Source organism: Frigoribacterium sp. Leaf172, from assembly GCF_001424285.1.
Lineage (GTDB): Bacteria > Actinomycetota > Actinomycetes > Actinomycetales > Microbacteriaceae > Frigoribacterium.
Window position 1 is genome coordinate 1,030,996 of record NZ_LMPB01000002.1, and the last position, 57,101, is coordinate 1,088,096.

Annotated in this window: 54 protein-coding genes and 4 tRNA genes (2 of these 58 only partly in view); 18 read left to right on the plus strand and 40 right to left on the minus strand. The window is 71.4% G+C overall.

All coding sequences use genetic code 11. The features are described from left to right. Both ASF89_RS11025 and ASF89_RS11030 read right to left on the minus strand, forming a co-directional pair. Positions 1–585, minus strand: the 5' portion of a protein-coding gene (locus ASF89_RS11025) for a cystathionine gamma-synthase (protein WP_055795850.1). Its footprint begins 573 nt before the window's first position; only the first 585 of its 1,158 coding nucleotides appear in the window; the start codon lies at positions 583–585; its stop codon lies off the left edge, out of view. 43 nt (positions 586–628) lie between these two features. Next, the gene (locus tag ASF89_RS11030; RefSeq protein ID WP_055798195.1) at positions 629–1,993 is read right to left on the minus strand and encodes a cystathionine beta-synthase; all 1,365 of its coding nucleotides are present in this window, start codon (positions 1,991–1,993) and stop codon (positions 629–631) included. A gap of 231 nt (positions 1,994–2,224) precedes the next feature. On the opposite strand from ASF89_RS11030, the gene ASF89_RS11035 reads away from it, so the two are divergent. Continuing rightward, positions 2,225–2,893, plus strand: a complete 669-nt coding sequence (locus ASF89_RS11035) for a DUF3105 domain-containing protein (RefSeq protein ID WP_055795847.1) — start codon at positions 2,225–2,227, stop codon at positions 2,891–2,893. Continuing rightward, positions 2,890–3,621 carry a DUF305 domain-containing protein gene (locus ASF89_RS11040; RefSeq protein ID WP_055814541.1) on the plus strand — a complete coding sequence of 244 codons (732 nt, stop codon included), beginning with the start codon at positions 2,890–2,892 and terminating at the stop codon, positions 3,619–3,621. The genes ASF89_RS11035 and ASF89_RS11040 overlap by 4 nt, the downstream gene beginning before the upstream one ends. A 31-nt stretch (positions 3,622–3,652) precedes the next feature. On the opposite strand, the gene ASF89_RS11045 is transcribed toward ASF89_RS11040, so the two are convergent. Further along, positions 3,653–5,521, minus strand: coding sequence for an ABC transporter ATP-binding protein (locus tag ASF89_RS11045; protein ID WP_055795839.1), 1,869 nt, complete (start codon positions 5,519–5,521; stop codon positions 3,653–3,655). A 198-nt stretch (positions 5,522–5,719) separates the two neighbouring features. On the opposite strand from ASF89_RS11045, the gene ASF89_RS11050 reads away from it, so the two are divergent. Further along, positions 5,720–7,309 carry a LuxR C-terminal-related transcriptional regulator gene (locus ASF89_RS11050; protein ID WP_055795836.1) on the plus strand — a complete coding sequence of 530 codons (1,590 nt, stop codon included), beginning with the start codon at positions 5,720–5,722 and terminating at the stop codon, positions 7,307–7,309. 45 nt (positions 7,310–7,354) lie between these two features. Then, positions 7,355–8,800, plus strand: a complete 1,446-nt coding sequence (locus ASF89_RS11055; protein ID WP_055814542.1) for an APC family permease — start codon at positions 7,355–7,357, stop codon at positions 8,798–8,800. A 123-nt stretch (positions 8,801–8,923) separates the two neighbouring features. Here ASF89_RS11055 and rplL read toward each other — a convergent pair whose 3' ends face one another. From rplL to ASF89_RS11115, 12 genes are all read right to left on the minus strand, one after another. Next, positions 8,924–9,307 carry a 50S ribosomal protein L7/L12 gene (gene rplL / locus ASF89_RS11060; protein ID WP_055795828.1) on the minus strand — a complete coding sequence of 128 codons (384 nt, stop codon included), beginning with the start codon at positions 9,305–9,307 and terminating at the stop codon, positions 8,924–8,926. 49 nt (positions 9,308–9,356) lie between these two features. Next, on the minus strand, positions 9,357–9,872 hold the full coding sequence (gene rplJ, locus ASF89_RS11065) for a 50S ribosomal protein L10 (RefSeq protein WP_055795825.1): 516 nt from the start codon (positions 9,870–9,872) through the stop codon (positions 9,357–9,359). Between the two features lie 278 nt (positions 9,873–10,150). After that, entirely contained in the window at positions 10,151–11,704 is a 1,554-nt protein-coding gene (locus tag ASF89_RS11070; protein WP_082475067.1) for a cell wall metabolism sensor histidine kinase WalK, read from the minus strand. Then, complete coding sequence (locus tag ASF89_RS11075) at positions 11,701–12,459, minus strand: response regulator transcription factor (RefSeq protein WP_082475066.1); 759 nt, start codon at positions 12,457–12,459, stop codon at positions 11,701–11,703. The genes ASF89_RS11070 and ASF89_RS11075 overlap by 4 nt, the downstream gene beginning before the upstream one ends. 187 nt (positions 12,460–12,646) lie before the next feature. Continuing rightward, the gene (locus ASF89_RS11080) at positions 12,647–13,612 is read right to left on the minus strand and encodes a PD40 domain-containing protein (protein ID WP_055814546.1); all 966 of its coding nucleotides are present in this window, start codon (positions 13,610–13,612) and stop codon (positions 12,647–12,649) included. A 17-nt stretch (positions 13,613–13,629) separates the two neighbouring features. Continuing rightward, a complete protein-coding gene (locus ASF89_RS11085; protein ID WP_055795817.1) occupies positions 13,630–14,643 on the minus strand; it encodes a sugar phosphate isomerase/epimerase in 1,014 nt (337 codons plus the stop codon). Between the two features lie 73 nt (positions 14,644–14,716). Then, positions 14,717–15,871 (minus strand): Gfo/Idh/MocA family protein, encoded by a 1,155-nt coding sequence (locus ASF89_RS11090; RefSeq protein WP_369814551.1) that lies wholly within the window; start codon positions 15,869–15,871, stop codon positions 14,717–14,719. After that, positions 15,868–16,707: a carbohydrate ABC transporter permease gene (locus ASF89_RS11095; protein WP_055795814.1), complete on the minus strand. Its 840-nt coding sequence runs from the start codon at positions 16,705–16,707 to the stop codon at positions 15,868–15,870. Before ASF89_RS11095 ends, ASF89_RS11090 begins: the two co-directional genes overlap by 4 nt. Further along, positions 16,700–17,698, minus strand: coding sequence for a carbohydrate ABC transporter permease (locus tag ASF89_RS11100; protein ID WP_082475065.1), 999 nt, complete (start codon positions 17,696–17,698; stop codon positions 16,700–16,702). Before ASF89_RS11100 ends, ASF89_RS11095 begins: the two co-directional genes overlap by 8 nt. 78 nt (positions 17,699–17,776) lie before the next feature. Continuing rightward, positions 17,777–19,102 (minus strand): sugar ABC transporter substrate-binding protein, encoded by a 1,326-nt coding sequence (locus ASF89_RS11105; RefSeq protein WP_055795810.1) that lies wholly within the window; start codon positions 19,100–19,102, stop codon positions 17,777–17,779. A 185-nt stretch (positions 19,103–19,287) separates the two neighbouring features. Then, positions 19,288–20,451, minus strand: coding sequence for a Gfo/Idh/MocA family protein (locus ASF89_RS11110; RefSeq protein ID WP_055814549.1), 1,164 nt, complete (start codon positions 20,449–20,451; stop codon positions 19,288–19,290). After that, positions 20,448–21,185: a sugar phosphate isomerase/epimerase gene (locus ASF89_RS11115; protein ID WP_055814552.1), complete on the minus strand. Its 738-nt coding sequence runs from the start codon at positions 21,183–21,185 to the stop codon at positions 20,448–20,450. Before ASF89_RS11115 ends, ASF89_RS11110 begins: the two co-directional genes overlap by 4 nt. A gap of 175 nt (positions 21,186–21,360) precedes the next feature. Here ASF89_RS11115 and ASF89_RS11120 point away from each other — a divergent pair, with 175 nt between their 5' ends. The 3 genes from ASF89_RS11120 to ASF89_RS11130 all read left to right on the plus strand — a co-directional run bounded on the left by ASF89_RS11120 (position 21,361) and on the right by ASF89_RS11130 (position 24,452). Beyond that, a complete protein-coding gene (locus ASF89_RS11120; protein ID WP_055795803.1) occupies positions 21,361–22,551 on the plus strand; it encodes an ROK family transcriptional regulator in 1,191 nt (396 codons plus the stop codon). A gap of 60 nt (positions 22,552–22,611) precedes the next feature. Continuing rightward, on the plus strand, positions 22,612–23,325 hold the full coding sequence (locus ASF89_RS11125) for a YqaJ viral recombinase family protein (protein ID WP_235484075.1): 714 nt from the start codon (positions 22,612–22,614) through the stop codon (positions 23,323–23,325). A gap of 149 nt (positions 23,326–23,474) precedes the next feature. Continuing rightward, a complete protein-coding gene (locus ASF89_RS11130; protein ID WP_235476373.1) occupies positions 23,475–24,452 on the plus strand; it encodes an NADP-dependent oxidoreductase in 978 nt (325 codons plus the stop codon). Between the two features lie 7 nt (positions 24,453–24,459). Here the strand turns inward: ASF89_RS11130 and ASF89_RS11135 are convergent, their stop codons facing one another. The 6 genes from ASF89_RS11135 to ASF89_RS11160 all read right to left on the minus strand — a co-directional run bounded on the left by ASF89_RS11135 (position 24,460) and on the right by ASF89_RS11160 (position 28,104). After that, complete coding sequence (locus ASF89_RS11135) at positions 24,460–24,996, minus strand: GNAT family N-acetyltransferase (RefSeq protein ID WP_055814555.1); 537 nt, start codon at positions 24,994–24,996, stop codon at positions 24,460–24,462. 91 nt (positions 24,997–25,087) lie between these two features. Beyond that, a complete protein-coding gene (rplA, locus tag ASF89_RS11140; RefSeq protein WP_055795799.1) occupies positions 25,088–25,777 on the minus strand; it encodes a 50S ribosomal protein L1 in 690 nt (229 codons plus the stop codon). 90 nt (positions 25,778–25,867) lie between these two features. Then, positions 25,868–26,299 (minus strand): 50S ribosomal protein L11, encoded by a 432-nt coding sequence (gene rplK / locus ASF89_RS11145; RefSeq protein WP_055795796.1) that lies wholly within the window; start codon positions 26,297–26,299, stop codon positions 25,868–25,870. 127 nt (positions 26,300–26,426) lie between these two features. After that, positions 26,427–27,566, minus strand: coding sequence for a transcription termination/antitermination protein NusG (gene nusG / locus ASF89_RS11150; RefSeq protein ID WP_055814558.1), 1,140 nt, complete (start codon positions 27,564–27,566; stop codon positions 26,427–26,429). An 85-nt stretch (positions 27,567–27,651) separates the two neighbouring features. Further along, entirely contained in the window at positions 27,652–27,933 is a 282-nt protein-coding gene (gene secE, locus ASF89_RS11155) for a preprotein translocase subunit SecE (RefSeq protein WP_055795792.1), read from the minus strand. A gap of 98 nt (positions 27,934–28,031) precedes the next feature. Beyond that, positions 28,032–28,104 (minus strand) — tRNA-Trp (locus tag ASF89_RS11160). 153 nt (positions 28,105–28,257) lie between these two features. Between ASF89_RS11160 and ASF89_RS11165 the strand changes: the two genes are divergently transcribed. The 5 genes from ASF89_RS11165 to ASF89_RS11185 all read left to right on the plus strand — a co-directional run bounded on the left by ASF89_RS11165 (position 28,258) and on the right by ASF89_RS11185 (position 33,251). Beyond that, on the plus strand, positions 28,258–29,460 hold the full coding sequence (locus tag ASF89_RS11165) for a pyridoxal phosphate-dependent aminotransferase (protein WP_055795790.1): 1,203 nt from the start codon (positions 28,258–28,260) through the stop codon (positions 29,458–29,460). A 95-nt stretch (positions 29,461–29,555) separates the two neighbouring features. After that, positions 29,556–30,476, plus strand: coding sequence for an ABC transporter ATP-binding protein (locus ASF89_RS11170; protein ID WP_055795787.1), 921 nt, complete (start codon positions 29,556–29,558; stop codon positions 30,474–30,476). Continuing rightward, positions 30,473–31,282, plus strand: coding sequence for an ABC transporter permease (locus ASF89_RS11175; protein ID WP_055795785.1), 810 nt, complete (start codon positions 30,473–30,475; stop codon positions 31,280–31,282). The genes ASF89_RS11170 and ASF89_RS11175 overlap by 4 nt, the downstream gene beginning before the upstream one ends. A 53-nt stretch (positions 31,283–31,335) precedes the next feature. After that, entirely contained in the window at positions 31,336–32,598 is a 1,263-nt protein-coding gene (locus ASF89_RS11180; RefSeq protein ID WP_082489936.1) for a sensor histidine kinase, read from the plus strand. Next, on the plus strand, positions 32,595–33,251 hold the full coding sequence (locus tag ASF89_RS11185; RefSeq protein WP_055795784.1) for a response regulator transcription factor: 657 nt from the start codon (positions 32,595–32,597) through the stop codon (positions 33,249–33,251). Before ASF89_RS11180 ends, ASF89_RS11185 begins: the two co-directional genes overlap by 4 nt. Positions 33,252–33,275: 24 nt before the next feature. On the opposite strand, the gene ASF89_RS11190 is transcribed toward ASF89_RS11185, so the two are convergent. From ASF89_RS11190 to ASF89_RS11200, 3 genes are read right to left on the minus strand one after another with little or no spacing between them, the layout of a single operon-like run. Then, positions 33,276–34,367: a UDP-N-acetylmuramate dehydrogenase gene (locus ASF89_RS11190; protein WP_255354986.1), complete on the minus strand. Its 1,092-nt coding sequence runs from the start codon at positions 34,365–34,367 to the stop codon at positions 33,276–33,278. After that, positions 34,364–34,795, minus strand: a complete 432-nt coding sequence (locus tag ASF89_RS11195) for a MaoC/PaaZ C-terminal domain-containing protein (protein WP_055814561.1) — start codon at positions 34,793–34,795, stop codon at positions 34,364–34,366. The genes ASF89_RS11190 and ASF89_RS11195 overlap by 4 nt, the downstream gene beginning before the upstream one ends. Further along, positions 34,792–35,250 carry a MaoC family dehydratase N-terminal domain-containing protein gene (locus ASF89_RS11200; RefSeq protein WP_055814564.1) on the minus strand — a complete coding sequence of 153 codons (459 nt, stop codon included), beginning with the start codon at positions 35,248–35,250 and terminating at the stop codon, positions 34,792–34,794. Before ASF89_RS11200 ends, ASF89_RS11195 begins: the two co-directional genes overlap by 4 nt. 94 nt (positions 35,251–35,344) lie before the next feature. Between ASF89_RS11200 and ASF89_RS16130 the strand changes: the two genes are divergently transcribed. Both ASF89_RS16130 and ASF89_RS11210 read left to right on the plus strand, forming a co-directional pair. Then, positions 35,345–35,677, plus strand: coding sequence for a DUF3072 domain-containing protein (locus ASF89_RS16130; protein ID WP_055798171.1), 333 nt, complete (start codon positions 35,345–35,347; stop codon positions 35,675–35,677). 222 nt (positions 35,678–35,899) lie between these two features. Beyond that, positions 35,900–36,787, plus strand: coding sequence for a UbiA family prenyltransferase (locus ASF89_RS11210; RefSeq protein WP_235484076.1), 888 nt, complete (start codon positions 35,900–35,902; stop codon positions 36,785–36,787). Between the two features lie 27 nt (positions 36,788–36,814). Here ASF89_RS11210 and ASF89_RS11215 read toward each other — a convergent pair whose 3' ends face one another. The 5 genes from ASF89_RS11215 to ASF89_RS11235 form a co-directional block, all read right to left on the minus strand. Then, entirely contained in the window at positions 36,815–37,963 is a 1,149-nt protein-coding gene (locus ASF89_RS11215; protein WP_235484107.1) for an NAD(P)/FAD-dependent oxidoreductase, read from the minus strand. Between the two features lie 5 nt (positions 37,964–37,968). Further along, the gene (locus ASF89_RS11220; protein ID WP_235484077.1) at positions 37,969–38,703 is read right to left on the minus strand and encodes a methyltransferase domain-containing protein; all 735 of its coding nucleotides are present in this window, start codon (positions 38,701–38,703) and stop codon (positions 37,969–37,971) included. Continuing rightward, positions 38,700–39,881, minus strand: a complete 1,182-nt coding sequence (locus ASF89_RS11225) for a type III polyketide synthase (RefSeq protein ID WP_055814570.1) — start codon at positions 39,879–39,881, stop codon at positions 38,700–38,702. Before ASF89_RS11225 ends, ASF89_RS11220 begins: the two co-directional genes overlap by 4 nt. 148 nt (positions 39,882–40,029) lie before the next feature. After that, positions 40,030–40,103: transfer RNA gene (locus ASF89_RS11230), tRNA-Met, on the minus strand. A gap of 51 nt (positions 40,104–40,154) precedes the next feature. Continuing rightward, positions 40,155–40,226: transfer RNA gene (locus ASF89_RS11235), tRNA-Thr, on the minus strand. A 127-nt stretch (positions 40,227–40,353) separates the two neighbouring features. Here ASF89_RS11235 and ASF89_RS11240 point away from each other — a divergent pair. Next, entirely contained in the window at positions 40,354–40,917 is a 564-nt protein-coding gene (locus ASF89_RS11240; RefSeq protein WP_235484079.1) for a 2'-5' RNA ligase family protein, read from the plus strand. Positions 40,918–40,955: 38 nt separating this feature from the next. Here the strand turns inward: ASF89_RS11240 and ASF89_RS11245 are convergent, their stop codons facing one another. After that, positions 40,956–41,921 carry an aldo/keto reductase gene (locus ASF89_RS11245; RefSeq protein ID WP_055814573.1) on the minus strand — a complete coding sequence of 322 codons (966 nt, stop codon included), beginning with the start codon at positions 41,919–41,921 and terminating at the stop codon, positions 40,956–40,958. A gap of 77 nt (positions 41,922–41,998) precedes the next feature. Here ASF89_RS11245 and ASF89_RS11250 point away from each other — a divergent pair, with 77 nt between their 5' ends. Next, the gene (locus tag ASF89_RS11250) at positions 41,999–43,750 is read left to right on the plus strand and encodes an alpha-amylase family glycosyl hydrolase (protein ID WP_082489938.1); all 1,752 of its coding nucleotides are present in this window, start codon (positions 41,999–42,001) and stop codon (positions 43,748–43,750) included. 87 nt (positions 43,751–43,837) lie between these two features. On the opposite strand, the gene ASF89_RS11255 is transcribed toward ASF89_RS11250, so the two are convergent. The 8 genes from ASF89_RS11255 to ubiE all read right to left on the minus strand — a co-directional run bounded on the left by ASF89_RS11255 (position 43,838) and on the right by ubiE (position 51,774). Continuing rightward, complete coding sequence (locus ASF89_RS11255) at positions 43,838–45,103, minus strand: M23 family metallopeptidase (RefSeq protein WP_055814576.1); 1,266 nt, start codon at positions 45,101–45,103, stop codon at positions 43,838–43,840. Between the two features lie 221 nt (positions 45,104–45,324). Continuing rightward, positions 45,325–46,152 carry an inositol monophosphatase family protein gene (locus ASF89_RS11260; protein ID WP_082475059.1) on the minus strand — a complete coding sequence of 276 codons (828 nt, stop codon included), beginning with the start codon at positions 46,150–46,152 and terminating at the stop codon, positions 45,325–45,327. 67 nt (positions 46,153–46,219) lie between these two features. Then, positions 46,220–46,301, minus strand: a tRNA-Tyr gene (locus tag ASF89_RS11265). 93 nt (positions 46,302–46,394) lie between these two features. Then, on the minus strand, positions 46,395–47,861 hold the full coding sequence (gene cls / locus ASF89_RS11270; RefSeq protein ID WP_055795772.1) for a cardiolipin synthase: 1,467 nt from the start codon (positions 47,859–47,861) through the stop codon (positions 46,395–46,397). 3 nt (positions 47,862–47,864) lie between these two features. Then, complete coding sequence (locus tag ASF89_RS11275; protein ID WP_055795770.1) at positions 47,865–48,353, minus strand: YajQ family cyclic di-GMP-binding protein; 489 nt, start codon at positions 48,351–48,353, stop codon at positions 47,865–47,867. Positions 48,354–48,464: 111 nt separating this feature from the next. Further along, positions 48,465–49,841, minus strand: a complete 1,377-nt coding sequence (locus tag ASF89_RS11280; RefSeq protein ID WP_055814953.1) for an FAD-dependent oxidoreductase — start codon at positions 49,839–49,841, stop codon at positions 48,465–48,467. Positions 49,842–49,924: 83 nt separating this feature from the next. Further along, positions 49,925–51,040 (minus strand): polyprenyl synthetase family protein, encoded by a 1,116-nt coding sequence (locus tag ASF89_RS11285; RefSeq protein WP_055795768.1) that lies wholly within the window; start codon positions 51,038–51,040, stop codon positions 49,925–49,927. After that, positions 51,037–51,774 (minus strand): bifunctional demethylmenaquinone methyltransferase/2-methoxy-6-polyprenyl-1,4-benzoquinol methylase UbiE, encoded by a 738-nt coding sequence (ubiE, locus tag ASF89_RS11290; protein ID WP_235476369.1) that lies wholly within the window; start codon positions 51,772–51,774, stop codon positions 51,037–51,039. The genes ASF89_RS11285 and ubiE overlap by 4 nt, the downstream gene beginning before the upstream one ends. Positions 51,775–51,846: 72 nt before the next feature. Between ubiE and ASF89_RS11295 the strand changes: the two genes are divergently transcribed. Both ASF89_RS11295 and ASF89_RS11300 read left to right on the plus strand, forming a co-directional pair. Then, positions 51,847–53,079, plus strand: coding sequence for an isochorismate synthase MenF (locus ASF89_RS11295; RefSeq protein WP_055814579.1), 1,233 nt, complete (start codon positions 51,847–51,849; stop codon positions 53,077–53,079). Beyond that, the gene (locus ASF89_RS11300) at positions 53,076–54,527 is read left to right on the plus strand and encodes an MFS transporter (protein WP_235484081.1); all 1,452 of its coding nucleotides are present in this window, start codon (positions 53,076–53,078) and stop codon (positions 54,525–54,527) included. The genes ASF89_RS11295 and ASF89_RS11300 overlap by 4 nt, the downstream gene beginning before the upstream one ends. A 49-nt stretch (positions 54,528–54,576) precedes the next feature. Here the strand turns inward: ASF89_RS11300 and ASF89_RS11305 are convergent, their stop codons facing one another. Together ASF89_RS11305 and menD are read right to left on the minus strand one after the other, a co-directional pair. Beyond that, complete coding sequence (locus tag ASF89_RS11305; RefSeq protein WP_055814582.1) at positions 54,577–55,428, minus strand: PPK2 family polyphosphate kinase; 852 nt, start codon at positions 55,426–55,428, stop codon at positions 54,577–54,579. A gap of 43 nt (positions 55,429–55,471) precedes the next feature. Further along, on the minus strand, positions 55,472–57,101 hold the 3' portion of the coding sequence (gene menD / locus ASF89_RS11310; protein ID WP_055814584.1) for a 2-succinyl-5-enolpyruvyl-6-hydroxy-3-cyclohexene-1-carboxylic-acid synthase. Its footprint extends 188 nt past the window's final position; the window shows 1,630 of its 1,818 coding nt (coding positions 189–1,818); its start codon lies off the right edge, out of view; the stop codon is at positions 55,472–55,474.

Here is a 57,101-nt window from a genome sequence, read left to right on the forward strand (position 1 = left end):
GACGACGGCGTCGGCGCCGAGCGACAGCGGCTGCTGCAGGTACGGCGACGCGAAGGTGTTGTCGACGACGACGATCGCGCCGGCGGCGTGACCGATCTCGGCGAGCGCCGTGACGTCGCTGATCTTCATCAGGGGGTTGCTCGGGGTCTCGACCCAGAGGATCGCCGTCTCGCCCGGACGGACCGCGGCGCGGACGGCGTCGAGGTCGGTCATCTCGACGGTCTCGAGCACCACCCCCCACGGCACGTGCAGCCGGTTCACGAGTCGGTGCGTGCCGCCGTAGACGTCGTTGCCCATGACGATGCGCGAGCCCGGACGCAGCACCGACCGCAGCAGGGCGTCCTCCGCGGCGAGGCCGGACGCGAAGCTGTAGGCGTGGCTGCCGCCCTCGAGGTCGGCGAGCAGGGTCTGCAGCGAGTCGCGCGTGGGGTTGGCCGAGCGGGCGTACTCGTAGCCGCCGCGGAACCCGCCGATGCCGTCTTGGACGAAGGTCGACGACTGGTAGATCGGCGGGACGACCGCACCGGTGGTGGGGTCGAAGTCCTGTCCGCTGTGGATGGCGCGGGTGGAGAAGCCGTGGGTCATGCGGGTGTCCTTTCGAGGGGGACGACGGTGCGGGAGGAGGGGGTCAGGCGGACACGAACGCGAGCACGTCGTGCCGGGTGATGACGCCGGCCGGCTTGCCGTCGTCGGTGACCAGCAGCGCGTCGGTGGACTCGAGGGCGGTGCGAGCCGCGGCCACGGACTCGTTGATGCCGATGAGCGGCAGCGGCTCGCCCACGAACCGGGCCAGAGCGTCGCCCATGGTCGCACCGCCGGCGAAGAGGGCCTCGAGCAGCGCCTTCTCTTCGATGGCGCCCACGACCTCGCCGATGACGACGGGCGGCTCCGCCGAGAGCACGGGCATCTGCGAGACCCCGTAGGTGGTCATGATGCCGATGACGTCGTGCACCGTGTCGCTCGGGTGAGCGTGCACCAGCTCGGGCAGCGCTCCGGTCTTCGAGGCGAGCAGATCGCGCACCGTGCGCTCGTCGGTGCTGTCCGAGAATCCGTACGAGCGCATCCAGGCGTCGTTGAAGATCTTGCCGAGGTAGCCGCGTCCGCCGTCGGGCAGCAGGACGACGACGACGTCGTCGGGTCCGAGCTCCCGGGCGACGTCGAGGGCCGCCGCCACGGCCAGCCCGGACGACCCGCCGACGAGCAGGCCCTCCTCACGGGCGAGACGTCGGGTCAGCTCGAACGACCGGGCGTCCGACGCGGCGATGATCCGGTCGACGACGCTCGGGTCGTAGGCGCTCGGCCAGAAGTCCTCGCCGACGCCCTCGAGCAGATACGGGCGGCCGGTGCCGCCGCTGTAGACGCTGCCCTCGGGATCGGCCCCGACGATCTGCACCGCGCCTCCGGAGATCTCCTTGAGGTAGCGGCCGGTGCCGCTGATCGTGCCCCCGGTGCCGACGCCGGCGACGAAGTGCGTGATGCGCCCGTCGGTGTCGCGCCAGATCTCGGGGCCGGTCGTCTCGTAGTGGCTGAGCGGGCCGTTCGGGTTGGCGTACTGGTTCGGCTTGAAGGCCCCGGGGATCTCGCGGGCGAGGCGGTCGGAGACGCTGTAGTACGACTCGGGGCTGGTGGGCTCGACGGCGGTCGGGGTGACGACGATCTCGGCGCCGTAGGCCTTGAGCACGTTCCGCTTGTCTTCGCCGACCTTGTCGGGCAGCACGAAGACGCAGCGGTAGCCCCGCTGCTGCGCGACGAGGGCGAGCCCGACGCCCGTGTTGCCGCTCGTCGGCTCGACGATGGTGCCGCCCGGCTTCAGCAGCCCCTCGCGTTCGGCGGCGTCGATGATGCGCGTGGCGATGCGGTCCTTCGAGGAGCCGCCGGGGTTGAGGTACTCGACCTTGACGAGGACGGTCGCGCTGATGCCCTCCGTCACCTTGTTGAGCTTGACGAGCGGGGTGTTCCCCACGAGGTCGAGGACGGTCTCGGCGTACTTCACGAGGACTCGCATTTCTCCGGCACCGTCGTGGTGTGCGGATCGAGGTGGCGGACGCGGTCGCGGGGGTGGCGAGCCGGCGTCGAGTCTATCCAGCGGCCCTGCGCGTGTTACGGGACGCGACGCCCGTCGTGCACGATGCGCAGACTGTGACCTTCCTCTCAGCGACGCGTGCCAGACAATGGAGGCGACAGTCCGATCCCGCATCGGCCCCTCCGGACGACAGGACCTCACGTGGTCAACGGCAACAACGACAAGCCCTCCGTCAAGCAGCAGCGCGACGCCCGACGCCAAGAGAAGGTCGCGGCGCTCAAGAAGCAGCAGGAGCGAGCCCGCCGCAACCGCCTCATCGGCATCGTGACCGGCTCGGTCGCCGGGCTCGCCGTGATCGGCCTCATCGTCACCTTCGTCGTGACCAGCGGGCAGCCGCGCGAGAACCCGCGCGACATCGTGGTCGAGGGGGCGCAGACCTTCTCGGACCTCACCGCCAACCACGTCACCGGCCCGGTCGACTACGCGCAGACCCCGCCGGCCGGTGGCGATCACAACCAGATCTGGCTCAACTGCGGCGTCTACACCGAGCCCGTGCCGAACGAGAACGCCGTGCACGACCTCGAGCACGGCGCGATCTGGTTCACGTACGACCCCGCCCAGGTGAGCGAGGCCGAGATCGAGGCGCTGCAGGACTTCGCCCCCAGCACCTACGCGGTCGTCTCGCCGTACGAGGGTCTCGACTCGCCGATGTACGTCTCGGCGTGGGGCGCGCAGCTGCCGTTCTCGAACGTGACCGACGACGAGGAGGACGTCTCGGACTTCGTCACGAAGTACTGGAAGTCCGGCGACGCGCCCGAGCCCGGAGCGCCCTGCACCGGCGGCATCGACGGATCCGGCAAGATCGCGTGACCGACTCCGGCGCGACGGGCGGGTCGTCGTCCGACGAGGCCTCCGGTCGCGCCCCGGGCAGGCGGCGCACCCGGGTCGTCGTCGCCGCTGCGCTGACGCTCGTCCTCGTGCTGCTGGTCGGCGTCGCGGTCGGGCGCCTGAGCTCGCCGAACCCGGTGACCCCCGGCACCGAGAGCGTCGAGGCGGGCTTCTCGCGCGACATGCAGGTGCACCACGAGCAGGCCGTGCGGATGGCCATGATCGTCCGCGACCGCACCGACGACCCGGCCACGCGCTCGATGGCCTACGACATGGCTCTGACCCAGTCGCAGCAGGCCGGGCAGATGTTCGCCTGGCTGGAGCTCTGGGGCGTCTCGCAGGCGCCGGCGGAGCCCACGATGACCTGGATGACGCGGCCGACGCTCGACGGCTCGTACGGCGATCACGAGCACACCCCCTCCGGAGGCACGGAGGGCTCCCCAACGCCCGCCGCCCACCAGCCGGGCGGTCGCATGCCCGGGCTCGCCACCGACGACCAGATGGCCGCGCTGCAGGAGGCGAGCGGCGTGGAGGCCGAACGGCGGTTCCTGACCCTGATGATCGCGCATCACCGCGGCGGGGTCGAGATGGCCGACGCGGTGCTGGCGCGCAGCGAGAACCGTCAGGTGCGCGTCTTCGCGACCGGCATGCTGCAGAGTCAGGAGAGCGAGATCGACGCCATGGAGGACATGCTCGCCGAGCGCGAGTGACGCCTCGTGACGAGGGCGCCTCGCCCCCGGCTCAGTCGGCCGCGATCTGCTGCCCGTAGAGCCCGGCGTAGACGCCTCCGAGCGCGACGAGCTCGTCGTGGGTGCCCCGCTCGACCACGCGTCCGGCGTCCACGACGAAGATGACGTCGGCCGACCGCACGGTCGAGAGCCGGTGGGCGATGGCGATGGTCGTGCGGCCGCGGGCGGCGGTGTCGAGGGCCTCCTGGACGACCCGCTCCGAGACCGTGTCGAGCGCACTCGTCGCCTCGTCGAGCACGAGGACGGCAGGGTCCTTCAGCAGGACGCGGGCGATCGCGATGCGCTGCTTCTCGCCGCCGGACAGCCGGTAGCCCCGCTCGCCGACCAGCGTCTCGTAGCCGTCGGGGAACGAGGCGATCGTCTCGTGGATGTTCGCCCGACGCGCCGCGTCGACGAGCTCGTCGTCGGTGGCGCCGGGGCGGGCGTAGCGGAGATTGTCGGCGATCGAGGCGTGGAAGAGGTACGTCTCCTGGCTGACGATGCCGATGTGCTCGATCAGGGACTCCTGGCGCAGCTCGCGGACGTCCGTCCCGGCGAACCGCACCGCGCCTCCTGAGGCCTCGTAGAACCGCGGGATCAGGTACGACACCGTCGTCTTGCCTGCTCCGCTCGGCCCGACGAAGGCCGCGAACCGGCCGGGCTCGATGTCGAACGAGACGCCGTCGAGCGTCTTCTGGCCGGGCTCGGCGTCCGGGTACGAGAACGACACGTCGTCGAACTCGACGCGACCGAGTCGCGTCACGTCGACGTCGCCCGCGGCGGGGTCGTCGTCGATCGCCGGGTGCAGGTCGAGGTACTCGAAGATGCGCGCGAACAGCGCCCCCGAGGTCTGGAGGTCGAGGGCGACGCGCAGGAGGCCCATCAGGGGGAACGTCAGTCGCGCCTGAACGGTCGTGAAGGCCACGATCGTGCCCGCGGTGACCGGGACGTCGCGCAGGATGAGCCAGGCGGCGACCAGGTAGATGATGGCCGGGATGACCGACAGGAAGATCTGCACGACGGCGAAGAACCATTGGCCGCTCATCTGCTGACGCACCTGCAGACCGATCTGCGTGCGGTTCTCGGCCGAGTAGCGCTCGATCTCGGCGCGCTGCTGGTTGAAGCTCTTGGCGAGCAGGATGCCGCTGACGCTCAGGGCCTCCTGCGTGATCGCGGTCATGTCGCTCAGCGACTCCTGCGTCTGGGTGGCGATGCGGGCGCGGACCTGCCCGACCCGGCGCTGCGCCACGACGAGCAGCGGCAGGAGGATGACCGTGACGAGCGTCATCTGCCAGCTGAGCACGAGCATCGACACGAACGCCGCGATGACCGTGACGGTGTTGCCGAGCACGCTCGAGACGGTGTTGCTGAGGACGTTGGCCACGCCACCGACGTCGTTCTGCAGCCGCGACTGGATGACGCCGGTCTTGGTCCGGGTGAAGAAGGCCAGCTCCATCCGCTGCAGGTGCCCGAAGAGCCGGATGCGCAGCGCCCCCATGACCTTGTTGCCGACGGTCGCCGTGAGGAAGGTCTGCCCCACGCCGATGCCGGCCGAGAGCACCCACAGGCCGATCATGGCCCCGACGAGTTCGAGCAGCACGGGGACGTCGGGCCCCCCGTCCGCGAACAGGCCCCGGTCGAACGCCTGCTTGGTCAGCAGGGGCGGCAGCACGCTGATGGCGGCGCCGATGAACACGAGCACGACCGTGACGACGAGCGCCCGCCGGTGCGGCTCGAACAGCGCGCGGATCCGGCGCAGCAGGTGGGGCACGCGCGGGGCCTCGGCGTTGGCCGCCTTCTGAGCCCGCGCGTCGCCGCTCGAGACACGACCGGGTCGCGTTCCGCCGCCGCGCATCCCGCCGCCAGACGCGACGGAGTCCATCCTGCTCATCCGGTCACGGTACGCCGATCCGCATCGGGGTACATGATCGCCCCCATTTCTGGGCTTCATCCCGATATTTCCTCACCGGATGAGCTTCCCGCTCTTAGGATGAGCGCGACGGTTGGTTGACCACCATCCCGACGCCGTATTCCTCGTACCCGACCGAGGAGCCACCCGATGCGGCAGAGGTTAGGACCCGTGAAGACGCCTGACGAGACGGCCGCACCCCCGAGCGCCGAGATGCGACCCGCAGACCACCGTGCTGCCCTCGACGCCATCGAGCGCGCCTGGACGAGCATCGCCCCGCTGCAGGGCGCCCGCCTGCGCGACGCGATCCGCTCGACCCCCGAGGACGAATGGCGGGGCAGACCCCGCATCCTGCTCGCCCTCGCGGCCAGCCACCGCTCGGTCGGCTCCCGCTCCCGGAGCGCCGCCCTCCCCTGGTTCCGAGGCGTCGCGAAGGCGATCGACGCCGACCCCGCGATGTCGCTGGAGGTGCGGGCCGGCTACCACGTGCACCTCGCCGCCACGCTCCGCACGCTCGGGAACCTCGTCGTCGCGCACGAGCACCTCGAGGTCGCCCGCACGATGATCGAGACGGACACCACCGAGTCGATCAGCAGCCGCATCTCGCTCAGCGCGTCGTTCTCGCTGCAGCTCGGTCTGATCCGCATCCACTACGGCGAGTACGACCAGGCGCAGTTCGCCCTGGGTCTCGCCGGCGGCCTCGCCTCCGAGCACCTCAGCCTCGCCGAGCGCGTCGAGTGCCTCTCGGCCCTCGCCCACGTCGCCATGCTGCTCGGCGACTTCCGACTCGCCGACGAGCACCTCGCCGCGGCCACGACCCTCGCCGAGGGGACCGAGCTCATGACGAGCTCGTTCGGCGCGCTCGCCCAGATCACCCGGCTCCAGCTGGCCCTCGACCGCGGTCAGCCCGGCGGGATCCCCGAGCTCATCGACGACGTCCGCCAGGCGACCCGCGGCAACGACTGGGAGGCGCACGGCTGGTTCGCCGAGGCGCACGCCTACCTCGAGGAGGGTCGCTTCATCGAGGTGCTCGATCTGCTGGCGCGCATCACGCGCCTCCTCGACGCCTTCACCGGTCGACCGACGCTGGCCGCGGCGGTCGCCTCGCTGCGGGCCGAGACCATGCGGTGCCTGCAGCAGCCCCAGGAGGCGCGGCGTCTGGCCGCCCCGCTCGTCGCCACCGCACGCCACATCCAGTGCCCGGCCCGCGTGCTGGCGCTCGTGCACCTCGCAGCGGGCGAGCCCGAGGCGGCCCTCGACGCGCTCGAGCCGTGCCTCGTGCTCGGCGATCTGCACAGCGAACGCACCATGCCGCACGTGCACGCCGTCGTCGCCGCGGCGCATCTCGCCCTCGGCGACACGGCCCGCGCGGACATCGCCTTCGACCGGGCGCTCCTCGCCGCCGGCCGGAACGACTCCCGGTGGATGTTCGCCACGCTCCAGGACGACGTGCTGAAGCACCTCCTCGACCGGGCGGCGCACCGCGACCAGCCGGAGGCGATCCGCACGACCCTCGAGCGCCTCCTCGGCTCCTCGGTCGGCGCGGTACCGCGGTTGGACGAGCCGCTGAGCGACCGCGAGCTCGTGATCGTGCGCCACCTCGCGACGGGACAGACCCTCGGCCAGATCGGGAGCCAGCTCTTCATCTCGGTCAACACGGTCAAGAGCCACGTGCGGAGCATCTACCGCAAGCTGCAGGCGTCGTCGCGCCGCGAGGCGATGACGCGGGTGCGCGAGCTCGGACTCCACGTCGACGACTGACCCCGCGGCCCGGGGGCGGCCCCGGGCGCCTGGTAGCCTCTCGCGGTGTCCGAGAACGCCCCCTCCACCGTCAGCCGTCCTCCGCTCGTCGCCCAGCTGAGGCGCCGCAAGCCGCTCGAGGCGTTCGCCGCCGAGAGCGACGACTCGACCGGGGGCGGGCCGCGCCTGCGACGTTCGCTCGGCGTCTGGCATCTGACGGCCATCAGCATCGGGGCCACGCTCGGCACCGGGATCCTCGTCGTCCTGGGCACGGCCGTCCCCCTGGCGGGCCCCGCCGTGTGGATCGCATTCGTCCTGGCAGGCGTCGCCGCCCTGCTCTCGGCTCTGTCGTACGCCGAGATGGCCGGCAGCGTGCCCGTCTCGGGGTCCAGCTACAGCTACGCCTACGCGACGCTCGGCGAGGGTCTGGCGTGGGTGTGCGGGTGGTGCCTCGTGCTCGAGTACGCCGTCTCGGTGGCCGCGGTGGCCGTCGGCGCGGGTCAGTACGTCAACGAGGCGCTCGCCGTCTTCGGCCTGGCGCTGCCCGACGCCATCGCCGAGCCGCCGGGCGCCGGAGGGGTGCTCAACCTGCCGGCCGCCCTGCTCGTGATCATCGCGACCCTCGTGCTCGTCCCCGGTGCCCGCGAGAGCGCCTGGGTGAACACCCTCCTCGTCGTGGTCAAGATCGGCCTGCTCGTCTTCTTCGTCGCCGTCGCGTTCACGGCCTTCAGCGCCGGCAACTTCGAGCCCCTCGCGCCGATGGGCGCCGCCGGGGTCTCGGCCGCGGCATCCCGGCTCTTCTTCTCGTACATCGGCTTCGACGCGGCGTCGACGGCGGGCGAGGAGGCGCGCGATGCGAAGCGCGACCTCCCGCGGGCGATCATCGCCTCGATCGTGATCATCACCGTGCTGTACATCCTCGTCGCGGTCGCCGCGATCGGGGCCCGGCCCTGGCGGACGTTCACCGACGGCGAGGCCTCGCTCGTCACGATCGTGGCGGACATCACCGGGCAGCCGTGGGTCGCGTTCGTGTTCGCCGTGGCGGCCGTGCTCGCCATCGCGAGCGTCGTGCTCACCGTGCTCTACGGCCAGACCCGCATCTTCGTCTCGATGGCCCGCGACGGGCTCGTCCCGAGGGTGCTCGGTCGCATCTCGCCGCGCACGCGGACGCCGGTCGCCGGCACCCTGATCGTCGGCGGGGTGGTCGCCCTGGCCGCGGCCCTCGTGCCGCTCGGCGCCCTCGCCGACGCCACGAGCATCGGCACCCTCTTCGCGTTCGCTCTCGTCAACGTGTCGGTCATCTGGCTGCGCCGCAACCGGCCCGAGCTCGACCGGACGTTCCGCGTGCCGTTCTACCCGGTGGTCCCCCTGCTCGGCTGCGCGTTCTGCGTGCTGCTCATGGTGACCCTCGGCTGGATCACCTGGCTCGCCTTCGCCTTCTGGATGCTGGTCGGCGCCGCCGTCTACCTCGGGTACGGGCGCCGTCACTCGGTGCTCGCCCGCGCCTCCTGAGGGAGGCCCGGGTCGGCTGAGGGAGGCCATGGTCGGCGCAGCCCCGGCCATCGCTGCCTGCCGGGACGGCGAAAGGCGCCACCCCGGAGGGTGACGCCTTTCGTGTGAAGCGGTGAAGCGGGATTACTTGAGGGTGACGGTGGCGCCGGCAGCCTCGAGCTGGCCCTTGGCCTTCTCGGCGGCTTCCTTCGAAGCACCCTCGAGGACGGTGCTGGGGGCGCCGTCGACGACGGCCTTGGCCTCGCCGAGTCCGAGGCTGGTGAGCGCACGGACCTCCTTGATGACCTGGATCTTCTTGTCGCCGGCAGCCTCGAGCACGACGTCGAAGGCGGTCTGCTCTTCGACCTCTTCGGCAGCGGCGGCGGGGCCGGCGGCACCGGCGGCGGCCACGGGGGCAGCAGCGGTGACCTCGAAGACCTCTTCGAACTTCTTCACGAAGTCGCTGAGCTCGATGAGCGTGAGCTCCTTGAAGGCCTCGATCAGTTCGTCCTGCGTGAGCTTCGCCATGGTGTTCTCCTTATGTGTTTTCTGAAGTGTGGGTTCGTGCGACAGCTGTTCAGCTGTCGGCTTCCTGCTTGGCACGCAGCGCCTCGACCGTGCGAACGGCCTGAGACAGCGGTGCCTGGAACAGGTAGGCAGCTCCGAACAGCGAAGCCTTGAAGGCGCCGGCCAGCTTGCCCAGCAGCACCTCCCTGGACTCGAGATCGGCGAGCTGCTTGACCTCGTCTGCCGTGAGGGGGTTACCGTCGAAGTAACCGTTCTTCACGATCAGAGCGGGGTGTGCCTTGGCGAAGTCACGCAGGCTCTTGGCGACGGCGACAGGGTCTCCGTGCACGAAGGCGATCGCAGAAGGTCCGACGAGTTCGTCGTCGAACGAGCTGATTCCGGCGTTGTTCGCCGCGATCTTGCTGAGCGTGTTCTTCACCACGGCGTACGTCGCGTCTGCACTGATGGACTTGCGGAGCTCTTTCAGCTCAGCAACAGTGAGACCGCGGTACTCGGTGAGCAGAACGGCGGTCGAGTCACGGAAGTTCTCCGTGAGCTCGGCGACCGATGCTTCCTTGTTCGCCATGGCTCTCCTAAAACGTGGGTGTGCCGGCAGCCCCCCGGCCTCGATCGGACTGGACGCCTCAGGTCTGAGTTCAGAGTTCTGAGCTCGGGTCTGAGGTGTTCAGCACAAAGAAAAAAGCTCCGGCACAGGGGCACGGAGCTGGATCTCTTCGAGAAGAGGAACGACTTCACACACCTGCGCTGGTCGCTCTCTCTCGAGAACCTTCGGTGATCGTCTGCGAGCAGACGAACACGACCGGCGGTCTTGGGCTCCGTACAGACTAGAGGCAGGAGGCGCGATCACGCAAGTCGCGCCTCCTGCGGCAGTCGGACGGTGAAGACCGCGCCCGCCGGCGAGCTGTCGACCTCGACCAGGCCGCCGTGCGCCTGCACGACGGCCTGCACGATCGCCAGACCGAGACCGGTGGACCCGGCCGACCGCGACCGCGAGCTGTCCGCGCGGGCGAATCGCTCGAAGAGCACCGGCAGGACCCCCGGGTCGATGCCGGGGCCCTCGTCGGCGACGCGCACGACGACCGAGTCGGCCTCGACGGCGAGCGTCACGTGGACCTGGGTCCCCGCCGGCGTGTGCGTCCGGGCGTTGGTCAGCAGATTGGCGACGATCTGGTGCAGTCGCATGCCGTCGCCCGTGACGATCACCGGCTCGTCGGGGACGTCGACGTCGACCGCGTGCGAGGGCCCGGCCACGTGCGCATCGCTCACCGCGTCGAGGACGATGCGGGTGAGATCGACGTCGCCGAGCACGAGATCGCGACCCTCGTCGAGTCGCGCCAGCAGCAGGAGATCCTCGACGAGCGACGTCATGCGGACGGCCTCCGACTCGATGCGTCCCATCGCGTAGACGACGTCGTCGGGCAGATCGGCGTTCATGCGTCGGGTGAGCTCGGCGTAGCCGCGCACCGAGGCGAGCGGCGTCCGCAGTTCGTGCGAGGCGTCGGCCACGAACTGCCGCACCTTGTTCTCGGACTGCTGCCGCGCCTCCAGGGCTCCGGCGACGTGACCGAGCATGCGGTTCAGCGACGCCCCGACCCGACCGACCTCGGTGCGGGTGTCGGTGTCCTGCTCGTCGACGCGTTCGGCGAGCGCGACCTCGCCGCGATCGAGGGGGAGCTCGGCGACGCGGAGGGCCGTGTCGGACATCCGCTCGAGCGGCCGGAGGGCGGATCGGACGACCGCGAAGGCGATCGCGATGGCGACCGCCAGCCCGATGATCGTGACGCCCGCGATGGCGACGACCATGACGGTGATGGTGCGGTCGACGCCGCTGGTCGGCAGACCCACCACGAGGTGGGCCGTCGTCGAGGTCGAGACGAGCGTCCCCTTCTGCGACTCGACGCGGTACGACCCGAGCGAGCCGCCCAGATCGACGGTCGTCGGCTCCGTCCGGCCCTCGGCGTCGACGGGCCGCCCGACCACGCCGGCCAGCGGTTCGTCGAGCTCGGCGAGATCGACCGCCGCCAGCTCGCCGCCGACGGTGATGCGGTAGGCGGCTCTGACCTGCCCGTCGACGACGACCGCCGTCAGCGTTCCCGGGGCCTGACGCGGTCCGTCGAACTCGCCGCCGTCGGGCGTGAGCGACGGCTCGGAGGCGCCCCCGAACGGCGAGGCGGCGCGCGTGGTCGCCCCGTCGAGCTCGCCGTCGAGCTGGTCGACGAGGGAGACCCGCAGCACGAGGACGCTCAGCGAGCCGATCACGACGGTCAGCAGCACGACCAGGGCCACGATGCTGAGGATCAGGCGCTGCCGCAGGGTGAACGGACCGGACGCCCCCGGCAGACGACGCGCCAGGCGTCGCAGGCTCGAACCCGCCCGCGCGGGCAGGGCGTCGCTCACGAAGTCGGCTTGATCACGTAACCCACGCCGCGCACGGTATGGATCATGGGCTCTTCGCCGACGTCGATCTTCTTGCGCAGATACGAGATGTAGATCTCGACGACGCTCGACTTGCCGCCGAAGTCGTAGCTCCAGACCCGATCGAGGATCTGCGCCTTGCTGAGCACGCGGCGGGGGTTCCGCATGAGGAACCTCAGCAGCTCGAACTCGGTCGCGGTCAGCTCGATCTCGCGGTCGCCGCGGTGCACCTCGTAGCTCTCCTCGTCGAGCACGAGGTCGCCGACGACGATGCGCGAGTCGCCCGCCTCGCTGACGGCCGAGGCCGATCGGCGGATGAGTCCGCGGAGGCGGGCCACGACCTCCTCGAGCGAGAACGGCTTGGTGACGTAGTCGTCTCCCCCGGCGGTCAGTCCCTGGACGCGGTCCTCGACGGCGTCCTTCGCGGTCAGGAAGAGGATGGGCGTGTCGTCGCCGGACTGCCGCAGCCGACCGAGCACCTGGATGCCGTCGATGTCGGGCAGCATCCAGTCGAGGACCATCGCATCGGGCTTGAACTCGCGAGCGAGCGTGAGGGCCGTCTGCCCGTCGGAGGCCGCCTTGACGTCCCATCCCTCGTAGCGCAGCGCCATCGAGAGCAGGTCGGTGAGGCTGTTCTCGTCGTCGACGACGAGGACGCGGAGGGGGGTTCCGTCGGCCCGGGTGAGTCGCGGGGCGGAGGCGGTGGCGGGAGTGGTCGTGGTCACGTCTTCCAGTATCGAGAGCTTCCTATGAGCGGACTGTGACGTGCCGATGAAGGCGCCGTGTCCGTCTCATGACCGCCTCATAGACGGGCGACAGGGGCCGGACGACGCGGCTCCCTGACGTCGGCGGCGCGGGCCACCCGTCCGTCGCCGCCTGCAGCTCACCGCCGGGCGCGTGCGCGAGATCCGAGCGACGGTCCGGTCACCCGAGGGGGTAGGCGGCGCAGGCGAAGCGGCTCGAGTCGGGGCTCCAGCCCGGCACGTTGATCGTGCCCTGGCCGCCGAGCACCGCGAGGACGTCCTGCGGCGTCGCCCCCGGCTCGGGCAGGCCGTCGACGCCGAGCGGGAGGGTGCGCAGCACGACGTCGCGGTTCTCGGGATGGCCGAGCGTCCCCGGCTCGAACGAGACGTAGAGCAGCGTGCGACCGTCGGGCGACACGTGCGGGAACCAGTTCACCCGCTCGTCGTGCGTCACCTGCACGGCGTCGGAGCCGTCGAGACCCGCCCGGAACAGCTGAGCGTGACCGGCGAGTCCCCCGGAGGCCCGCTCCGAGTTGAACCACAGCCGGGAGCCGTCGGGCGAGAACCCGGCGCCGTCGTCGGGGTGCTCGTCGTCCGTGACGGGGGTGGTCGCCCCGTCGGCGATCGCGACCAGGGCGACGTTCGTGCGCCAGGCGACCCGCGCCTCCTCGACTCCGGGGTCGGCGACCGGCGCGGGCAGCGCGCCCACGATCATGCTCAGCGTGCGACCGTCGGGCGAGACCCCGTGCAGGTAGTTCTTGTGGTTGCGGCCCTCGGGGTGCGGGGCGGTGACTCGGCGGGCCGACTCCCCCTCGGGCACGCCGTCCCAGGGCACCTCGTACACGTGCCCGTCGCGAGCGCTGACGAAGACGGCCGACCCGTCGGGCGCGATCACGTGGTCGTTGTTGATCTCGGGCACGTCGCCGAGCGGCACGGACTCGAGAGCGGTCTCGTCGACGCCCCGGGCGTCGGCGGGCAGGCGCCAGAGCAGACCGTCGCCGTTGACGACGAGCCACCGGCCGTCGGGGCTCCAGTTGGGCGCCTCGACCAGCACCGTCCGGCTCTCGAAGACGGTCTCGGTCGCGCGGGTCGCGGGGTCGACGATCAGCAGACGGCAGAGCTGACCGGGGAGGAGGGTGCGGGGCATGCGTCGGGTCTCTCGGGCTACTGGTTCGAGAAGGCGGAGTCGAAGGAGGCGGTCGGCCGCTTCCAGAGCAGGGAACGGATGTGGGCGAGCGCCTCGGGCGCCCCGTGCAGGCGGTCCATGCCGGCGTCCTCCCACTCGATCGAGATGGGGCCCGCGTACCCGATGGAGTCGAGGGCGCGGAAGGCGTCCTCCCAGTTCATGTCGCCATGACCGGTCGACACGAAGTCCCAGCCCCGCCGGGGGTCGCCCCAGGGCAGATGCGAGCCGAGCACGCCCGACCGACCCGAGGGGGGCTTGATGCGCGTGTCCTTGCAGTCGACGTGGTAGATCCGGTCGGCGAAGTCGGTGATGAAGCCGACGGTGTCGACGCCCTGCCAGAGCATGTGCGACGGGTCCCAGTTGAAGCCGAACGCCTGCCGGTGCTCGATCGCCTCGAGAGCGCGGACGCTCGTCCAGTGGTCGTACGCGATCTCGCTCGGGTGCACCTCGTGCGCGAACCGGACGCCCTCGGCGTCGAAGACGTCGAGGATGGGATTCCAGCGGTCCGCGAAGTCCTGGTAGCCGGCGTCGATCACGGCGGCCGGCACCGGCGGGAACATCGCCACGTAGGGCCAGATCTTCGAGCCGGTGAAGCCGACGACGGTGTCGACGCCCATCTTGCGGGCCACCCGGGCGGCGCGCTTCATGTCCTCCGCAGCGCGCCGGCGGACCCCTTCGGGCTCGCCGTCGCCCCAGGTCGACGGACGGACGATCGCCTGATGCCGGAAGTCGATGGGATCGTCGCAGACGGCCTGGCCGGTGAGGTGGTTCGAGATCGCCCAGACCCGCAGCCCGTGGCGGTCGAGCACCTCGAGGCGCGACCGCAGGTAGGCGTCGTCCTCGTCCGCCCGCTCGAGGTCGAGGTGGTCGCCCGACGCGGCGATCTCGAGCCCGTCGTAGCCCCAGCCCGCCGCGAGCGCCGCGACCTCCTCGAACGGCAGGTCGGCCCACTGGCCGGTGAACAAGGTGACGGGGCGGGAGCTCTCGGTCATGGGTCCTTCTCGGTGGGGGTGGATGTCAGGAGGCACGGGAGGGGCCGCGGAGGACGATGCGGACGGCGATCCGTCAGGTCACGTCGACCCACGACCGGCTCGCGGCGGAGTCGAGCACCGCTTCGGTCACGCGGGCGGCCCGGAGCCCGTCCGCGAACGTCGGCAGCCCTTCGGGCGCACCGCCCCGCACGGCGTCGTGAGCGTCGCGGACGAATCCGGCGAACGCGTCGACGTAGCCCATCGGATGCCCGGCCGGCACGGTCGACAGCCGGGCGGCGTCGGGCGAGAGCCGGGCGGTGTCCCGCGGGACGAGTCGCGTGCCCGAACGGCGTCCGACCCAGAGGGTCTCGGGCTCCTCCTGCGAGAACTCGAGGCTCTCGGCCGTGCCCGAGACGTCGAGCAGGAGGCGGTTCTTCCGACCCGGGGCGACCTGCGACACGAAGAGGGTGCCGATGGCCCCGCCGACGGTCTCGAAGACCACGGCCGCCTCGTCCTCCGTGTCGACCCGGCTGCCGCCGCGGTCGGCGTGCACGCGGTTGGTGGTCGAGGTCAGTCGCGCCAGCGGGTCGCCGGCGACGAACTCGATGAGGTCGACCAGATGGCTGCCGATGTCGGCGAAGGCGCGCGACGGGCCGCCGGCCGCGGAGTCCACCCGCCAGTCGACGTCGTCGCGCTCGAGCAGCCAGTCCTGGAGGTACGACCCGCGGATGCTGAGCACGCGGCCCGCCTCGCCCGCGGCGACGCGAGCACGCGCCTCCCGCACCATGGGGTGGTAGCGGTAGACGAAGGGCACGGCCCCGACGAGGCCGTTCGCCGCTGCGGCCTCGACCATCGCCTCCGCCTCGCCGGTCGACGTCGCCAGAGGCTTCTCGCACACCACGTGCTTGCCGGCCGCGAGCGCGGCGAGCGCCACGGGCGCGTGCGTCGCGTTCGGCGAGCAGACGTGGACGACGTCGACCCGGGGGTCGTGCACGAGGTCGTCGACGCTCTCGTGGGCGGTGCCGACGCCGAGGTCGCCGGCCGCCCGGGCGGCGCTGGCGGGGCTCGACGACGCGAGGGCCACCACCTCGGCACCGGCCGACCGGGCCGCACCGGCGTGGACGCGGGCCATGAACCCGCCGCCCACGATGCCGATGCGCAGCGGCACGACCCGACCCGCGCCTCCTGAGCGGGAGGCCGGAGCGGAGACGGCGAGACCGGCCGCCGCGGCCCCGCCCGGGTCGGTCACTTCACGGCCCCCGACGAGAGTCCGGTGATCAGGTGTCTCTGCACGAGCATGAAGCCTATGAGAACCGGCAGCGACACGACGACCGAGGCGGCCATGAGCTGGTTCCAGTAGACGTCCTGCTGCGATGCGTAGGCCCGGAGGCCGATGGACAGGGTGCGGGTGTCCTTGCTCGTCAGGACGGAGGCGAACAGCACCTCGCCCCACGCCGTGATGAAGGCGTAGACGGCCACCGCGATGATGCCCGGCTTGGCGACCGGGATGATGACGCGGAACAGGGCGCCGAGACGACCCGTGCCGTCGATCATCGAGGCCTCCTCCAGCTCCTTCGGGATCGAGGCGAAGTACCCCGTGAGCATCCAGATCGAGAACGGCAGCGAGAACGTCATGTACGTGATGATCAGACCGATGTAGCTGCCCGTCAGCTGGACCCCCACCGTGCGCTGGATCTGCACGAAGATGAGGAACAGCGGCAGGAGGAACAGGATGCCGGGGAACATCTGCGTCGACAGCACGACGAGGCTGAAGCTGCGCTGCCCGCGGAACCGCAGGCGGGCCAGAGCGTAGGCGGCCAGGACCGCCATCGCCACCGACAGGATCGTCGCCGACACCGTCACGATGAGACTGTTCTTGAAGTACGTCGCCAGGGGCACCGTCTGCCAGATCTGGATGTAGGGCTCGAGGGTCACCCGCGAGGGGATCCAGGTGAACAGGCCCTGCACGTCGGCGAGCGGCTTGATCGACGTCGTGAGGACGACGTACAGGGGCACGACGACGACCAGCGACAGGAAGGCGAGCCCGAAGAACCGGAAGATCTTGAAGCCGCGGGTCTCAATCATTGTCGTTCTGTCCCTTCGGGAGAACCATGCGGATGTAGAACGCCGAGGCGATCAGCAGGACGATCAGCAGCATGACGCTCATGGCGCCGCCGAGACCGAAGTTCCAGTTGTTGAACGACTGCTGGTAGATCAGCGGCGAGATGAGCGTCGCCTGCTCGGGCGACGCGGGGCCGAAGAGCACGTACGGCACGTTGAACTGGTTGAAGATCCAGAGGCTCATGATGAGCAGGAGCACCGCGTTGGCGGGCTTCACCATCGGCAGCGTGATCTGGGTGAACTGCTTCCAGAGGCTGGCGCCGTCGAGACTGGCGGCCTCGTAGACGTCGCCGGGGATGTTCTGCAGCGCCGCCAGCAGCATCAGGAACGCGAAGGGCCAGAACTGCCAGGCGGTCACGATGACGATGGCCCAGAACGAGTTGCCCCCGAGCAGCCAGAACGGGCGGTCCTGGAGGATGCCGAGGTCGTCGACCAGGAACCGGTTGATGGCTCCGTCGCGCTGGTTGAACATGAAGGCCCAGGCGATCGTCCCGACGTAGGACGGCAGCGCGTAGGGCACCAGGAAGAGGGTGCGGAGGATCCCCCGGCCCTTGAACGAGCTGGTCAGCAGCACCGCCCCCAGCATGCCCATGCTCCAGGCGATCGCGACGACGATCACGGTGAAGAGCAGCGTCCGCCCGAGCGCCCCGTAGAGCTGCGCCGCGATCGGCGAGCTCGGGTCGAGCGCGGTGACGAAGTTCTGCAGCCCCACGAAGGGGGCGTTGACCCAGTTCGCGATGCTCAGCTGGTTGAGCGTGATGAAGGCGATCCAGATTCCGAGCACCATCGGGACGATGTGGACGAGCAGCTCGGCCAGGGCGGCCGGCGTCACCAGGAGGTACGCCAGGGGCGAGCGGTGCCTCTTGCGTCTGACGGGCTCGATCGGAGCCTGCTGATGCGGATCGGGCGGCGTGTCCTTCTCGGACGTCGCGGGGGGCAGGACGTTGACGGTCATGAGGGTCCTCTCGGGGCCTCGGCCGGGGCGGCCGGTCGTCGATCGACCGGCCGCTCCGACCTGCAGCGGTGGGACGGGCTACTGACCCGAGCTCATCTGGCTGTTCGCGTCCTCGAGGGCCGACTTCACGTCGTCCTCGCTGACGGAACCGCCCTGGGCAGCGGTGGCGAGGAGTCCCTTGACGGCGGTGCCGACCAGGGTCTCCATCTGTCCCTCCGAGGGGAAGAGGGGCATCGGCTGGGCGTGGTCGGCGAGCGTGACCTGCTTCAGCTTGATGGTCTCCGACTGGAACGCCGGGTCGTCGTACGCGCTGGTGACGACGGGCAGCGAGCTGAACGACTGGTTCAGGTAGACCTGCTCCTCGTCGCTCGTGAGGTGCTTGACGAAGTCGATCGCCGCATCCTTGTTGTCCGAGTTGTCGAAGACGCTGATGTTGATGCCGGCGACGTGGCTCTGCGTGCCGAGCAGACCCGTCGCGTCGGCGCTCTCCATCGGCACCGGTGCCGCGGCGTAGTCCGTGAAGTCACGGGCTGCGAGGTTCGCGTCGGGCGCCTGGTCGAAGAACATCGCGGCCTGACCGTCGGCGAAGGTCGCCGCCATGTCGGAGCCGTTGACGCTCTCGGCGTCGGAGGGCGAGACCACCTTGTCGACGGCCATGAGGTCGACCCACTGCTTGACGCCCGCGACGACGCCGTCGTTCGCGAAGTCGGGCTCGCCGCTGTCGTCGTACAGGGCCCCGCCGTTCTGCAGACCACGGACGAACGCCTGGTGCGAGTTGTTCGAGATGCTCGAGCCCGCCATCGTCACGCCCCACTGGTCGATCTCGCCGTCGCCGTCGGTGTCGATGGTCAGCTTCTTGGCGTCCTCGACGAACTCGTCCCATGTGGCGGGCGGGTCGGTGATCCCGGCCGCCTCGAACATGGCCGTGTTGTAGTACAGCGAGTACGAGAGCCCGTAGAGCGGCACCGACGTCGGAGCCTGCCCCTCCGCGCCACCGGTCGCGAAGCTGGACTGCACGAAGCGGTCCTGCCCGCCGACGGCCTCGAGCGGGTCGCCCTCCCACGGGACGAACGCGCCGCTCGACTGCAGCGACACCGCCCACGTGTTGCCGATGTTCAGCACGTCGGGGCCCTCGCCGCTCGACACGGCGGTGAGGATGCGGTTGTAGAGGTCGGACCACGGGATGACCTCGAGCTCGACCTCCACCCCGGTCTCCTCGGTGTAGCGGTCGATGGACTCCTGGAGGATCTCCGCGTCCTTCTCGACCGTGGGGGCCTGGTTGCTGGCCCAGTACGTGATCGTCTTGCTGTCGCCGTCGCCGCCTGAGGCGGAGCAGGCGGTCATCGACCCTGCGGCCACGACTCCTACGGCCAGTGCTGCGATCCAACGGGTCTTCTTCGTCATGACTTCTCCTGGTGTCTCATCTTCGAGATTTCTCTTCATCGAGTAGGGAGGGTGCTGATGGTGCTGTGCGTCTCTGGTGCTGTGCGTCGGTGGTGCGGTCTGTGGGGCGGGAGGTGCTGCGACCCGGGCCCCCGGGTGCCTGTCTCGTCGTCGAGGGGCACCCGGGGCCGGGCGTCGGCGCCGGTTCAGCCGAGGGTCGCGACCGAAGGGTCCCAGTCCTCCGGCAGCTCGGGTGTCGGTTCGAGGGTCGAGTCGACGACGACGCCCTCGTGGCGCTCGGCCGACTCGGCGAGCGAGACCATGACGTCGAGCACGTGGAACGCGAGCTCGCCGGGCACCCGCTCGCGTCGACCGCCGCGGATCGCCTGCGCCAGCTCGGCGACGCCGGTGCCGCGGGTGAAGGTCGACCCGCTCGACGGGACGACCGTCGGCTCGTCGGAGCCGGTGTGCACGAGCGTGTCGCCCTCGAACTCGTTCGGATCGGGGAACACCGCCGTGCCCTCGGTGCCGGCGATCTCGACGAAACCGGCCCGGGCGAGCTTGGAGTCGAAGCTGAAGACGGCCTGCGCGCTCGCACCGCTCTCGAACTCGAGCAGGGCGCTGATGTGCGTGGGCACCTCGACGGGGAACACGGTGCCCGCCTTCGGGCCCGAGCCGATCGTGCGGGTGTCGCGGGCCTTCGACGAGGTCGCGGTGACCTTCGCGACCGGGCCGAAGACCTGCACGAGCGTGGTCAGGTAGTACGGGCCGACGTCGAACATCGGACCGGCGCCGTAGGCGAACAGGAACTCGGGACTCGGGTGCCACGACTCGGGGCCGGGCACCTGGAACAGCGCCAGCCCGGTGAGCGGCGTGCCGATGTCGCCGCGGCGGACGACGCGGAGACCCGTCTGGAGTCCGGCGCCGAGGAACGTGTCCGGGGCCACTGCCACCCGCACGCCGGCCTCCTTCGCCGCGGCGAGCAGTCGCGCCCCGCTCTCGCGGTCGAGCGCGTAGGGCTTCTCGCCCCAGACGTGCTTGCCGGCTGCGACGGCCTTCAGCGCCACGTCGACGTGCGCGGCGGGGATGGTGAGGTTGACGACGATCTCGACCTCCTCCACGGCGAGCAGCTCGTCGACCGAGCCGCTGGCGGGCACGCCCCACTTCTCCGCCTGCGCCGCGGCGCGGGCCTCGTCGATGTCGGCGATGAAGAGCACCGTCAGGTCGGGGAACCGGGTCAGATTGCCGAGGTACTGGTCGCTGATGACGCCGGCGCCGATGACGCCGACTCCGACCGATCCCGTCTTCGCCGCGCGGGCGGGGGCCGCCGAGGAGGCGCTGGTCGTCGAGGTCGTGTCGGTGGCGGTCATGCGCGCACCCCGTCCAGGAAGGCGAAGCTCTGCTCGAGCGCCGTGAACACGTCGCCGGCGTGGTCGTCGAGCTCGACCACCGCGAGCGCCTGGGGGGCGGCCCGGAGGATGTCGCGCACGGGCATCGTGCCGCGCCCGACGGCCACCTGCTCGGTGTCGTCCTTGGTCTTGGGGCCGTCCTTCACGTGGAGGAACCGCACCCGGTCGCCCAGGCGGGCGAGCAGCTCGGCCGCGTCCACGCCGCCGACCTCGACCCAGTAGGTGTCGACCTCGAGCACGACCTCGGGCGGCAGCGCCGCGCCGAGGACCTCGAGCGCCGGGGTGCCGTCGATGAGGTTCTCGAGCTCGAAGGCGTGGTTGTGGTACCCGACGGTGAGACCGTGCGCGCTGGCCGCCTCGGCGATCTCGCCGAGCTCGGCGGCGACGGCCTCGACGTCCTCCCGGGTGATCCACCGGGTCTCGTCGATGTGCGGGTCGATGATCGTCCCGACGCCGAGTCGCACGGCAGCCGCGAAGACGGGCTCGAGATCCTGGCCGACGAGCTTGGCGTGGGCGCTCGGCGCGGTGAGGCCGGCGGCGGGGAGCGCCTCGGCGTACTCGTCCACGCGTTCGACGAACCCCCAGGGTTCCACCTGCGTGTAGCCGATGCTCGCCAGACGGCTGAGCGTGCCGGGGAGGTCGGCCGCGATGGCGTCCCTGACCGTGTAGAGCTGGACCGAGATCGGTGATGTCACCTGATGGACTCCTCGTCGAGTGGTGGTGGCGTCGGCGGAACCACCCCCGTTCGGGAGTCGATCGCCGGTGATCGAGACTCACCATAGGACCGCTTCTGTCGACGCGCAAGCAAAAGTCGACGGAAATCGACGAGCTTGTCTCGATCGTCACCTCTGCCTGTGCTTTACTGCTCCCATGCCCGATTCGACGCGGTCGTCGGCTCTCGGGAGCGCGGGGGCCAGCGAGCTCTTCCAGCTGCTCCGCGACGGTCGTCCGCGCACCCGCGCCGAGCTGGCGAGCATGACCGGCCTCGCCCGATCGACCATCGGCCTCCGGCTCGACGCCCTCATCGAGCTCGGCCTCGTCGGCCCCTACGCCGACGCCGTGTCCACCGGGGGGCGTCCTCCCTCGCGCGTCGCCCTAGTGCCGTCGGCGCGCGTGGTGCTGGGAGCCGACTTCGGCGCCGGCCACCTGAACGTCGCCCTGACCGACCTCATGGGCGTCGAGCTCGCGGTGCTCCGCACCGAGATCGACATCGCCGACGGCCCCGAGAGCGGTCTCACGGCCCTGCTCACCGCCGCCGACACGCTCCTGTCGGGCTACGGCCGAGACCGTGACGATCTCATCGGCGTCGGCATCGGACTCCCCGGACCGGTGCAGTTCAGCACCGGTCGACCCGTCAACCCGCCGATCATGCCCGGCTGGGACGGCTTCGACGTGCCCGGCTGGGTCAGGCGCCATCTCGACGTGCCCGTGCTCGTCGACAACGACGTGAACATCATGGCCCTCGGCGAACGGGGCCATGCGTTCCCCGACACCGACCACTTCCTGTTCGTCAAGGTCGCCACGGGCATCGGCTCGGGCATCATCTCGGGCGGACGCCTGCAGCGGGGCGCGCAGGGCATCGCGGGCGACATCGGGCACGTCCAGATCCCCCGCGGCGCGGGCATCGCCTGCCACTGCGGCAACGTCGGCTGCCTCGAGGCCGTGGCGTCGGGGCCCGCGATCGCCCGGTCGCTCCGCGCCTCGGGGCTCGACGTCGCCGGCGGACGGCAGGTGATCGACCTGGTGCGGCGGGGCGACATCGACGCCATCCAGGCGGTGCGTCAGGCGGGTCGCGACCTCGGCGAGGTGCTCACCGCCTGCGTGAACGTCATCAACCCGTCCGTCATCGCCATCGGCGGCTCGATGGCCCAGGCGGGCGAGCATCTGATCGCCGGAGTGCGCGAGATCGTCTACACGCGGTCCATGCCGCTCGCCACCGAGCATCTGAGCATCGTGCAGTCCCGCTCGGGCGACCGCGCGGCCATGATCGGCGCCAGCATGCTCGCCATCCACCACGCGCTCTCCCCCGCCGCCATCGACGAGCTCGCCGCCCTGGTCTGACGGCGGCGACACGGGGCCGCCCCGGTCGACCGACGCAGCCGGACGAGGGACAATGGAGCCATGACCGTCGTCCAGCCCATGCTCTCGCTGTGGGACGACGACGAGACCGAGCCCGCGCCTCCTCGGCCTCCCCGCCGGCCCGCGCACGAGACCCGCGTGCTCGCCGACTCGACCGATCGCATCGCGTGGCTGCGAGCCCGCAGTCAGGGCATCACCGCCACCGACGTCGCGAGGCTCTCGAGCCCGAAGGCCGTGCAGGCCGTCGTGCTCGACAAGCTCTACGGCAACGGCTTCGGCGGCAACGCCTACACCGACCACGGTCGCGCCCGCGAGCCCGAGATCGCCCGCTGGGTGCTGAACGAGCACGGCATCGCGCCCAGCTCGAAGCTGTTCCACGCGGCCGACCAGCGGCGCCACCTCGCCACGCCCGACGGGGTCGCCGTCCGCGACGACGGCCGCGTCGAGCTGTGCGAGATCAAGACGACCAAGAAGGCCTGGACGAGCATCCCCCGCACGTACCTGCGCCAGGTCTTCTGGCAGCAATACGTGCTCGGCGCCGAGCGGACCCTCGTCGTCTGGGAGCAGCACCTCGACTTCGTGCCCGTCGACGAGGTCCCCCTCAGCCGCTGGGTCGATCGAGACGACGACGAGATCCACCGCCTGGTGGTGCTCGCGGACCACGTGCTCGACACGCTGGCACGGCAGGCGCCCGTCGACCCGTTCGCCCTCGGCCGCCGGGCGTACGAGCCTCCGCCCTACGACCCGCTGCGCTGAGCGCGGCTCGTCGTCGACGGCGGCGATAGTTCTCCGACCAGTGACACCGGCGAAACACGGCCGACTCACGCCCCCCGTTTACTGGTGGGATCCCGGGGGGCCGTCGTGCGCCACCTGCGCAGCGCTCGCCCCGGGGTCGAGGGAGAGCGATGACGACGACGATGGCGACGACGACGATGCGCGCGATGGTGATCGACGGGACGGGCGGCGCGGATCGGATCGTCGCCCGCGACGTCCCCCGGCCGCAGCGCGTGGGCAACGAGGTGCTGATCGAGGTGGTCGCCGCGGGGGTCAACCGCTGCGACGAGGAGGCGCGCGAGGGTCGAGGGGACGGCGTCGTCCTCACCGGTCCCCCATCCGTCCCGGGGCACGACTTCAGCGGCGTCGTCGTCGAGACGCCCTACGCCGCGCACCCCCTCCGCGTCGGCGACGCCGTCTACGGCATGACGGCGTTCCCCCGAGGAGGCGGCAGCTACGCCCCGTTCGTCAGCGTGCCCGCGCAGTCGGTCACCCGCAGACCCGCCACGCTCTCGCACGTCGAGGCCGCCGGGGTGCCCCTCGCGGCGCTGTCCGCCTGGGGCATGATCGTCGACCTCGCCAAGGCGCACGAGGGGCAGCGGATCCTGATCCACGCCGCCGCCGGGGGCGTCGGGCACTTCGCCGTCCAGTTCGCGTCGTACTTCGGCGCCCATGTCGTCGCGACCGGGTCGGGGAGGAACTCGTCGTGGCTGCGCGAGCTCGGCGCTGCCGAGGTGGTCGACTACTCGGCGGCCGAGTTCGACCGCACGGTGCGCGACATCGATGTCGTCGTGGACCTGCTCGACGACGAGGACGTCGCGCGGCGCTCGCTCTCGGTCCTGCGCCCCGGGGGGCTGCTCGTGCACGCGCCGACGGCGAGCTGGGATGCCGTCGCCGCGATGGCCGCCGATCTCGGCGTGCGGGCGACCGGGTTCGCGGTGACCCCGGACGCCGCGGCGCTGGCCGTCGTGTCGCGACTGCTCGACTCGGGCGACGTCCGCGTGTACATCGACGACGTCTACGACCTCGCCGACGCCGCGGACGCCCAACGGAGACTCGCCCAGGGCCACACCCGGGGGAAGCTGGTGCTGCGCGTCGCCGACGAGTGAGGCGGGGTCAGACCTCGCACTCGAGCACGAGGTCGTCGTGGGTTCGACCGCCGACGACGAAGCGTCGCGTCCCGACCCCCTCGAAGCCCCGTCCCGCGTAGAAGGCGCGGGCTCGGCCGTTCTCGGTGTTGACCCCGAGCCAGACGGAGCCCGCCCCGTCGGTGACCGCGGTCTCGAACACGGCCGCCATGAGCCGGGCGGCGACGCCCTGACCGTGGCGGTCGGGCAGGACGTAGAACTTGCTCAGCTCGACGGTCGGCCGGGCGGCGACGGAGCGGGACACGTCGTCGTCCGACGGGTCCCCCTCGACGAGCATCGCGTAGGCGACCACCTCGTCGGTCTCCTCGTCGACGGCGACGAGCACGGTGCGATCGGGGTCGGCCGCGTACTCGGCGAAGCGCTCGGCGCTGAGGTGCGTCGTCACGAAGCGCGCGATCTCGACCAGGGCCGTGCCGGGCGGACAGGCCAGCGGGAAGGTGATGGCGGCGACGTGCGCAAGCCGTGGTGCGTCGGAGGCGGAGGCCAGGCGGATGGAGACGGTCACCCGACCATCGTGCCCCACCGGAGACGACGAAGGCCGCCCCGCTCGAGAGCGGGACGGCCTGTCGTGACGATCGTCGTGATCGAGGCGGAGCCTAGAAGACGTTGATGTCGAGGGGGATGCCGGGACCGAAGGTCGTCGACAGCGTGCCCTTGGTGATGTAGCGGCCCTTGGAGGAGGACGGCTTCAGACGGACGACCTCGTCGAGGGCGGCGTCGAGGTTGGTGTTCAGCTGCTCTTCCGAGAAGCCGGCCTTGCCGATGACGAAGTGCACGTTCGAGTGCTTGTCGACACGGAACTCGATCTTTCCGCCCTTGATGTCGTTCACGGCCTGGGCCACGTTCGGCGTCACGGTGCCGGTCTTCGGGTTGGGCATCAGACCACGCGGGCCGAGGACCTTGCCGAGACGACCGACCTTGCCCATGAGCTCGGGGGTCGAGACGGCGGAGTCGAACGACGTGTAACCGCCGGCGACCTTCTCGATGAGCTCGTCGCCACCGACCTCGTCGGCTCCGGCGGCCAGGGCGGCCTCGGCGGCCGCACCGGTCGCGAAGACGATGACGCGGGCGGTCTTGCCCGTGCCGTGAGGCAGGATGACCGTTCCGCGGACCATCTGGTCGGCCTTGCGGGGGTCGACGCCGAGCTTCAGCGCGACCTCGACGGTCGAGTCGAACTTCTTGGAGCCGGTCTCACGAGCGACGGCGACGGCCTCGCTGGTGCTGTAGAACTTGCCTGCCTCGATCTTCTCGGCAGCGGCGCGGTACGCCTTGGACTTCTGAGCCATGCGGAAATCTCCTGATTTCGAGAGTGTGGTTACGAGCCTGGCCGGCTCTCCCACAGATGTCTGGGTGGTGGGGTGCCCGGGGGCGAGTGCTTACGCGTCCACCGTGATGCCCATGGAGCGGGCGGTGCCGGCGATGATCTTCGCCGCGGCGTCGATGTCGTTGGCGTTGAGGTCGGCCTGCTTGGTCGTGGCGATCTCGCGGACCTGGTCCATGGTCAGCTTGCCGACCTTGTCCGTGTGCGGGGTACCGGAGCCCTTGGCGACGCCGGCGGCCTTCTTGATGAGCTCGGCGGCGGGCGGGGTCTTCAGGATGAACGTGAACGAACGGTCTTCGTACACGGTGATCTCGACGGGGACGACGTTGCCGCGCTGCGACTCGGTCGCGGCGTTGTAGGCCTTGCAGAACTCCATGATGTTCACGCCGTGCTGACCCAGGGCCGGGCCGATGGGCGGGGCGGGGTTCGCGGCGCCGGCGTTGATCTGAAGCTTGATCAGACCCGTGACCTTCTTTTTCGGTGCCATTCTTCTTTTCCTTCTTGTGGGTGTCGAGACGACTGCGGTCGCAGCCGACTCTCCCGGTGACCCGCGGGGCGGGCTCCGGTGATCTGTCGGGGCGGCATCCCCGGGAGGATGCCGCGACGTGGAGGGGTTAGAGCTTGGTGACCTGGTCGAAGCTCAGCTCGACCGGCGTCTCGCGCTCGAAGAGCGAGACGAGCACCGTGAGCTTGCCGCTCTCGGGTTTGATCTCGTTGATCGTACCGGGAAGACCGGCGAACGACCCCTCTTTGATCGTGATCGTCTCGCCGATCTCGAAGTCGACCTCGGCGGGGATGACGCGCTGGGCCTGCTTGCCGCCCTTGGCGCCGCCCTTGGCGGGAGCCGGCGTCGGATCGATCTGGACGAGGCTCTTCAGCATGTTGAACGCCTCTTCGAAGCGGAGCGGCGTCGGGTTGTGCGCGTTGCCCACGAAGCCGGTCACCCCGGGGGTGTGACGGACGACGGACCAGCTGTCCTCGTTGAGGTCGATGCGGACCAGGACGTAGCCGGGGATCCGCACGCGGGTGACGAGCTTGCGCTGGCCGTTCTTGATCTCGACGACGTCCTCCATGGGGACCTCGACCTGGTAGATGTAGTCCTCCATGGTCATGGAGACCATGCGGTTCTCGATGTTCTGCTTCACGCGACGCTCGAAGCCCGCGTAGCTGTGGATGACGTACCACTTGCCGGGCTTGCCGCGGAGCTCCGAACGGAACGCCTCGTAGGGGTCGACCTCGACGGGCTCGGCCTCGTCGTCGGTCGTGACGTCGTCGGCGTCGAGCACCTCGTCGCCGAAGGCGGCCTGGGCGTCGGCGTCCTGGACCGACTGCTCGGCCTCGGCGACGACCACGTCGTCTTCCTCGTCGTCGGACTGCTCTGCGGCGACGGCGGCGTCGGCCGCGACGGCGTCGCCCTCGGCGGCGGCTTCGTCGGCCTCGGTCTCGGCCTCGTCGTCGGTCGCCTCGACGGCGGCCTCCGCCTCAGCGGCGTCGTCGATGTCGAGCGCGTCGTCGACGATGGCGTCGGCTTCGGGGTCGCGGGCCTCGGCGAGCGTGTCGAGCAGACCGTCGAGGTCGTCGGTGTCGTCCGAACCGGCTTCGCTGTCGTCGACGACCGTGATGGCCTCGCTCTCGGCGGACTCGACGGATTCTTCGTCGGCGCTCAGGGTGCCGCCCTCTTGGGCCTCTTCGACCTCGGAGGACTGCTCCGCAGCGGTGGCGAGATCGATGTCGTCGCGCTCGTTGTCAGGCAAGGGTTTCTACTTCCGTTCGTGGGGTTCGGATCGGCTGCCCGTCGGTCGGGGCCGGATCACGTGTGGCGTCGGGGCGACGCCGGACTCAGCTGCCGGTGGGGCCGTTGCCGAAGACGTAGCCGACCACGATGCCGAACACCGTGTCGAGCCCGCTGACCAGCGCCATCATGATGACGACGAAGACGAGGACGACGCCCGTGTAGCTGAAGAGCTCTTTGCGGGTGGGGGTGACGACCTTCTTGAGTTCGTTGATCACCTGTCGGATGAACAGGGCGATCCGGGCGAAGGGACCACGGCGTGCCGCAGTGTCCTTCTTCGCCTTGTCGACGACGTCCTCGCTGGGAACGTCAACGTCTTTTCTCGCCACTGTGGGTACCTTCCGAGCTCGGCCCGCGGGCCTGTGTCCGTGATCCGGGCCGCCGCGCTGAAACCTGCTGGATCAGTCGCGACGGCCCGACCGGGCTGCAGGGCGGACAGGACTCGAACCTGCAACCTGCGGTTTTGGAGACCGCTGCTCTACCAATTGAGCCACCGCCCTTCGGGGCCAACACCAAGCTCACCACCGCCGATCGATGCACGGTGGGCGACGCCGTGAGGCGCGCAAAAGCTTGGCGATCATCGACCGCCTGGACCAGTGTAGGCGACCGCGCGGGCCGGTGTAAAGCCGGGCCCGCGGGCTAGGCTGACGGGCGTGACCACGCCAGCCCGCCGCCTCTCGTCCCGCATCGCGTCCATCGCCGAGTCCGCCACCCTGAAGGTCGATGCGAAGGCCAAGTCGCTCGTCGCGGCCGGGCGTCCGATCATCAGCTACGGCCCCGGCGAGCCGAACTTCGCCACCCCCGATCACATCGTCGAGGCCGCGGTGGCCGCGGCTCGCGACCCGCGCAACCACCGGTACTCCGCGGCGGCCGGCCTCCCCGAGCTCCGTGAGGCCATCGTCGCCAAGACGCTCCGCGACAGCGGGACGACCGTCTCGACCTCGCAGGTGATCGTCACGAACGGCGGCAAGCAGGCCGTCTACCAGGCGTTCCAGGCGCTGCTCGACGACGGCGACGAGGTGCTGCTCCCCGCGCCCTACTGGACCACCTATCCCGAGGCGATCGCCCTCGCCGGCGGGGTGTCCGTCGAGGTGTTCTCCGGCGCCGACCAGGACTACAAGGTGACCGTCGATCAGCTCGAGGCGGCCCGCACCGAGCGGACGAAGGTCCTGCTGTTCTGCTCGCCGTCCAACCCCACCGGCGCCGTCCACTCCCCCGCCGAGGTCGAGGCGATCGGCCGCTGGGCCCTCGAGAACGGCGTCTGGGTCGTCACCGACGAGATCTACCAGAACCTCACCTACGACGGCGTGGTCGCCACCTCCATCACGCAGGCGGTCCCCGAGCTCGCCGAGCAGACCATCCTGGTCAACGGCGTCGCCAAGACCTACGCGATGACCGGCTGGCGGGTCGGCTGGATGATCGGCCCGGCCGACGTCATCGCCGGGGCGGCCAACCTGCAGTCCCACCTGACCTCGAACGTCTCGAACGTGTCGCAGCGGGCCGCCATCGCGGCGCTGACCGGCTCGCAGAGCGCCGTCGAGGCGATGCGCGCCTCCTTCGACACCCGTCGCGCGACGATCGTCCGCGAGCTGAACGCCATCGAGGGCGTCGTCACCCCGACGCCCGAGGGCGCCTTCTACGTCTACCCCGACGTCACCGGTCTGCTCGGCCGCGACTGGAACGGCGTGACGCCGACCACGTCGCTCGAGCTGGCCGATCTCATCCTCGAGCAGGCCGACGTGGCGGTCGTACCCGGAGAGGCCTTCGGGCCGAGCGGGTACCTGCGTCTGTCGTACGCCCTCGGAGACGACGAGCTGCTCGAAGGGGTCCGGCGCCTCCAGCGTCTCTTCGGCTAGCACGCGGCCGCCGCGACGAGGGTCAACCGGTCGATGGACGCCCGCTCGACCGGTCGACCCTGGTGCCCGGCCGAGAAGGGGCGCACCCTGGTCACATGACCTCAGAACCCGTCGTGCGCGTGCGCGACCTCACGAAGAGCTACGGGGCGACAGCTGCTCTGCGAGGCGTCTCGTTCGACGTCGAACCCGGCGAGACCCTCGGGCTCCTCGGCCCCAACGGGGCCGGCAAGTCGACCACCATCGAGATCCTCGAGGGCTACCGCGACCGGAGCTCCGGCGAGGTGTCCGTGCTCGGCGTCGACCCCCGTCGGGGCGGTCTCGACTGGAAGGCCCGCCTCGGCATCGTGCTGCAGACCTCGGGCGACCAGGGGACGGCGACCGTCCGTGAGCAGATCGCGCACTTCGCGGGCTTCTACCCCCGCCCGCGCGACGTCGACGAGGTGCTCGTGGCCGTCGGCCTCGAGGCCAAGGCGAACGCCCGGATCCGCTCGCTGTCGGGTGGCCAGCGTCGTCGCGTCGACGTCGCGCTCGGCGTGGTCGGCCGCCCCGAGCTGCTGTTCCTGGACGAGCCGACCACCGGATTCGACCCCGAGGCGCGTCGCGCGTTCTGGCAGCTCATCCGCTCTCTCTCGTCGGACGGCACGAGCATCGTGCTGACCACCCACTACCTCGACGAGGCGGCTCAGCTCAGCGACCGGGTCGCCGTCGTGACGGGCGGCCGCCTCGTCGCCCTGGGCCGACCCGACGAGCTCGGCGACGAGGAGACGCGCACACCGCGGGTCACGTGGCTCGACGACGACGGGCGCCATGACGTCCGGACCCCGGAGCCCGGCGCGTTCGTCGCGCGACTCCACGCCGACGGAGGTGAACCGCGCTCGCTCGAGGTCATCCGGCCGTCGCTGGAGGACGTCTACCTCGACCTGGTCGCGCGGGCCGAGCAGACCGCCGACGGCCCCGAGGAGGCGCCGGCCGCGGTCGACGCGCACCGCGCCTCCTCGGCGGGGGTGACGTCGTGAGGACGCTGACGCTCGGAGCGAGTCGCACCCGGTACGAGGTGCGGTCGTACTTCCGGGCCGGGGACACGGTCTTCTTCACGTTCCTGTTCCCCGTGGTCATGCTGGCCATCTTCTCGACGGCGTTCAGTGCGTCGGGCTCGTTCGGCACACGCGCCGACGGCAGCGAGGTCGGCGCCGCCGCCTTCTATCTGCCCGGCATGATCGCCGCGGGCATCCTGCTCTCGGGCGTGCAGAACCTCGCCGTCGACATCGCCCTCGAACGAGGCGACGGGACGCTCAAACGGCTCGCGGGGACCCCGCTGCCGGTGGCGTCGTACTTCGTCGGCAAGCTCGGCCAAGTGCTCGTCACGAGCCTGCTGCAGGTCGCCCTGCTCGTGCTCGTGGCGCGGCTGCTCTTCGGCGTGCCGCTGCCGACGGAGGCGTCGTCGTGGGCGACGCTCGCCTGGGTGTACCTGCTCGGCATCGCGACCTCGGCCCTCGTCGGCATCGCCCTGTCGCGGGTGCCCCGCAGCGGCAAGAGCGCCACCGCCGTCATCGTGCCGATCACCCTCGTGCTGCAGTTCATCTCGGGTGTCTACCTGCCCTTCACGCAGCTGCCCGAGTGGCTGCAGACCGTGGCCTCGGTGTTCCCGCTCAAGTGGCTCGCGCAGGGGATGCGCAGCGTGTTCCTGCCCGACACGTTCGCCGCCGCCGAGGCCGGGGGCTCGTGGGACCTCCCCGGGGTGGCCCTCTGGCTCGTCGTGTGGCTCGTCGCCGGCGCGGCCGCATCGGTGCTGACCTTCCGGTGGATCCGGAAGGACGGGTGAGGGCCGTCGGGATCGGGCCGCGCACCTCCCCCGACGGCGCTAGCGTGTCGCCCATGGACGACGACCGCGACCGATCCGATGCCGAATGGCGCGAGCTGTCGGGAACGGCCCTGTCGATGCGGTGGTGGGACGCGGGTCTCGCCCTGACCACCGTCGTCCTCGGCGTTCTCGCGGCGACGTCGTCGAGCTCCCGCGTGGGGCTGTCGCTCGCGGCCGTCGGGGCTCTCGTGCTCGTCTGGTCCGCCGTCGCCCGACCCGTGATCCGCCGGAACGAGGGGCGGCTCTCGTCGCAGGCCGTCGTGGCGGCCGGGGCTCTCGTCGTCGCCGGCGGCGCCGCGGTCGCGGCGACCCCCGAGCTCGCGACCCTCCAGGCCTTCGTCATGCCGGTGCTCTGGACCCTCATGCCAGGCCCGCGCCCCGCGATCGCGGCCAACATCGCCCTCTGCCTGGCGATCTCGGCCGGCTTCGTCATCGGGCTCGGCTGGTCGGCCGACACGGTCGCGACGGCGGTGACGAGCGAGGCGCTCTCGCTCGTCTTCAGCATCGCGCTCGGACTCTGGATCACGACCATCGCCCGGGTGGGCGCCGAGCGCGGACGCCTGCTCGACGAGCTGCGCGACGCCCAGGCCGAGCTCGCGGCCCGCAGCCGCGACATCGGCAGCAGCACCGAACGCGAGCGCCTGGCGAGGGAGATCCACGACACGATCGCGCAGAGCCTGACCGGCGTGGTCATGCTGGCGCAGAGCACGCGCGGCACGCTCGAGGGCGGCGACGTGGACGGTGCGCTGGCGCGGCTCGGCACCATCGAGGAGGCCGCTCGGGAGGCGCTGACCGAGGCCCGCACGCTCGTCGCGGCCACCGCCTCCTCGGGATTGACGGGTCATGACGTCGCCGCCGCCGTCGGCCGCGTCGCCGAGCGGTTCCGCCGCGAGAGCGGCGTCGACGTCTCGGTGCGGGCCGAGGCGGTCGATCTCCCGCGCGACCTGCAGGTGGTGCTGATCCGGGTCGTGCAGGAGGCGTTGGCCAACGTCCGCAAGCACAGCGGCTCGCCGACGGCCCGGGTGGGCCTCACCACCCGCGACGACGCGGCGGTGCTGACCGTCGCCGACGACGGCCGCGGCTTCGACCCGCACTCCCCCTCGACCGGCTTCGGGCTGATCGGGCTGCGCGAGCGGCTCGCCCTGGCCGGCGGCTCGTTCGACGTCGAGACCGGCCCGGCGGGCACGACGATCACCTGCCGCCTGCCTCGGACCCCGGCCGGGACCGGCGATCTCCGCCCGGACGCCGGGTCGACCGTCGGGGCGGTGACGGCGTGACCCGCCACCGCACGCTCGTGGCGGACGACCATCCGATCGTGCGCCAGGGGATCGCCGCTCTGCTGGGCGCCACCGACGACTTCGACGTCGTCGGCCAGGCAGGCGACGGGCTCGAGGCCGTAGCGCTGGCCGCCGCTCTGGAACCCGATCTCGTCGTCATGGATCTCCGCATGCCGGGGCTCGACGGCGTCGCCGCGACGGGGGCCGTCCTGGCGGCGCGCCCGTCGACGCGCGTCGTCGTGCTGACGACGTACGAGACCGACGACCATCTGCTCTCGGCCATCGAGGCGGGCGCGAGCGGCTATCTGCTCAAGGCGTCGCCCGAGGCGGAGCTGCTGGCGGGTCTGCGCGCCGTGGTGGCCGGACAGGTCGCCCTGGCGCCGTCCCTCGCCGTGCGGCTGGCCGGATCGGCCCGGCGGGGGACGGAGCCGGTGCCGCGGGCGAGTCCGCTCAGCCCCCGCGAGACCGAGGTGCTCGCTCTCGTCGCCGCGGGCTGCTCGAACCCCGAGATCGCCCGCCGACTGTTCGTCGCGGAGGCCACGGTGAAGACCCACCTGGTGCACGTCTTCGAGAAGCTGGCCGTCGCGGATCGGACCCGGGCCGTCACCCTCGCTCTCGAACGGGGCTACCTGCCGAGCGGTCCGTCGTCGTAAGGCGCCCGCGCGGGGGCGTGCGACTCAGAGCGACAGGCCGAGCAGCACGGGCTCCGGGTGCAGCACGACCCCGAACTCGGCGGTGACGCGCTGCTGCACGAAGCGGGCGAGCTCGACGACGTCGTCGCCCGTCGCCGACCCGCGGTTCGTGATCGCGAGCGTGTGCTTGGACGAGATCGCGGCACCCGAGCCGGGCAGACGGAACCCGCGCTCGATGCCGGAGTGCTCGATGAGCCACGCCGCGCTCAGCTTCACCGCACCGGATCGGATGGGCGGCGGCGCGGCCGGTTCTTCACCCAGAGGGACGACGCGCGGCTCGGCGTCCGGCTCGAGACGCCAGCGCGGAGCGTCCGACGGCAGCTCGGCCGCGACGGCGCGCGCGACGACCGGGTTCGTGAAGAACGATCCGCTCGAGGCCGTGTCGCGATCCGCCGCGTCGAGCACCATCCCCTTGGCGGCGCGGAGCGCGAGCACGCTCGAGCGCACGTCGGCGACCGAGACCCGGGCGCCGAGGTCGACGCCGAGCGCCTTCGCGAGCTGGGGGTAAGCGACCTGCTCGCTCACCCCGCCTCCGTCGACGAGCGCGAATTCGACGGCCGTGACCACGCCCCGGCGGCCCTTCTTGAAGACGCTCGTGCGGTAGCCGAGCCCGAGGTTCGCCGCCGGGATGCGGACGAACTCGCCGGAGTCCTCGTCGAGGAAGTCGACGGCGACCACGGTCGTCGCGACCTCCTGCCCGTAGGCGCCGATGTTCTGGATCGGCGAGGCGCCGGTGGAACCGGGGATGCCGCTCAGCGCCTCGAGACCGGAGAGCCCCTCTGCGACCGTCGCGGCCACGAGATCGTCCCACGGCTCGCCGGCGGCGACGCGGAGATGCACCCGGTCGTCGTCGGACCCGACGCGCTCGACGCCCCGCGTGGCGACGTGCACGACCGTGCCGTCGAAGGGCTCGTCGGAGGCCACCGTGTTCGACCCGCCTCCGAGCACGAACCAGGGGTCGCCGAGCGACCAGGCCTCGCGCACGGCGAGGAGGAGCTCGTCGGTCGTGGTCGCCTCGAGGAGCCGGGCGGGTTCGCCGCCGACCTGCATCGTGGTGAGCTCGGCGAGCGTCGTCACGCCAGGGTCACCACGACCTGGGCCCTGCCCAGGACGGTCTTCTCCGCGTGGGTCACCGTCAGGTCGACACGGGCCGTCCGGGCCTCGTCGTCGAGATCGGCGATCGTCGCGACCACCGAGATCTCGGCGCCCTCGACCGGGTCGACGACGACCGGGCGCGTGAACTTGACCTGGTACGAGCTGACCCAGCCGAGCACGCCGGAGTCGTCGCCGGAGCCCTCGAGCCAGTCGACCACGGGCTGCACGGCCGTGCCCATGGTCAGCATGCCGTGGGCGAGCACCCCCGGCAGGCCGACGGACGCGGCGACGTCGTCGCGGTAGTGGATGGGGTTGAAGTCCCCGGAAGCGCCGGCGTAACGGACGAGGGTGTCGCGACTCAGGGCGTAGGTCGTGGTCGCGATCACCTGCCCGACCTCGAGGGCGCTCACGCGTCGTCCCCGTCGGCGGAGCGGACCACGAGGGTCGACACCGCGGTGACGACGTGGGCTCCGTCGGCGTCGACCATCGCGGACGACGCCGTCACCACGGAGACGCCGCCGCGGTTCTTGACGCCCGTGACCGTGAGGGTCGCGGTCAGCTCGTCGCCGGCGACGATCGGGCGCGAGAGGGAGAAGCTCTGCTCGCCGTGGACCACGCGCGAGAAGTCGATGCCTGCGTCGGGCTCGGCCAGGAGCTGCGCCAGAGTCGCCTCCTGGACGACGATCGCGAAGGTGGGCGGGGCCACGACGTCCGCGTGACCCGCCGCCCAAGCGGCCTGGACGTCGAGCGAGAGGGGACTCGTGGAGCCGGTCGCCCTCGCGAACTCGCGGACTTTCTCTCGGCCCACCAGGTAGGGCGGCGCCGGCGGGAGGACCCGCCCTGACAACTCGGGGTTCACAGACACGTCGACGAGTGTACCGAGCGCCCCCGATGCTGGGACGGGTGTCGGTGGCACGGCGTACGGTCACGGCATGAGCGACTCCAACATCGATCCCGACATCACGCCCGTCGACCCCGCCTCGGCCGAGGCCGAGCAGACCGCACCCGCCGACGGCACGACCCCCGGTGGCGAGACCCTCGGCGGCCAGGCCCCGAGCGGCGACGCCCCCACCGGCGAGACGCTCGGCGGCGAGCGCCCCGACGCCTCGAACACCGCCTCGAAGGACCCGGAGCAGTGGGTCACCGGCGACGAGCCCATCACCGGCCCGCAGAAGAGCTACCTCGACACCCTCGCTCGTGAGGCCGGCGAGGAGCTCCCCGCCGACATGACCAAGGCCGAGGCGAGCGAGCACATCGACCGCCTCCAGCAGAAGACGGGGCGCGGAGCCTGACCGTTCGCGTCCCGAGTCTTCTCACCCGGACCGGCGCGACGTATGCTCGTCCCACGTCTGGGATGGTAACTCGACGCAGGTGCCCCCTCTCGGTCTGGAGCTGGTTCTGATCCGCTTGCCCCATCGACCCTGCGGCACCGGGGTGCGTGCCCGGATCCTCACCGGTCCGGGCACGTCAGCTCCGACCTCCGTGACACCGATCGCCGATCCCCGGATCGCATCGTGAGCACTCGTGCGTCGCCCGGCTCCGCTCTGCGGGTGGTCGCCGCGGTGCTGCGGTCGTCGCACCCCGGGCCCACGCTCACGGTCACCGTCCTGACCGTCGTGCTCGGCCTCGCCATCGGACTCCCGGCGGACCGCCTGGCCGTCGTCGCCGTCGGCGTCCTCGCCGGTCAACTGGCGATCGGTCTCTCGAACGACGTGATCGACGCCGAACGCGACCGCCGGGTCGGTCGCCGCGACAAGCCGATCGCTCAGGGCGTGATCGCTGCACGCACGATCCTCATCGTGGCCGTGGCGTGCGCGCTGATCGGGTTCGGACTGCCCTTCGCCCTGGGGCCCGGCACCGGGATCGCTCATGCCGTCCTGCTCGCCTCGGGTCTCGCGTACAACGCGGGGTTGAAGGGCACGGCCGCCTCCGTCGTGCCGTTCGTCGTAAGCTTCGGGATCCTCCCCGCCGTCGTGACCCTCGCCGACGCGCCCCCGGCCCCTCCGGCCCTCTGGGCGCTAGGCGTCGGCGCCGTCTTCGGGGTGGCGATCCACTTCACCAACGTGCTGCCCGATCTGGCGGACGACGCTCGGACGGGCATCGTGGGGCTCCCTCACCGACTCGGCCGGCTCCGCGCCGGTCTCGTCGCGTTCGGAGCGCTGGCGTCGGCCGCCGTGCTCGCCCTCGTCGGTCAGCTCACATCGAGCCCCGCGGACATCGACGGCCCGCACCTCGCCCTCGCGTTCGGCGGAGCCGCGGTCGTCGTCGCCGTGGCCGGCATCGGCGCGGCCGCCGTGCTGCAGGGCCGGTCGTCGCGGCTGCTGTTCCGGCTGATCATGGCGTCGGCGCTGCTCCTGGTGGCGCAGCTCGCCGTCGGTGGAGCAGCCCTGACCGCGCGCTGACGGCGCCCGTCACGGCCGGCGGTGCGCTCAGACGAAGCGCATCGCGTACGTCGCTGCGAGCAGGCCCGACGTCGGGAGGCCGAGACCCAGGCGGATCACGGTCCGTCGGGCTGCGAGCACGACCGGACCGCACGGGCGGCCGAGGGCCGTGTTGACCTGCGCCTGACGGGCCGCACGATGCGCGGACCGTCGCCGCGCCTCCTCGTAGCCGGCGAACAGCTGCGGATCGAGACGCCGCCCGCCCGCCCGGCGCAGCGCCCTGCCGATGACCGGCGCGACGGCCTCGGCGTCGAGCCAGCCGAGATTCATGCCCTGACCGCCGATCGGGCTGATCTGATGAGCCGCATCGCCGATCAGGACGACACGACCGGCCACGGTCGACGTCGCGAGTCGCGTCCGCACGGTGAACGAACTGCTCATCGTCCCGGTGGAGGGGTCGAGCGCCAGTCCGGTCCTCTCGGCGACGAGTCGCGCCACGGTCTCGACCGAGGCTCCGTCGGCCGGGACGGGCGTGGCGACCACGAATCTCCGGACGCCGCCCGGGAGGGGGAACGACTCGACCACCCCGGCGCCCTCGAGCGACACGACGGCCCTCTCGCCGTCGCCGGTGTCGTCGCGGACGTCGGCCATCGCGTAGTGATCGCCTCGTTCCGACACCGGAGCCGAGATGCCGACGAGTCTCCGCACGGTGCTGCGGGCACCGTCGGCGGCCAGGACGAACCGCGCCGCGACCTCGGCCGGCCCGTCCGGTCCGCTCCCCCGCAGCACGACGTGCTCGGCCGTCTGCTCGAGCGACAGGGCCTCGACGCCGAGACGCAGAGCGTCGGGGGCGACGGACGCGAGTCGGGCGCGGAGCAGCCGCTCCGTCTCGGACTGCGGTCTCGCCGCCACGAACGGGTACCGCGTGTCGACGCAGGCGAAGCTCAGGCGACCCAGCGTGCGGCCCGATCCGCGAGCCTCCGCGTCCGTGATCCGCACGGCCCCCGCGACGATGTCGTCGGCGAGGTCGACGGCGTCGAACGCCCGCAGCGACGGCGGATGGATGCCGATGGCCCGCGACTGCTCGGGAGGCGCGGCGCGGCGCTCCCAGACGACGACGTCGAGTCCCTGCCGGGCGAGCAGCAGCGCGGCGAAGACCCCGACGGAGCCGCCGCCGACCACGGCGACGTCGTGCATCCGCCTCACGCCGCCTCCTCCCTGGCCCGCTCGGGTGCGTGCACGAGCCAGAGCCGGAACGGACGGCGGGCGACCACGCGCCACCGCGGCGGGACGACGGCTCGGAGCTCGTCGGGCCGGAAGCTGCGACGGATCGAGCGCAGGCCGTCGACGCGGACGAACGAGCGCCCGGCGAGCGGGAGGCTCCCGATCCAGTACGCGAGGTAAGCGGTCCGCGCCCGCCGGATGTCGACGTGCACGACGAGGCGCTCCGCCAGTCTCTCGCTGTCGTCCAGGACGGATGCGCGCGCCTCGTCGTCGAGGTGGTGCAGGACGTGGTTCGAGACGACGACGTCGAAGCGCTCGCCCGCCGTCACGAGATCCCCGCTCGACACGCACCGGTACTCGACGCCGGGCAGCGGATGCTCGGAGGCCCAGCCGTGCGCGCGAGCGTCCGGGTCCGCGGCGACGATCTCGAGACGGAGACCGTCCTTCCGGGCGCGACGCATCAGACCGCGTGCGACGTCACCGCCCCCGGAACCGAGATCGAGCAGCCGGAGCGGCCGCTCGTCGGACATCATCGGCCGGAGAAGCTCCCGGTAGATCGCCCCCCACCCGCCCACGAGCGCGTTCACGAGCGGGAACACGCCGTACGTCCTCTCGAGCAGCCGCAGGTCGCAGTCGGGATCGTCCATCAGCTCGACCAGACCGGCGTCGCGCCGGTCGAGGTCGACCCGCGCCGCACGGGGCGCTCGGCTCACGAGGCGATCCGGCTGCGGAACGATCCCGTCTCGACGGTGAGTCCCGGCCCGAAGGCCATCGCGACCACCCGCTGAGGCCGAGGAGGCGCGGTGGACGACCACGCGCCTCCTTCGCCGGTCAGGGCCTCGCGCATCACGAACAGCACCGTCGCGCTCGACATGTTGCCCGCCTCGCGCAGGACCTTCCGCGACGCGGCGACCTGGTGGTCGGCGAGGCCGAGGCGGTTCTGCACGCGGTCGACGATGCTCCGTCCGCCCGGGTGGACGGCCCAGAGGTCGATGTCGGCGGCCCTGAGCCCGTCGGTCCACAGAGCCGCCAGGGCCTCATCGACGTGCTGCTCGACGATGTGGGGCACGTAGCTGCTGAGGACCATGTCGAAGCCGCTGTCGCCGATGCTCCACGCCATGTCGCCCTCGCCGACCGGCGTCAGCACGGTCTCGAGAGCCTCGACGTCGAGCACCCGGCTGCCCTCGGGCGCGGGCCGAGCCGTGATGATCGCGGCCGCCGCGCCGTCGGCGAAGACGGAGGACGCCACGATCGCGTCGGGGTCGGACGAACTCCGCAGATGCAGCGTGCAGAGCTCGGCGCAGACCACGAGCACCACGGCGTCCGGGTCGGCCAGGCACGTGTCGCGGGCCGATCGGATCGCGGGGAATGCGCCGTAGCAGCCCATGAAGCCGATGTGGAGGCGGCGCGTCGAGGCGGCCAGCCCGAGCGCGCGGACGAGGAGGTAGTCGGGGCCGGGCGCGAAGAAGCCGGTGCACGAGACGGTGACGACATGGGTGACGTCGGCGGCCGTGATCCCCTCGGCGTGATCGAGGGCGTCACGTGCGGCCGCCTCGAAGAGGGCCGGGCTCCGCTCGACGTAGACGTCGTTGCGCGTGCCGGTGCTCGGATCGAGGATGCGGCCGGTCTCGGAGTCGAGGAAGACGGGCGCCTCGAGGGGTTCCGACCCGAGGCCGCCGCCCTCCGACCCGCCGGCGCCGAGCTCGTCGATGACCGTGTGGCGGGTGTCGATCGCGGCCGCGTCGAAGACGGACCCGACGAGGCGGGTCGCGAGGCGGCTCAGCCCCGGCTGCGTGCGGAACACGTCTCGGATGTGCTCCTGGCCGATGACCGTGTCGGGAACGGCGGTGCCGATGCTGCGGATGCTGACGGGATCGGCGGGGGCGGGCATACGTCATGCTATTCCGCCGCAGGGCCGCCACGACCGGCGTGGCCGCTCGGGTTGACACGACGCCATCGGATCGGACGGTGCTGCGACCGGACGGATCGGGCGGACCGGGCCGCAGACGACAGAAGGCCCTCCGGAGAGGGCCTTGCGGTAGCGAGGGCGGGACTCGAACCCGCGACACCACGATTATGAGCCGTGTGCTCTAACCAACTGAGCTACCCCGCCGCAGGCTGTGAACCCCGCCGTATCGATGAGCGACGGGACCGTGACAGCCAGAGCCCCGAGTCAGGTTTGAACTGACGACCCCTTCCTTACCATGGAAGTGCTCTACCACTGAGCTATCGGGGCGTGACCACCGGGTCGCGATCTGCTCGCGGCCGATTGGCACCAGGTAATGTTAGCAGAGCCCGGAGGGTGCTGCTGCCACCCGTCGCGCACCCGGCGCGTCACCCCTCGACGGCGCAGAATCGACCGGGTGCACAGCATCGAACTGCTCCTCGACGACGTCACCGACGCGGCCGTCCGCGAGTCCTGGGCCGCCCTCGCCGGCGCGGGGCTGCCCTCCCTCGCCCATCACGCGGGTGAGACCAACGCGCCGCACGTGAGCCTGTCGGTGACGGAGCACCTCGACGACCGGGCCGACCCGCGCCTCCGGCGGATCTCCCGCGCCCTGCCCCTGCCGCTCGGACTGGGCGGACTCGTCGTCTTCGGGCGCCCGCCCCGCGGGCTCGTCCTCGCCCGCGGCGTCATCCCGACGGCGGCCCTGCTCGCCCTGCACCGGGACGTGCACGAGAGCGCAGGAGGCGCGGCGACGGTGGCGCACACCACCCCCGGTCGGTGGACGCCCCACGTGACGCTCGCCTCGCGGCTGGACCCCGATCAGCTGGCACGCGCCATCGAGGTGCTGGCCGAGGCCGACCGGGCCGCCGCCTCGACGAGGGCACCGGAGCCGGGCGGTGCAGCGGGGCCCCCCGAGAGCGGCCGGGTCGTGGCCCTCCGTCGGTGGGACTCCGACGCGAGGACCGTGACGATCCTCTGACGCGAGGACGTCGGCGGTCCGGACCGGGGAGGCGCGGGTCAGGCGGGCGGCCCCGACACGGCCTCGAGGGCGGCGAGGTCGTGCTCGGAGAACTCGACGCCGGCCGACTCGAGGAGCCCTTCGAGCTGGATCGTCGTCCGAGCGCTCGCGAGGGCGCCGACCACGTTCTGACGGGTCGCCAGCCAGGCGATGGCGACCGCACCCGGCACGACGCGCTGACGGTCGGCGATCTCGACGAGCACCTCGACGATGCCGAGGTTCTTGGGGGTCACGTAGCTGAGGGCGCGGTTGCCGCGTGGGGAGTCGCCCCGACCCGAGTCGCCTCGGTACTTGCCGGTGAGGAATCCGCTGGCGAGCGACGAGTGCGGCAGGACGGCGAGACCGAAGTGGTCGACGATCGGCTGGACGTCGTTCTCGTAGTCCGTCCGGCGCACGAGATTGTAGGCGGCCTGGACGGCGGCGAAGCGGTGCAGACCGTCGCGATCGGCGATCGCGAGCGCCTGCCGGAGTCTCGCGCCCGTGTAGTTCGACGCGGCGGGGTATCGGATCTTGCCCTCGTCGACCAGTTCGCTGAGCGCCGCGACCGTCTCGTCGAGCGGGGTCTCGTCGTCGTCGAAGTGAGTGAAGTAGTAGTCGATGTAGTCGGTGCGCAGCCGGCGCAGGGACGCGTCCACGGCGGTCCGGATGCTCGTGCGGGTGAGCCCCGGGGCGTCGGGATGCTGACCGCACTTCGTGCTCAGCAGCACCCGTTCGCGATTGCCCGGGCGGGCGATCCACCGACCGATGATCGTCTCCGACTCGCCGCCCACGTTGCCGGGCAGCCAGGCCGAGTAGACGTCCGCGGTGTCGATGATGCGGCCGCCGTCGCCGACGAAGACGTCGAGCACCTCGAAGGCGGTGGGCGCACCCACCGTCCAGCCGAAGACGTTGGTGCCGAGGGCGAGGGGGAAGACGGGCCCGTCGGCCGGATCGTCGGCGGTCGCGGGGACGCTCGGTGGGGTCACGGTGGGGGCCAATCGCAGTCGGGTCGTGACTGCACGCTAGCGGATGACCGCCCGACGCCCTGCCGTATCGTGGCCTCATGTCCTCATCAGAGCCCACGGGCGACACGCTCGACGCCCCCGCAGACTCCGAGACCGACGCCACCACCCTCATCGACGAGGCTCCGAGCCCCTCGTCGGAGAGGGGCGGCGAGTGGTGGCGGTCTGCCGTCATCTACCAGGTCTACCCCCGCTCGTTCGCCGACTCCGACGGAGACGGCATCGGCGATCTGCCCGGCATCACCTCCCGGCTCGGCGATCTCGCCGACCTGGGGGTCGACGCCGTGTGGCTGTCGCCGTTCTACCGATCCCCGCAGCGCGACGCCGGCTACGACGTCGCCGACTACCGCGACGTCGACCCGCTGTTCGGCAGCCTCGACGACTTCGACGCCCTGCGCGCGCGAGCGACGGACCTCGGGCTGAGGGTCATCGTCGACGTCGTCCCCAACCACACCTCGTCGGACCACGCCTGGTTCCAGGCGGCGCTGGCGGCGGAGCCCGGCTCGGTCGAGCGCGGCCACTACCTCTTCCGCGACGGCCGGGGGGACGACGGCGAGCTGCCGCCGAACAACTGGGAGTCGATCTTCGGAGGCCCGGCCTGGACTCGGGTGACCGAGGCCGACGGCTCGCCCGGCCAGTGGTACCTCCACCTCTTCGACTCGTCGCAGCCCGACCTCGACTGGACCGACCCCTGGGTGCGCGAGCAGTTCATCGACGTGCTCCGCTTCTGGCTCGACCGCGGGGTCGACGGGTTCCGCGTCGACGTCGCCCACGGCATGATCAAGGCCGAGGGCCTGCCCGACTACACGCCCCCCTCCGACGCCGGCAGCATGGGCGGCGGCCAGGGCGAGTCCGCTCCCCCGCCCTACTGGGGTCAGGACGGGGTCCACGAGATCTACCGCACCTGGCGCACCGTGCTCGACGAGTACCCAGGCGACCGCGTGCTCGTCGCCGAGGCCTGGGTCGAACCGCTGTCGCGACTGGCCGACTGGGTGCGTCCCGACGAGATGCACCAGGCGTTCAACTTCTCGTACCTCGAGACGGGCTGGTCGGCGAGCGAGATCCGTCGGGTCGTCGACTCCTCCCTCGAGGTGTTCTCGAGCGTCGGGGCGCCCAGCACCTGGGTGCTGAGCAACCACGACGTCGTCCGGCACGCCAGCCGCCTCGCCCTCACCGCCGAGAACCCCCAGGGCCACGGCATCGGCCCCCTCAGCGCCGGCCTCCCGATCCCCGAGCTCGGTCTCGCCCGCGCCCGCGCGGCCACGGCCGTCATGCTCGCGCTCCCCGGCAGCGCCTACCTCTATCAGGGCGAGGAGCTCGGACTCCCCGAGGCCATCGATCTCCCCGACGACAGCCGTCAGGATCCCACCTGGTTCCGCACGAAGGGCGAACGCTACGGGCGGGACGGGTGCCGTGTGCCTCTGCCCTGGGCCTCCGGCGAGCCGGCCTTCGGGTTCAACTCGACCGGCGCCTCCTGGCTGCCGCAGCCGTCGGACTGGTCGACGTACGCCCGGGACGAGCAGGTGGGCGTGACCGGCTCGACGCTCGAGCTGTACCGGCTGGCTCTCCGTCTGCGATCGGAGCTCGACCTGGGCACGGCGGAGATCGGCTGGCTCGACGAGTACTCGCGAGACGTCGTGGCGTTCCGCACCGCCGGGGTCACCGTGCTCGCGAACCTGGGCGAGGTCGCCGTCGAGCTGCCCCTCGGCGAGGTGCTGCTGTCGACCATGACGCTCGACGGGCCCGCCCTGCCGCCCAACGCGGCGGTCTGGCTGCGCGACGTCGACGCCTGACGTCCGTCCCGACGACGACGAGACCCCCGGGCGCCTGCCCGGGGGTCTTCTCGTGGGGCCCGTCTCGGGCCACGCGCGTCTCCGACGTCAGTTCGTGTTGGCGGTGAGCCAGGGGTACGGGTCGACGGGGACGCCGTTGAGGTGGATCTCGAAGTGCAGGTGCGCGCCCGTGCTGTTTCCGGTGCTGCCGACGGCGCCGATGATCTGACCGACGGTCACGGTCTGTCCGACGGAGACCGCCACGGAGCCGCTCTGCATGTGCGAGTAGGTCGAGGTCACCTTCTGGCCGTCGACGACGTGCTCGATCTCGACGTGGTTGCCGAAGGCGCCCGACGGCCCGGTGACCGCGCTGACCGTGCCGTCCGCGATGGCCTGGATCGGCGAACCGGCGCCGGGGATGAAGTCGAGACCCTGGTGGAAGGTCGAGCAGAAGCTGCAGTTGCTGACCTGTCGGGCGCCGAATCCGCTGCTGATCGGCACACCGGTCTGGAACGGCCACTGGACGGTTCCCGCGACGTCGTTCGAGAAGGTGCTCGAGCTGGTCGACGCGTACTCGTTGACGACGATGGTGCTGACGGAGTAGCCGTCACGCGAGACGCTCGCCTCGGGGGCGGCCCCGGCGGCGACGAAGCTCTGCTGCGCACCCGCCGCCTTCTTGGCGGCCGTGAGCTCGGGGGTGTCGACGAAGAACGCGTTGGCCGGGACGGACGTCGCGACCAGCATCGCACCGGCGAAGAGCATGGCTCCGACGACGGTGACGCGCTGCGACGTGCGCCTGAACGACGACCCCCGGGAGGCGGTGCTCGCGGCGACCGCGGAACCGGCGGTCGTGCGAGCCGGCCGGCGCGATGCGCCGCGGACGGCGCCGCTGCGACTCGTCGCACCGCCACCCGCTGCGGGGCGCCCGGCCGCCGAGCGACGGGCGGTGGGCTCGGAGGGTGCGGCAGGGGCGCCGGGGTGGGCCGGGCGCCGACGCGCGGAGGTCGCGGCGGCGGCCTCGGCGGCGCGACGGGCGCGGCGCGAGTCGTGGGCGGGCACGCCGTCGACCGGCGCCATGACGGAGGGAGCCGTGACGGAGGGAGCCGCGACGGCGGGCTCGGTCACGATCGGGGCCGAGACGACGCTCTCAGCGGCGACCGACGCACGTGCCTCGGATCCGACCGCGGATGCGCTGCCCTGCGCGGCGCGGGCTGCTGCACGCTCGGCCTCGCGCAGCTCGCGGCGCGTGGCGAAGGTCGGGACCGTGATGCTCGCGGTGGGGGTGTCCGAGACGGTGACCAGAAGATCGTTCTCTGCTCCGATGGACGGGATGCCGTCGCCGTCGGGCTCGGAGATGTTCTGGTATTTCGACACGTCTGATGGATCCTCGGGGTTGTCGGGACGGAGAGGCGGTTGCTCCCTCTTCTTCTCGGCCGCTACCCCGTAGACCATGTCACGGAAAAGTAACGAACCAGTCAAGGGTAGCCGAAGGGTGAACGGATGGCTACCCGCGGCCGCCGATCGAGGCCACCCCGGGCGTCGTGCCGGGGTCGGACGGGCGAGGTCGCCGCCACCCGGCCGGGTCGCCCGACGGCTCAGAACCCGGCCTCGACGAGGACTTCCCGCAGCTCGTCGGCGATGCCCGGAGCGGCCGCCACCGTGAGTCGCTCGTCGGGCGCGTCGTCGCCCTCACCGCCGACCACGGCCCCCGCCTCGGACGCCACCAGCACGCCGGCGGCGTGATCCCAGGGCTTGAGTCCGCGCTCGGCGTACGCGTCGAGACGGCCGCTCGCGACGGCGCAGAGATCGAGCGACGCGGCGCCCATGCGACGGACGTCGCGCACCCGTCCGATGAACCTCCCGAGGATCTCGGCCTGCTCGACGCGACGGGTCGCGTCGTACGAGAACCCGGTGCCGACCAGCGACTGCGACAGGGAGGCGGGCGACGCGACGGCGAGACGGCGGCCCGACGACCACGCGCCTCCCCCGAGCGAGGCCTCGTAGGTCTCGTCGGCGAGCGGGTTCACCACGCAGCCGGCCAGGGTCCGCCACGATCGCGGATCGGGACCGCCCTCGACGACGGCGACGCTGACCGCCCACTGCGGGATGCCGTAGAGGAAGTTCACGGTGCCGTCGATGGGGTCGACGACCCAGGTCAGCCCCGTCGACGAGTCGTCGGGCGCACCCTCCTCGCCGAAGAAGCCGTCGCCCGGCCTCTCGCGGGCGAGCCTCTCGCGCAGGTACTCCTCGACCTCGCGGTCGGTGTGCGTGACGACGTCGACCAGGCTGCTCTTCGTCGCGGCCACCTCGACCCCCGCGGCACGACGTCGGGCGGCGAGATCGGCGGCGTCGATCGCGACGGAACGGGCCACCTCGAGCAGGGCTGCGATGCTCGAGGCGTCGACCGGGGGTTTCTCGGACACGGTGCCTCCTGAGGGCGATCGGGTCGTGAAACACGAACGGACTCGAGTGATCGAGTCCGTTCGAGAGTGGCAAGTGAGGGATTCGAACCCCCGAAGGCTACGCCGGCTGATTTACAGTCAGATCCCTTTGGCCGCTTGGGTAACTTGCCATGCACGCCCAGCCCATGTGTTCACCGACCGGAGGCGCCAGACAAATATACAGCCTTCTGGACCTCGCGCCGACCACGGGCACGCTCAGCGTGTCACTGCACCGCGGAGGTGAGACGGGCGACGTTGTCGAGCACCTTCGAGCGGAAGGGGCGGGTCAGCCAGTCGTCGAGGAGGAGCTCCCGGCTGGCGTCGCGGTACTCCTGCTCGACCTCGCGCAGCTGACGGACGAATCGGCGGCCCCGGATCATGATCGAGATCTCGAGGTTGAGGCTGAAGGAGCGCATGTCCATGTTGCTCGACCCGACGACGGCGACCTCGTCGTCGATCGTGATGTGCTTGGCGTGCAGGACCGTGGGCGATCGGTACAGGAAGATACGGACCCCGGCTCGCAGCAGCGCCTCGTAGTACGAGCGCTGCGCGTGGTACACCACGGGCTGGTCGCCGATCTCGCTCACGAACAGCTGCACGTCGAGGCCGCGCTGCGCCGCCGTGGTCACGGCGTAGAGCATCGACTCGTCGGGGACGAAGTAGGGGCTCGTCAGGATGATGCGGTCCTGCGCGCTGTAGAGGAGCGAGTTGAACAGCCGCAGATTGTTCTCGCCGTCGAAGCCGGGCCCGCTCGGCACCACCTGGCAGTCGATCGTCTCGGTCGAGTCGGCGACGTGCACCGGGTCGGTCTCGCGGAGCAGCAGCTCGTCCGTCTCGCTGTACCAGTCGGTCACGAACAGCGCGTTGATGCCGGCCACGATCGGACCGTCGAAGCGGACCATGAAGTCCTTCCAGGCGAGCCCACGGCGGCGGTTCTTGCGCTTCTGGTAACCCCGGTCGATCATGTTCTGCGATCCGGCGAAGGCGACGAGACCATCGATCACCAGCAGTTTGCGGTGGTTGCGCAGGTCGGGCCGCTGGTAGCGGCCTCTGAAGGGCTGCACGGGCAGCATCAGTCGCCAGTCGACGTCGATGCGATCGAGGCGCTTGCGGGTCCTGCGGTAGCCCGGGTACCCCCGGCTCGCGATGTGATCCATCAGGAGGCGCACCGTGACGCCACGACGACGCGCGTTCTCGAGGGCGACGAAGAAGGGCTCGGTCGTGGCGTCGACGCTCGTGATGTAGAACTCGGCATGCACCCAGCGCTCGGCGCCGTCGACGGCGGCGACCATGGCGTCGATCGACTCCTGATAGTCGGAGTGCAGCTCGGCGGTGTTGCCGCCGACGAGGGGCATCGCACCGAGCTTGCGGTTCAGCTCGACGATCGTGTCGAGCCATGCGGGCCAGGGGTGGTCGCGTTTGACCCGCTCGATGCCCTCGGTGGTCTCGACGATGTACTTGTTGATCTCGGCCTGCTTCTCGCGGCGGCGACGCGGGAGGCGCCTGCTGCCGACGAGCAGGAAGACGATGAAGCCGACGTAGGGGATCAGGAAGATCGCGAGCAGCCACGCGGTGGCCGTCTGGGGACGCCGGTTGATGGGCACGTAGACGATGGCGAACACCCGGATCGCGATGTCGACGACGAGACCGATGACCGCGAGGGTGGGGGCCACCCACGTCGGCAGCTCCATCGACTACCGGAAGTTGACGAACTGCAGGTCGACCTCGAGGTCGGCCTTCTTCAGGAGAGCCATCGTCGCCTGGAGGTCGTCGCGGCTCTTCGACTGGACGCGCAGCTCGTCGCCCTGGATCTGGCTCTTGACGCTTTTCGGCGCCTCGTCGCGGATGATCTTGCCGATCTTCTTCGCCTGATCCTGCTCGATGCCCTCTTTCAGGGCGGCCTCGATGCGGTACTCCTTGCCGCTGGCGAAGGGATCGCCTGCGTCGAGGTGCTTCAGGCTGATGCTGCGCTTGATGAACTTCGACTCGAGCACGTCGAGGACGGCCTTGACGCGCTCCTCGGTGTTCGCCTTGAGCAGCAGCTTCTCGCCGCTGTAGTCGACCGAGGCGCCCACGTTCTTGAAGTCGTAGCGCTGCTCGATCTCTTTCTGCGCCTGGTGGAGGGCGTTGTCGACCTCCATCTTGTCGACCTTGCTGACCACGTCGAAGGAACTGTCTGCCATGGGAGACAGCCTAGCCATCCCCTCCGACGCCGGTGACGCCGTTCACGCCACGGGCCGCTCGCGGCCATGGAGGTCGCGAGCGGCCCGCGGAGGAGACCGAGGAGGCGCGGGTCAGGCGGTGCGCGCCTCGTCCGCACGCGAGACGCGGACCATCTCGTCGCGGGGCACGACCTTGACGCGGACGCGCTCGTGCTCGTGCGCTGCTCCGAGCGCCTGCTCGTGCTCGTCGAGGCGGTGCCATCCGTCGAGGTCGGTGAACTCGACGCCGCGAGCCGTGAGCAGCGCGGGGACGGCGTCGGGATCGAGCTCGCTGGGCTGCCACCAGCTCGCCTGATCGCGGATGACGTGCGAGACGGTCTCCATCGCGTCGCTCTTCGTGTGACCGATGAGGCCGACCGGGCCGCGCTTGATCCAGCCGGTGGCGTAGACGCCGGGGACGATCTGGTTGTCATCGTCCATCACCTGGCCCTCGTGGTTCGGGATGACCCCGCGGCGCTCGTCGAAGGGGATGCCGTCGAGGGGCGATCCGAAGTAGCCGACGGCGCGGTACACGGCCTGCACGGGGACGTCGCGCATCCCGCCCGTGCCCTCCACGCCGCCCTGGCCGTCGGGCCGGGTGCGCTCGTACCGGAACGCCGAGACGCGGCCCTCGTCGTCGCCGACGATCTCGACGGGCTTCGCGTAGAAGTGCAGGTGCAGACGCCGTGAGGCCTGTCCGACCTCGCGCTGACGCCACTGGTTCAGCACCTTGTCCATCACGAAGACCTGCTTGTTGGTCGCGATGGCCGTCTTCGCGGCCTCGTCGTGATCGAAGTCCTCGTCGTAGACGATCATGTCGACGTCGCGCAGTTCGCCGAGCTCGCGCAGTTCGAGAGGCGTGAACTTGACCTGAGCCGGTCCACGACGACCGAAGACGTGCACGTCGGTGACCGGCGAGGCCTTGAGCACCTCGTAGACGTTGTCGGGGATCTCCGTCGGAAGGAGGTCGTCGGCGTGCTTCGCGAGGATCCGCGAGACGTCGAGGGCGACGTTGCCGACTCCGACGACGGCCACCGACGAGGCGTCGAGCGGCCAGGTGCGCGGGACGTCGGGGTGCCCGTCGAACCAGCTGACGAAGTCGGCTGCTCCGTAGCTGCCCTCGAGCTCGATGCCGGGGACGTCGAGGTCGGCGTCGCGGATGGCGCCCGTCGAGAAGATCACGGCGTTGTAGTGCTTCTTGAGGTCGTCCAGGCTGATGTCGACGCCGTAGCGCACGTTGCCGAAGACGCGGATGTCGCCGCTGTCGAGCACGTCGCGGAGGGCGTTGACGATGCCCTTGATGCGCGGGTGGTCGGGCGCGACGCCGTAGCGGACCAGGCCGTAGGGGGCGGGCAGCTGCTCGAAGAGGTCGATCTGGACGTCGAACCCCTTCTGGGCTTTCAGCAGGATGTCGGCGGCGTAGATGCCGGCGGGTCCGGCTCCGACGATGGCCAGTCGCAAGGTGGTCACGGTGTTCTCTCTCATCCTGAGGGGCTCGGCGGTGCGAGCGGGTGGGCTGTGTCGCGGGTGGCGACGAGGAGGCGCGGCGCCGGTCAGGCGGAGCGCTCGACCACGCGGTCGGCGAAGCGGGTGAGGGCCTTCTTGACGGGGCCCGACGGCAGAGACGACAGGGCCTCGAGCGCCTCGTTGGCCCACCGGTGGGCCTCGAGACGCGTGCGCTCGGTGACGTCGTGCTCGCGCAGTCGGCGGACCACGTCGGCGAACTCGTCGTCGAGGGTCGTCTCGGCCTCGAGTCGCGAGCTCTGGTCGACGTCGGGGTCGGCCTCGCCGTGAGTGGCCTCGACGATGCGGTCGATCTCGCTGAGGAGGGCGGACGCCTCGAGGTCGGTCCGGGCGAGCTCGCGGAGGTACAGCACCGGCAGGGTGACGACCCCGGCGCGGAGGTCGGTGCCGGCCTTCTTGCCGGTCTCGGCCGGCTGGTCGGACAGGTCGATGACGTCGTCGATCAGCTGGAACGCGATGCCGATCTTCTCGCCGAACTCGGCGACGGGCGCCAGGTACTCGCGGGGTGCGCCGCTGAACATCACACCGGCGCGTGCGGCCGTCGAGATGAGCGAGCCGGTCTTGTCGGCGAGCACGTCGATGTAGTGCGCGATCGGATCGTCACCCTCGCGGGGGCCGATCGTCTCGTGGAGCTGACCGAGGCAGAGCCGCTCGAACGTCTCGGCCTGCAGCAGGATCGCCTCCTGTCCGAGACCGGAGACGATCGTGCTGGCCCGGGCGAAGAGCAGATCGCCGCTGAGGATGGCGACGTTGTTGCCCCAGACGCTCTGCGCGCTGGGGACTCCGCGGCGCATCTGCGCCTCGTCCATCACGTCGTCGTGGTACAGCGAGGCCAGGTGGGTGATCTCGGTCGCCTGCGCCGAGGCGACGATGCCGGGCGTCGCGCCGTCGCCGAGCTGCGCGATCAGCAGGGTGAGGGTCGGTCGCACGCGCTTGCCGCCGGCGGCCAGGAGGTAGCGGGTCGTCGCGTCGGCGATCTCGTCGGCGAAGGCGATCTCGCGGAGGAGCCCCTCCTCGACGAGCTCGAGGCCGTCGTCGACGGCGGCGACGAAGCGCCGTTCGGCCGGTGTCGCGAAGAGCTTCTCGCCGAGCCCGAGCGATGAGCCGAGGCTGTTGCGGTGGGTCGTCGGCCCACCCGCGCTCACGAGGTCGCCCGCTTCTTCGAGGAGGCGCGGGTCGACGGGGCGGACGGCTTGCGACCGCGGTGCAGGGCCACGATGCCGAACGAGAGGTTGCGGTAGGCGACGCGGCTGAACCCGGCTCCGCGGAGCCACTGGCTGAGCACCTGCTGCTCGGGCCACTGGGCGATCGACTCGGCGAGGTAGCTGTAGGCCGGGCCGTTGCTGCTCGCGAAGCGGGCGATGAACGGCATGCCGAATCGGAGGTAGGCGCGGTAGGCGGCGCGCAGGAGCCCGAACGGGGGCGTCGAGAACTCGCAGACCACGAGGCGGCCGCCGGGCTTCAGCACCCGGTTCATCTCGGCGAGCGCCACCTGCGGCCGGTTGACGTTGCGCAGCCCGAACGAGATCGTGACGGCGTCGAAGGTGGCATCGTCGAACGGCAGCTTCTCGGCGTCGCCCTCCACGAACTCGAGCTCGGGGTGGCGCGTGCGACCGACCTCGACCATGCCGTGGCTGAAGTCGAGCGCGACGACCTCCGCGCCCCGCTTGGCGATGGCGGCCGAGCTCGTCCCGGTGCCGGCGGCGATGTCGAGCACCTTGTCGGCGGGGCCCGCGCCGATGGCCTTCACGGTGGCGATCCGCCACAGGACGGCGTTGCCCGCCGAGAGCACGTCGTTCGTGCGATCGTAGTTCGCGGCGACGCCGTCGAACATCGACGCGACCTCTGAGGGTTGCTTGTTCATGTCGGCCTTGGTCACGATGAGCGATCCTACCGGCACGGCCGGTGCATCGCCCGAGTGCCGCGGACGCCACGCGAGTAGTCTGTCGCGGTGGACCTCCCGTCGTTCCGAGCCCCGTCGTTGTCCGTCCGCAGCACGCGGATCGACCACATCAGCCCCCTCCTCGACGTCGTCGACCGCAGGAACCCCCTGGTCTTCGTCCGGGGCGGCGCCGGCATGGCCGGGATCGGCGAGGCCCTCCGCCTCGAGTTCACCGGCCCGACCCGCATGACGGACGCCGCCGACGCCTGGCGCGCGGTCGCCGCACGAGCCTCGGTGGACGACGAGGTGGGCGTGCCCGGCAGCGGCCTGATCGCGTTCGGCTCGTTCGCCTTCGACGACGAGTCGACCGACACCAGCGTCCTGATCGTGCCGCGCATCGTCCTCGGCCGTCGCGACGGCGTGGCCTGGATCACGCGGGTCGACGGAGCCGAGACGCCCGCGGCCACGCCGGTGGGCGCCTCCGTCCGCCTCCGGCTGTCCGACGGCGCCCTGACCGCCGACGGCTACGCCGATGCGGTCGCCCGAGCGGTCGAGGCCATCGGGCGGGGCGAGGTCAGCAAGGTGGTGCTGGCCCGCGACCTGGTGGGCCGGATCCCCGCGGAGGCGGATCTGCGACTGGTCGCCGCGACGCTCCTCACGGCCTATCCCGACTGCTACACCTTCGCCGTCGACGGACTCATCGGCGCGAGCCCCGAGACGCTCGTCCGGACCGAGCGCGGCGAGGTCACCGCCAGGGTCCTCGCCGGCAGCGCCGCCCGGGGCGTCGACGCGACGAGCGACGAACGCGCCGCCCACGCTCTCGCGACCTCCCCCAAGGACCTCGACGAGCACTCGTACGCTCTGCGCAGCCTGCTGCTCTCGCTCGGGCGGCACGCCGACGGGATCGTCACCGCCGAGCAGCCGTTCACGCTCAAGCTGCCGAACCTCTGGCATCTGGCCAGCGACGTCCGCGGTCGTCTCACGGACGGCTCGAGCTCCCTCGACCTCATCGCCTCGCTCCACCCGACCGCTGCCGTCGCCGGCACCCCCACGCCGGAGGCGCTGGCCCTGATCCGGGAGCTGGAGCCGTTCGACCGCGGTCGCTACGCCGGCCCCGTCGGCTGGGTCGGCGCCGACGGCGACGGCGAGTGGGCGATCGCCCTGCGATGCGCGCAGGTGCACCCCGACGGCACCGTGCGGGCCTTCGCGGGCGCCGGCGTCGTCGTCGACTCCGTCCCCGATCGCGAGGTCGCCGAGACGCGGATGAAGTTCCAACCCGTGGTGGGGGCGTTCTCGCAGTGACGCCACCCGCGCCTCCTCGGGATCCCGGCCCGCCCTCGGCGACCGCGCCGAAGGCGGCGACGCCGTCGTGGTCGCGACCGGTGGCCCTCGTGGTGGCTGCGGCGTTCTTCATGGAGAACCTCGACGCCACCATCCTGTCGACGGCCACCGCGTCGATCGCCGACGACTTCGCCGTCGTCCCGGCCGAGGTCGGCATCGCCGTGACCGCCTACCTCGTCGCGGTCGCCGCGTTCATCCCCCTGGGCGCCTGGCTCGCCGACCGGTGGGGCGCCCGGCGCGTGTTCCTCGCCGCCATCGTCCTCTTCACGCTCGCGTCGCTCGCCTGCGCCGTCAGCGGCGACCTCGTGCAGCTGACGTCCGCCCGAGCCGTTCAAGGGCTCGCGGGCAGCATGATGGTGCCGATCGGCCGTCTGATCGTGCTGCGGAGCACCGAGAAGTCCGAGCTGATCCGCGCCATCGCCTACCTCACCTGGCCCGCCCTGGTCGCGCCGGTCATCGCGCCCCTGGTCGGCGGACTGCTGACCGAGAACCTCGGCTGGGAGTGGGTCTTCCTGGTCAACGTCCCGGTCGGGGCCGCTCTGCTGATCGCCGCATGGCGGGTCGTCCCCGTGCTGCCCCGCGCCCCGCGCGCGCGGCTCGACGGGGTCGGGCTCGGTCTCGTCGTGGCCGCAATCGTGGCCGGGGTCGTCGCGTTCGAGCTGCTCGGCGCCGGCGCGTCGGCCGTGAGCGGGGCCGGGCTGCTCGTCGTGGCGGTGCTGCTCGTCGTCGCGGCCTCGAGGTGGTTCCGACGGGTGGCGCATCCGCTGCTCGACCTCGGCGCGTTCCGCATCCCGTCGTTCCGCGTGACGAACCTGAGCGGATCCGTCTACCGGGCGGTGGTGAACGGGGTCCCGTTCGTCGTGCCGCTGCTGCTGCAGGACGGCTTCGGGTGGTCGCCGACGGAGGCGGGGCTCATGCTCACCTGGGTCTTCGTGGGGAACCTCGGCGTCAAGCCCTTCACGACCCCGCTGCTGCGGCGCTTCGCCGTCATCCCGATCGTGACGGTGTCGACCGTCGGGCTCGCCGCGACCTTCGTGGGCGCCGCCCTCGTCTCCGCCGACACCCCGCCCGTCCTGATCGCTCTCGTGCTGCTGGCCAGCGGCGTCTTCCGCTCCGTCGGCTTCACCGCGTACAACACGCTGCAGTTCGCGGACGTCCCGCCCGAGCGTCTCGGGTCGGCGAACACGCTGTCGTCGATCACCGGTCAGCTCGCCGTCGGGCTCGGCGTCGCGGTCACGGCGCTCGTGGTGCGCGTGGCGGACGGCGCCCTCGGCACGAGCGGCCCCGGCGATCCGACGGGCTACCGGATCGCCCTCGTCGTCCTCGCGGCGCTCGCCCTGGTGAGCGTCGTCGAGGGGCTCCGCCTGCCCCGCGACACGGGGGCGGCCCTGCGCTCACCCTCTCGCTGAGACGCGGGGCGGGGCGGGTCGGGTCAGGACGTGAGGAGACCCGCGTCGATCAGGTCGAGGACAGCCGCGTGCGCTCGAGGTCGACGTCGTACTCGGCCGCGGGCCACTCCGGGCGCCGCGCGGCCAGAGCGTCGATCAGGAGGCGCTGGACGGCCACGCGGGCGTACCACTTCCGGTCGGCGGGGACGACGTACCACGGAGCGGCATCGGTCGACGTGCGCCGGATCGCGGTCTGGTAGGCCTCCTGGTAGTCGTTCCAGAGGAGGCGCTCGTCGAGGTCGCCGGGGTTGTACTTCCAGTTCTTCTCCGGTCTGTCGAGGCGCTCGCGCAGCCGCGACCTCTGCTCGTCCGACGAGATGTGGAGCATGACCTTGACGACCGTCGTGCCCGCCTCCGCGAGCTCGCGCTCGAACGCGACGATGGCGTCGTACCGGGCCTCGATCTCGTCGGGCGACGCGAGACGGCGGACCCGGCCGATCAGGACGTCCTCGTAGTGCGAGCGATCGAAGACGCCGATCATGCCCGGGCCCGGCAGCTCACGACGGACACGCCACAGGAAGTCGTGCGCCAGCTCCTCCTCCGTAGGCGTCTTGAAGGCGTGATGGGCGACTCCCTGCGGGTCGACGGCGCCGACGACGTGACGGACGATGCCGCCCTTGCCCGCGGTGTCCATGCCCTGCAGGACGAGCAGGACGGAGCCCTTGTCGCCCCCGTGGCGGCTGCCGGCGAAGAAGCGCTCCTGGAGATCGCCGAGGGTGTCGCGACCCGATTCGAGGGACTGCGCGGCGTACTGCTTGTCGCCCGCGAATCCCGGCGTCGACGACGGGTCGATCGCCCCCAGGTTGACGGTCTCGTCGGCTCGGAGGGATTCGGCGGGAGGGGTCGTCCAGGTCTTGGCCATGAGCCGAGCCTACGACGCGGTCTCGGCGACGGGCCGGGCCGGCTCAGCGGGCGAGCGGCACCTCGATGAGCACGGGTCCGTCCCACCGACGGGCCAGATCGCGATCGAGCTCCGCCCGCGTACCGGCCTTCGAGTACTGCCAGCCGTAGGCCGCCGCCAGCGACGAGAGATCGACGCTCTGCGGGGTGAACTGCACCCGGGTCATCGCGTCGGCAGGGGCCGAGGCGGCGACCTCGAGGCCGTCGAAGATCGTGCCCCCGCCGTCGTTGCCCACGACCACCTGCAGTCGCGGGCGGACCTCGCCGACGCCGAAGAGCATCGAGCCGACGTCGTGCAGCAGCGTCAGGTCGCCGACGAGCACGCGCGTGACGCCCGGGCGGGTCTCGTCGAGCTGGCTGGCGTAGGCGATGCCGGTCGCCGTGGCGATCGTGCCGTCGATGCCCGCGAGCCCTCGATTGGCGTGCACGGGGATGCGCTTGCCGGGGACGACCTCGTCGACCTCGCGGATGAGCCTCGACGCTCCGAGCACGAGCCGGTCGTGAGGCCAGGTGACCCGCCAGAGGGTCTCCGCCAGGGCGCGACGTGACACCTCGCGCCGCAGGAGGGCCACCTCGCCCCGGAGGAACGCCGCCCGCTCGGACGGCTCGTCGCTGGTGGCGGACCCGAGGTCGGGAGCCGACTCGTCGTCCCCGACCACGAGTCGCCCGGCCTGGACCCACCGGCCGACCCACGCGCGATGGGCCCGGTCGTCGGCGCTCGGACCCTCGGCGCCGGACCCGTCGGCGGGAGGACCCGCGACGACCTCGGCCTGATGCCGACCGTGGGGTCGGTCGTCGTCGGGCACGTCGACGGCGTCGACGACGGTGGCGTCACGCCCCGGATCGTAGGCCTCGGGCGCGGATCCGCGCACGACGACGACCTCGACGTCGGAGCGACGCAGGAGTGCGGGCACCTGCCGGGTCAGCGTCGGGTGCCCGAAGACGACCACGCGACGCACGGCGCCCCCGAACGCGCGCTCACCGAGCAGCGTCCGGTACCCGAGGGCGAGGTTCGGTCCGAAGTGGGCGCCGCTCGAGACCTCGGCGACGAGGGGCGCTCCGAGGGCCCTCGCGACCCGCTCGGCCTCGTCCGTCGCCGCGTGCCCGGCGACGACGAGGGTGGCCGGCGCCGTGTCGACGGTCAGCCGCAGACGGGACACCGGGGAGGCGCGGGTCACGGGGTCGGGACGGGCTTCGGCCAGTCGCACCACCGGAGCCGACAGCGGTTCGCGGAAGGCCACGTTGATCTGCACGGGGCCGGGTGCCGGGAGATCGCCGAACGAGGCGTCGCCCGCGGCCGGTCGGTGCCCGAGGGAGGCCGAGACGGCGTCGGAGGCCAGCGCGCGGACCGCGGCGACGTCGACCGGCCCGTCGACGGGTGCCTCGACGTCGCGGACGAACGCGACCGCGCGGCCGAACAGCCCCGGCTGGTGGGTCGTCTGATTGGCGCCGATGCCGCGGAGCTCGGTGGGACGGTCGGCGGTCAGGAGCACCAGGGGGACACCGGAGTGATGGGCCTCGAGCACGGCCGGATGCAGATTCGCGACGGCGGTGCCCGACGTCGTGATGATCGCCGTCGGCGATCCGCTCTCGACGGCCAGGCCGAGGGCGAGGAACGCCGCCGACCGTTCGTCG

Bases quoted from the DNA above. Each gene is read 5' to 3' on its own strand.
- ASF89_RS11305 (WP_055814582.1), bottom strand. From the start codon at position 55,428: ATGGCCAAGACCTGGACGACCCCTCCCGCCGAATCCCTCCGAGCCGAC.
- ASF89_RS11170 (WP_055795787.1), top strand. From the start codon at position 29,556: ATGACCTCAGAACCCGTCGTGCGCGTGCGCGACCTCACGAAGAGCTAC.
- ASF89_RS11130 (WP_235476373.1), top strand. From the start codon at position 23,475: ATGACGACGACGATGGCGACGACGACGATGCGCGCGATGGTGATCGAC.
- ASF89_RS11080 (WP_055814546.1), bottom strand. From the start codon at position 13,612: ATGCCCCGCACCCTCCTCCCCGGTCAGCTCTGCCGTCTGCTGATCGTC.
- cls (WP_055795772.1), bottom strand. From the start codon at position 47,861: ATGGAGCTGCCGACGTGGGTGGCCCCCACCCTCGCGGTCATCGGTCTC.
- rplK (WP_055795796.1), bottom strand. From the start codon at position 26,299: ATGGCACCGAAAAAGAAGGTCACGGGTCTGATCAAGCTTCAGATCAAC.
- ASF89_RS11225 (WP_055814570.1), bottom strand. From the start codon at position 39,881: ATGCCCGCCCCCGCCGATCCCGTCAGCATCCGCAGCATCGGCACCGCC.
- ASF89_RS11085 (WP_055795817.1), bottom strand. From the start codon at position 14,643: ATGACCGAGAGCTCCCGCCCCGTCACCTTGTTCACCGGCCAGTGGGCC.
- ASF89_RS11110 (WP_055814549.1), bottom strand. From the start codon at position 20,451: ATGACCGCCACCGACACGACCTCGACGACCAGCGCCTCCTCGGCGGCC.
- ASF89_RS11215 (WP_235484107.1), bottom strand. From the start codon at position 37,963: ATGCACGACGTCGCCGTGGTCGGCGGCGGCTCCGTCGGGGTCTTCGCC.
- ASF89_RS11120 (WP_055795803.1), top strand. From the start codon at position 21,361: ATGCCCGATTCGACGCGGTCGTCGGCTCTCGGGAGCGCGGGGGCCAGC.
- ASF89_RS11125 (WP_235484075.1), top strand. From the start codon at position 22,612: ATGACCGTCGTCCAGCCCATGCTCTCGCTGTGGGACGACGACGAGACC.
- rplL (WP_055795828.1), bottom strand. From the start codon at position 9,307: ATGGCGAAGCTCACGCAGGACGAACTGATCGAGGCCTTCAAGGAGCTC.
- ASF89_RS11275 (WP_055795770.1), bottom strand. From the start codon at position 48,353: ATGGCAGACAGTTCCTTCGACGTGGTCAGCAAGGTCGACAAGATGGAG.
- rplA (WP_055795799.1), bottom strand. From the start codon at position 25,777: ATGGCTCAGAAGTCCAAGGCGTACCGCGCCGCTGCCGAGAAGATCGAG.
- ASF89_RS11180 (WP_082489936.1), top strand. From the start codon at position 31,336: ATGGACGACGACCGCGACCGATCCGATGCCGAATGGCGCGAGCTGTCG.
- ASF89_RS11250 (WP_082489938.1), top strand. From the start codon at position 41,999: ATGTCCTCATCAGAGCCCACGGGCGACACGCTCGACGCCCCCGCAGAC.
- ASF89_RS11105 (WP_055795810.1), bottom strand. From the start codon at position 19,102: ATGACGAAGAAGACCCGTTGGATCGCAGCACTGGCCGTAGGAGTCGTG.
- rplJ (WP_055795825.1), bottom strand. From the start codon at position 9,872: ATGGCGAACAAGGAAGCATCGGTCGCCGAGCTCACGGAGAACTTCCGT.
- ASF89_RS11095 (WP_055795814.1), bottom strand. From the start codon at position 16,707: ATGATTGAGACCCGCGGCTTCAAGATCTTCCGGTTCTTCGGGCTCGCC.
- ASF89_RS11100 (WP_082475065.1), bottom strand. From the start codon at position 17,698: ATGACCGTCAACGTCCTGCCCCCCGCGACGTCCGAGAAGGACACGCCG.
- ASF89_RS11045 (WP_055795839.1), bottom strand. From the start codon at position 5,521: ATGGACTCCGTCGCGTCTGGCGGCGGGATGCGCGGCGGCGGAACGCGA.